Source organism: Rhizobium sp. FG96 (assembly GCF_057808655.1).
On the sequence record NZ_JBMDIL010000017.1, the window covers coordinates 1 to 57273 of the forward strand.

The following is a 57273-nucleotide window of genomic DNA, read 5'->3' on the forward strand; positions in this document are numbered from 1 at the left end:
CCGAAGTCGAAGGCGAGGACGGCTACCAGCTGATCTGGTCCCGCCCCAACCGGGACTGAGATCCGGACGAGGCCCCGCTCGCCAAGGCGGGGCCAAGCGGCCGAATAGAGAAGCCGGGAGCGGGCATCGAGCCCGCTTCCGGCTTTCCTGGTGCCATGCGGAACCGGAAATGTCTGCTCATAGCGCTCCAGTATGCCGTGCCGGCATGGCGGCCTCAAGGACGAGCGGTCAACCCCCAATTTTGCCTCCGCTTCGGTTCCCGCCGCTCCAACAAAATCGGCTCCCCCACTCGCCGCCGCTGGCGGTCGCGTTCGCGATCCCTGACCCCGCCATCCCGTCCCGCCCCGCGTCGTCGTCTTTCACGAACTCAAGGAGATGAGACGATGACGATCGAACAGCACATCGAGGAACTGCGTGCCGAACTGAGGAACGCATGGGGCGCGGCCGAGCGGCGTCAAATCGAGGCGGAGCTCCAACTCGCCGAGGCCGATCTGGCCGTCATGCTTGCCGAACAGGAGGGCGCCGTCGAAGCCGAGCCGCCATTCTGAGCGGCTCGTTCCTCCTGTTATTTGAGCCGGTCCGCCGGCTCGACCGGCCTCCCGGCTGTCAGGGATTTCACCCCTCAACGCTCCCCCCGGCTCCCGCCGGAGACGGTCGCGTCCCCTACGGGTCCGCGGGTCTCTTCTCTCTATGACCTCCCATTCTACTCCAGCAAATCCGGCGTCAAGGACGGCGCGGTCTCCCCCAATTTTTCCGCCGCCAGGCTCTGGAAAAATCGGTTCCCCCGCTTGCGAGCCGCGTCCCGCGGTCCTTGACCCCTCTTTGCTACAGAGTGGCCGATCTCCGTCATCAACGAAGGAGATCACATCATGACAACCGATCAGAACATCATGCTCTACGCCAAGCTTTCAGGCTTCCGTCTCGTCGTCCTCGCAAACCGCATCGGTTGCGACAGCGAATTCTCGCGAGCGCTCCACGATCGCCTGATCAAAGGACTGGAGGCAGCAATTGGCTGCGTGCGGATCATCATGGCGCTGGAGCGGAGCGTTCTCACCGGAGGCGAGGAGTTCGCCGACTATCAGTTGGAGGGGGAGGCCGAGATATTCGGGCGCTTTACTATCAACTTGCTGGACGATCTCGAATTCGATTTCGACACGCATGAATATCGCATCAACGGCGGCGATTGGGCCATCGCTTTGACGGCGGACTATACCGGCGTTGATATCGACTATCCGGAGCTGATCGCGCTCACTGACGACGAACTCGGCTCACTTGCGCCGATCATCACGGCGATCACGCGGGAAACCGGCACCCCGGTAAATGCGTCCCGTATCAGCTACGACGATCACGCAGAATCATAATCAGTCTTGCGGTGCAGTTTCATCCGAGGGGCGGCGAGAGCCGCCTCTCAATAGGGATGTCGAGGAGGCATCGCGATCGTAGCGATGGCGACCAGTTGAGCCTCTTCCTTTCGATCCTGCTGTCATCTCTCATCGGGGATGTTGCAGCCCGTTCGTCACGACGCAACCTGCCGCCGCCAGAATTTTCCCCACAGCACTGCTGCTCCTCGCGGATCAAAATTCAGTCGCCGGCAAGTCCTCCACATTCGTTTCGGTGCGTCCCTCCTTTCCGGTCTGCCGACTATCCCCGCGATGACCGCAATTCGAAAGGAGAAACAACATGCAACAGCTCGCTCAATTCCTCGCCGCCACCGGCCGTCGGCTCCGTACTCTCTGCAAGGTGATCAGCCACTTCTTCCGCAAGGGCAAGCTCGGCTTGAAGCTCGTGATCAAGATCCCCTTCTTCGTCGAGATCGAAGTGTCCCTCGAGACCGACTGGGACCGGCGTCGCTGAAACGCCCTCTTGGCCCGCTTCGGCGGGCCTTTCCCAATTTGCCACAGAGGCGCGCGGGCGGTAACCGCGTTTGCGCTTTTGTCGAAGCAGATCGAGAAACAGTTCGACAGCTTCCTCTTCCCGCCCGAAATGATGGACCATCATTTGACCCTTCGCGCCAATGCGGCCCCACTTCCTGAGTAGGCAAACATCGCCAAAGAGGTTCGGTTCGATCGACATGGCGTAGTAGCGTGCCATGTTCTTCGCGACATCCGTGCGTTCGACATAGAGATGGTAGGGTTGCGCGATCATGAGATCAGAATCGCCGATCGCGGGAATCGCGTCCAACGACACTTTTGAATCGGTCGGGGTGGATCGATTCACATCGGTGATGAAATCGGAAATGTCATGACAGGCTTGGGCGGGACGCCTTCGGCGCACGGCTCTATTCGCGGTGCTCACGGAGCCCGCACACGATCTCCGCCCCATGGTGACGATCCTCTCGCGGCTCTCAGCCGCACCATCCATGTCGAGCGCCGTCCCAGCGCCGGGCGAGGCCCTCGTTGACGAGGGTGTCTCCAAGCGAGCGCCCTGCCCGCGTCACGGTACGGAGCTTGCGGCCATACTTGTCTTCGTCGCACAACCCGGCTGAAAGCGAAAACTTGCCAGCATTGAGCAGCGCCCGCAGGCGTGCTTTCGCGGCCTCGCCCTTGATCCTTTCCGCCTCGCAGCGCGGCGGGCTGAGTTCCGGCGTGTCGATATCCGCGATGCGGATTTTCTCTCCCTCGAACCAGAACGTATCGCCGTCGACGATGCAGTTCACATGGCGATCTGCACCGCAGAATGAAAATGCCGCTGACGATGAATCCGCTGTTGGTGTGTTGGCCGCAGTCACAAACCCAGAAAGCTTATTAATACCCCCGAAGGCAAGCCAGCCTCCCGCAGCAATGACCATGGCGCAGACGATCGCGATCAGGGGTTTGCGCGGGCGGCTCGGTCCCGATCGGGGTGACTTCCCCTGCCAGCGATGTCGATCGTTCCTGCTGCCGGACTTCCTCGGCTTTCTGAACGGAACCACATTCGATTTCGTCACCTCGGTCCTCTCCTGTATTCCCCAACTTATCGGCTTCGGTTCATCCGCGTTTATGAGCAAGCGTGCTATCAGACGGTGTGCGGGAGCGGGGCGCGGTCGGTCCCGCCTCCCCTTCGGGCCTCTTTGTTGAGGCTCCTGCGGCTGCGCTATTTCCCGCTCCTCGCACGACGAGAATTCCCGAAATCCCGCCCTTTCGTGCGACGCTGATTTCTCCGATACTCTTCATTTTTCTGGATCGACCTTGCTCGCTGCTCTGCGCGCCGGCTCGATCAGAGGGGCTTCGGGTGGGCTTCCAAGCTTGTGAAACCTGTTCGTGCCAACACAAGCTTTCATGTCGTCGCGCCGAAACCAGATCGCGCGGCCGCATCGAAGCGGCGCGTTCCCCGCCGTGAAGACGATCTGTTCGTCAGCGCGCATGCGAAGGACTTCGTGCGGCTGGATCAACGGTCGTGCGGCCAACTGCTTCGACCGCGTCCGCGACGATCCTTTCATCTGCGAACTTCGGCTGACCTGGTCGATCTCGGCCGTCGTCATGCCGCAGCGACGCGAGATGTAATCCGCGGTTTCCGTATCGTTGATCGCCGCGAAACTGATCCAGCTCGCGCTCTCGAACCACTTGCTCGCGGCATCGCGGCCGCCGTAGGTTTCCCGCATCTGGCCGATTGACTGGTAGATCATGAGAAGCGTGATGCCATACTTCCGGCCGGCGTCGCGCGCGGTCTCCAGGATCCGCATGTAGCCAAGGCGGGCAACCTCATCGAGGAGGAACAGTGCTCTGCCCTTCATCAAACCATCGCGGTTATAAATTGCATTGAGGAACGAGCCGATGATGACGCGTGCGAGGCCCGCATGCGTCTCCAGGGTCTTGAGATCGATGTTGATGAAGACGTCGGTGTTTCCATCGGCAAGATCCCCCGTCGAAAACGTCTTGCCCGAAACCAGCGCGGCGTAGTTCGGATAGGACAGCCAGTGGGTTTCCTTGATGGCATTCGCATAGACGCCGGAGAAGGTTTCAGGCGTCATGTTCACGAAGGCCGCGACGTTCTCCTTTACGAAATCCGAGTCCGAATTGTCGTAGATTTCCTGCAGGCGTTGGCGCAACTGCGGTTCAGGTTCGGAAAGATTGGCGCGGACCTGGCGAAGCGTCTGGTTCTCCTTCTCAGTATGTCCGGAAAGGCAAACGTCGGCGATCATCGCCGTCAACAACTGCAAGGCCGAGGCCCGGAAGAAGTCGTCGCGCACACCGCGCGTACCGCCGCTATCGCTCATGATCCATGAGGCAACGGATGCGATATCCTCTTCCTTGGTGCCGCCGAATTGCCCGATCCAATCCAGCGCATTGAATCCGGTTTCCGGCTTCTTCGGATCGAGGACGAACAGGTCTCGGTCCGCGCTGGTGCGATGGGCCGACACCATTGGGGCAACCTCATTCGACGGGTCGAGGACGATCAGCGAGGCGCCCCATTTGAGCGCCGTCGGGATCGTCACCGATGTCGTCTTGAAACCGCCGGAACCAGCGAACACGATGCCATGCGACGAACCGAACGAACCGTCGAAGCATAAGAGCGGTGACTTACCACCGGCACCCCATGTGTCGGGATCATCGGCGCGAAACGCGCGCGTCCCTACGCTGTCCTTGTCGACGCGATATCGCTCGCCGACGACGATACCGCCGCCCTCCGCAAACAGGCCCGTCGCCTCCTGCATTTTCATCCAGTCGGCCTCTCCATGCAGCGCCCGCTTGCCGCGTATGCGTTTGGGCTCGGCACTGGCGAAGGCCGCGTTGCCGACGAGCGCAACGCGGAGGGCGAAGCAGGCAGAAAGCGCTGCAGCTGCCGCTCCGATCAGCGTCGCCGGATCGAGATAGGAGAGGAGCGACTTGCCGACCGGAACCTGGTTCGCGAATGCCGACAGCCTGATCGCCTCGCGAACGATGGCGACAATGATCGTCGCTAGCCCTCCGGCGGCGACGCCCCATCCTGCCGTCTTGATCCTGATCGCGCCGGCGCTCGCGAACAGCAACACGATGCCGATGACCGCCGCGGCGACATAAGGCAGGGCAATGCCGGCGCGGCCGAGCGTCTGTCGAGCAGCCTCCGTCTTTCCGAAGCCGGACAGCCAGTGTTCGATCCCGGTCAATCCGATCACGACCAGGATCATCAGCACGACAGGCGCCATGAAAAGAATGATCCTATTCATCGCTGTTGCCAAAGGCCCCCGCGCCGATCGCCAGCAGCCGCGGCCGTTCGGTCTCATCTGCTTTGAGGCGCTGGCTCAAATCGATGAGCGCGCCCAGCAGCAGCGCCCGTTTCTCGTATCGAAGGCCCGCTTTGACGATCAGACCGCCGAGCTCGATCTTTTCCCGCGTGTCCTTCTTGCGGGCGTCGGATGTGGTCGTGCGCGCCATCCGCTCAAGCCTCAGCAGTCCCGCCCGCAGCCGCGCCAGTCGCGTTCTGCGTGGACGGTGCCCTGCTTTCGCCTGCGCCTGCTCCCCTCTTTCCTCCGGTCGTACGAACCTCGCCTCCGCGAAACCGTTTCGCCAGGTCCTCGAAGGCCGCCTGCAGCTCTGCCTCGTCGACCTCGATCTCGCCAAGTCCGGCCTTGAGGGCGATCCGGCCGATGCGCTCGGCCTCACGGGTCTCGGCGATCTTTAGCTGCTCCTGGAGTTTGGCGATTTCGTCGCGGATCTTGGAGGATGGCCTTTTCATTCCGTACGTCTCCTTTGGGTTGGAAAGCTTGTCTTTCGAACCCAGTTTCCCGGAGGAGCGTGCGGAACGCACTACTGTGAATCCTACAATCGCCAAAGCGCCAGCTTTGGTGAATGATCCCGGCCGTTCCGAAGGAGCGGATCCGAAGGGCGCAATTATACGTCGCTGACGCGACGTTCTGCTTTTTGCCCCTGGCGGGGCCTTCCGCTTCCGACGAACCTGTTGATTTCGTTCGCAACCGGGAAAGAATTGCTGTGGCCGTCCCCCATTTCTCCGTCAGCGTTGTCGCCCGCGGCTCCGGCCGCAGCGCCGTGCTGTCGGCGGCCTACCGGCACTGCGCCAAGATGGAGTTCGAGCGCGAGGCTCGAACGATCGACTACACTCGCAAGCACGGATTACTGCACGAAGAGTTCGTTATTCCCGCAGACGCTCCCGAATGGCTGCGAACGATGATCGCGGATCGTTCGGTCGCCGGTGCTTCCGAAGCCTTCTGGAACAAGGTCGAAGATTTCGAGAAGCGCTCCGATGCGCAGCTTGCCAAGGACGTCACCATTGCTCTGCCGATCGAACTGAGCGCTCAGCAGAATATCGCGCTCGTGCGGGATTTCGTCGAACGGCACATCACGTCGAACGGCATGGTGGCCGACTGGGTCTATCATGACGCGCCGGGCAACCCGCACGTTCATCTGATGACAACCTTGCGGCCGCTGACCGAAGACGGTTTCGGCGCCAAGAAGGTCGCGCTGCTTGGACCGGACGGCAATCCGATCCGCAACGATGCCGGCAAGATCGTCTATGAGCTCTGGGCTGGAGGCATCGACGATTTCAACGCGTTTCGCGACGGATGGTTTGCCTGCCAGAACAGGCATCTGGCGCTGGCCGGTCTCGACCTTCGCGTCGACGGCCGCTCCTTCGAAAAGCAGGGGATCGATCTCGAACCGACCATCCACCTTGGCGTCGGGACCAAAGCGATCGAGCGGAAAGCCGATGTTGCTACGAAGCCGGTCGAGCTCGAGCGCATCGAACTGCAGGATGCGCGCAGAGCCGAAAACGCGAGACGGATCGACCGGAGCCCAAAACTCGTCATCGACCTGATCACGCGTGAGAAGAGCGTCTTCGACGAGCGTGATGTCGCCAAGATCCTGCATCGTTATATCGACGATCCCGCCCTGTTCCAAAGCCTCATGGTCCGGATCATCCTGCATCCCGACACGTTCCGCCTTGAGCGCGAGCGGATCGACTTTGCCACTGGTTCCAGATTGCCCGCCAAATACACGACGCGGGAAATGATCCGGCTGGAAGCGCAGATGGCCAATCGCGCCGTCTGGCTATCGCAACGGTCGTCACATGGCGTGCGGGATCCGGTGCTCGCCGCGACTTTTGCCCGTCATGACCGCCTGTCGGATGAGCAGAGAACTGCGATCGAGCACGTCGCGGGAGCCGAGCGGATTGCCTCGGTGATCGGCCGCGCCGGCGCCGGTAAGACGACGATGATGAAGGCGGCACGCGAAGCCTGGGAGGCGGCCGGCTATCGGGTCGTCGGTGGCGCACTTGCCGGCAAGGCGGCCGAAGGGCTGGAGAAAGAAGCGGGAATCCCTTCTCGGACACTTTCGTCCTGGGAGCTTCGCTGGAATGCGGGAAGAAACCAGCTCGACAGCAAGACGGTCTTCGTTCTGGACGAGGCCGGCATGGTGTCGTCGCGGCAGATGGCGCTGTTCGTCGAAGCGGTGACGAAGGCCGGCGCCAAGCTCGTTCTCATCGGCGATCCCGAACAGCTCCAACCGATCGAAGCAGGCGCCGCGTTTCGGGCGATTTCCGATCGCATTGGGTATGCGGAACTCGAAACCATCTATCGCCAGCGCCAGCAATGGATGCGCGATGCCTCGCTCGACCTGGCGCGCGGCAACGTCGGCAAGGCAGTCGACGCCTACCGTGCCAATGGCAAGGTGATCGGGTGGGATCTGAAGGCCGACGCCGTCGACAACCTCATCGCCGCCTGGGACCGCGATTACGATCCGGCGAAGACGTCGCTGATCCTGGCTCATTTGCGCAGGGACGTTCGCATGCTCAACCAGATGGCGCGCATCAAACTCATCGAGCGCGGGGTTCTCGACAAGGGAGCTATGTTCAAGACGGCGGACGGCGATCGCAATTTTGCCGTGGGCGACCAGATCGTGTTCCTCAAGAACGAAGGATCGCTCGGCGTCAAGAATGGCATGTTGGCCAAGGTCGTTGAGACCGGGCCGGGCCGCATCGTCGCGCAGGTTGGCGATGGCGAGCTTGCGCGCCAGGTGCTGGTGGAACAACGCTTCTACAACAACCTCGATTATGGCTATGCCACGACGATCCATAAAAGCCAGGGCGCCACGGTCGATCGGGTCAAGGTGCTGGGTTCTCTTTCTCTTGATCGCCACCTCACCTATGTCGCCATGACTCGTCATCGTGAGGACCTGGCCGTCTATTACGGCCGAAGATCCTTCGCCAAGGCCGGCGGCTTGATCCCAGTCCTCTCGCGCAGGAACGCCAAGGAAACGACCCTCGATTACGCTGGTGGTCCCTTCTACCATCAGGCCCTTCGCTTCGCCGAGGCTCGAGGTCTCAATCTCGTCAACGTGGCCCGCACGCTCCTCCGCGATCGGCTGGAATGGACGGTTGGGCAAAAGCAAAAGCTCATCGATCTTGGTGCGCGGCTGGCCGCGGTCGCCGCCAAGCTCGGGCTCATCATCGGCTCTGTGAAATCCCCAATTCATGACACTGTCAGGAAGGCAAGACCCATGGTTTCCGGCATCACCACCTTCGCAAAATCAATCGACCAGGCGGTGGAGGACAAGGTCACAGCCGATCCCGGTTTGAAGAAACAGTGGGAGGAGGTTTCGACCCGTTTCCACCTCGTCTACGCGCAGCCGGGAATCGCGTTCAAGGCGATCAACGTCGACGCACTGCTGAAGGATGGAGCGGTGGCGAATGCCACCATCGGCAGGATCCGCGATCAACCGGAAAGCTTCGGCGCCTTGAAAGGCAAGACCGGTCTACTGGCAAGCGGCACTGACAAGCAGGCGCGGGCAACAGCGCTGACCAACGCGCCGGCTCTGGCTCGAAATCTGGAACGCTATCTGCGCCAGCGTGCAGAGGCGGAGCGCAAATATGAGGTCGAGGAACGCGCCGTCCGTCTGAAGGTGTCCATCGATATTCCGGCGCTCTCGGCAAACGCAAAGCAGACCCTCGAACGTGTGCGCGATGCGATCGACCGCAACGACCTGCCGGCCGGTCTCGAATATGCGCTTGCCGACAAAATGGTGAAGGCGGAGCTCGAGGGATTTGCGAGAGCTGTATCGGAGCGTTTCGGCGAGCGGACCTTCCTGCCTCTTGCCGCAAAAGGCACCAACGGACAGACATTTAACACCGTCACCGCGGGGATGACGGCCGGACAGAGGGCCGAAGTGCAATCAGCATGGAATTTTATGCGGACCGCGCAGCAGCTGGCCGCGCATGAGCGCACGACGGAGGCTTTGAAACAGACGGAAACCCTGCGTCAGACAAAGAGCCAGGGACTGTCCCTGAAATGACGGCGCAAGTCTCTGTACGTCGGATGCGACCTGCGCGACGATCGAATGCCGTCGTGCTTTTGTTGGTGGCGGCAACCGTCGTTGGGGGCAGTGCCGCTGCCGCCAAGATCGGCGGCTACCGCATCAACCTGACGCCGAGCGAGCCCCTCGGGATATGGCGCATCTCGGCGCTCAATCGAGTGGTATCGGCAGGCGATCTCGTCTTCATTTGCCCTCCGCAAACGCCTGTCATGCGAGAGGCCAGAGCGCGTGGCTATCTCCGCTTCGGAACCTGCCCGGGCGGGGTCGCTCCGCTCATCAAGACGGTCATCGCGGTTCCCGGGCAGCATGTCGAAATCGGTGCGGGCGTAACGATCGACGGGCATGCGATCCCTTTCTCCGATCTGGCTCAGCGCGACGGCAAGGGTCGGCCGATGGTGCCGTATTTCGGCGGCGCCGTGCCGGCACAAAGCGTCTTCCTCCATTCACCGCACAGGAGCTCCTACGACTCCCGCTACTTCGGTCCCCTTCCCGTTTCGGGCATCCTCGGCCTGGCGCAACCGGTGCTCACCTATGTGCCGTAAGCGCGTTCGGCCGGTCCTGTTGATTGCCGCTTCAATCATCGCCGGAACGGTGGCGTGGAGCGGTCACGTCCTTTTCCTTCCGCTCGCATGCACGTTTCCAACCCTCTGGGCGCTTGCGCGGTCACGACTGGCGGCCGCAGCGGTTTCCGCCGGTTATTTCCTCGCTGCATCACGCGGTCTGCCGCAGGGCGTTGCCACCTTCTATTCCTCCGACCTCTGGCCGGGACTGCTGCTCTGGCTCAGCGCATCGCTGGGCTTTGTCGGTGTCCACGCAATGTTCTGGACGAGATGCGAACGTACACGACCGTTTCGCTACCTCGCGGCAGTCTTGCTCATGGCCATTCCGCCAATCGGTATCACCGGCTGGGCGCATCCGATCACGGCCGCGGGCGTGCTGTTTCCGGGATGGGGATGGTGGGGGCTCCTTGCCGCGACAGCCGGCCTCATGGGCCTCGTAACCCGCATGTGGCCAGCTGTCGCGATTGTCCTGGCAGGCTTTTGGATCTGGTCCGCCGCAACCTGGGACGAGCCGAAGCTAACGGAAGCGTGGCGGGGCGTCGATCTCGAATTCGGCGCTTCACTCGGTCGCGACGTCAGCATTAGGCACCACCGTGATCTGATTGCCACGGTGAAGGATCGAGCATCCGGCGGCGCCCTCACCATTGTCCTCCCCGAGAGCGCCCTGGGCTTCTGGACGCCGACCGTCGAGCGGCTCTGGGTAAATGGGCTGCAGGGCACTGACGTCACCGTCATTGCCGGCGCTGCGGTCGTCGATACGGGCGGATACGATAATGTTCTGGTCGCTCTCTCTCGTAACGGTGCTCGCGTCATTTATCGCGAGCGCATGCCGGTCCCGGGCTCGATGTGGCAGCCTTGGCGTCCCCTGCTGGGTCAGAGCGGTGGCGCGCGGGCGCATTTCATCGCGGACCCGGTAGTGGCGGTCGCTGATGCTCGGGTCGCACCGCTGATCTGCTACGAGCAACTGATCGTCTGGCCCGTTCTCCAATCCATGCTCCACGATCCGGACGTCATTGTCGCCGTCGGCAACGGCTGGTGGACCAAGGGGACATCCATCGTCGCCATCCAACGCGCCAATGCGGAAGCCTGGGCGCGTCTGTTCGATAAGCCCCTCTTGATTTCCTTCAACACCTGAAGCCCGAGGAGACCTCATGCTCGACGCTGCCCTGATCCAACAATGCGCCGACCCCTCATTGAAGCCGGCAATCGTCGAACAGTTCGTGACCGCTGCGGGCTCGAACGATCCGCTTGCCGTCACGGTCAAATCGGGTGGCCGATTGATCCTCGTCCCGAAGGCGATGACGCCGGACGAGGCCATGGCGATCGTCCGGCAGTATGTCGGCCAGGCAGTGGTCCGCGTCGGCTTGACACAGTTCCCTGCGGGTGTCGGCGTCAAGGATACGGCCGACTTAAAGGCTGATCTCGTCGATCCTTGCGAAAACCTTCGCAAGGGAACGGCGATGTTCGCGAAGGTCTTGCGGATCGTTGCCAAATGGTACGGCAATCCGAAGAGCGATGACGTCTTCCCTCAGATCTTCGAGGACGCTGTCTACGCCTGGAAGACCGGCGAGTTCGAAGGCGTGAGCGTGTTCCAGGCGGAGGATCCGAGAAAAAGCGTGACGATAGACAATGTATTGCCTCCAGAGGAGGCCGAGGCGAGCAGCGACATACCTCCTGCGGATACAAGCACTGAAGGCGCCGAGAAAAGCGAGAACGTTGGGTCAGCTGAGATGCGGATCGACCTGTCGAGGATCGGAGGAAAATGATTTCCTTGGAAGGTGACTATACTTCCGGAAGCGAATAGCGCGTGAGAACCGCTTCCTCTCCGTCGAGGGTTACTTCGATGACTGCGTTGACCATATCCTGCGCGCCTGCCAGATCCTGCAATATGAGGGCAAACAATTCTCGTTGCAGCACAGGCAGCACCTGCGGGACGATAATCACCAGACCCGCATGCAGCTCTTCCTTGGCATAGAGCTTCCGGAAGTCGCGGGCGTTGTTCGTCACGAAGGTGAAATCTTCCTCGATAATCCGAGGCATTAGGTCCCAATCGGTCTCGCCGCTCAGTCCCAGCCAATTTACATGGAAACAATCGTGGCCGTGCTCTTGAGCCACGGCCACGAGAGACGTGTGAAGGCATTCATCGATAAGAAACTTCACGAGGTCGAGCCAGACGTTTTAGGGACGTTCTCGTTCCGAAGGATCAGGCGCTTCACGGATTTCACCTTCAGGCCCTGCTCCGAAAGCTTCCTCGGACGTCCTCTGGCGGGATGGGCCGCAACCCAGATCTCGGCAAGTTCCACCATGCGCTCGGTGAGCGAAGGATAGCCCTCAACGATTTCCGCTGTACTTGCGCCTTGGGTCTTCATCGCGGCAATCGTTCGCACGGGAACACGGGTTCGCTTGAAAACCGGCTCGCCGCCCACGACGCCTTTCACGCTTTCAATCAGTCGTTCGGCTTCTCGAAGCGCCTCGGCCCGCGCGGCCAGTTGTTCTCGTGCTCGCGCAACGTCGATAATGAGATAATCGTCTGCCCTAACAGTTTCGGCATCGGGGTTCTGGTCGATCGTATCGAATAGGCGCTTGCGGCGCTCGGCAGACAAGATCGATCCGACGCCGTACCAGAGCTTCAACCGAAGCAGATCCTCATCGGTGAGTGCTCGACCCCTGCTACCAACGAGATGAGTCTCGATGATGCGCTTGTCGATCGCATTGTGCACCGACTTCACAGCGATCTCGCTGACAGCCGCCGCCTCGGCGGGTGTGTAGGCGTGTGATGTGCTGGCCATAATCATTCTCCTTGTGGAGAATATATAATGCGGCCCGCCGCTCGTGTAAAGCCTTGACCCATGCTCAATCTCAGTGGTCGAGCTGTCCCAATCGATCGATGCACATCGGCTTCGGAGCGGAAACCGCCTCCGAACCCTAAAATCCAGTCGACCACGGGCGCGATTTGCAGATCAGTTCGATTTGGTCACAAGCTCGGCGGGTTCGACGCCCAGCGCTTCTGAAATCTGGCCAAGGACGGTGAGGGTTGCCGACATTTCGGCGCGTTCAATGGCACCGATATGGCGTGCGCTCAGGCCTGTGCGGTGCGCCAGTTCCTCCTGCGTCAGTTTCTTGCCATGACGTATTCGACGCAAATTGACCGCCATGACCTCGTTGAGATCCATGACGTGAGCGGAACCTGAATCGGAATTATTGTTCTAGGAACTATAGTTCCGATTCGACATGTCCTGTGATATTGGGGGCAATCGATCTTCGACGGATTTGCAATGTTGGTCTTATGATAGTCTGTAGCGCGGCCGCACAGTGCGGGACCAAAGCATCGTTTCGAGTGGTGAAGGAATGAGTTTCGAGGAAAAACGAATGAACGATGCGGAGTCCTCTGAGACCGACAAGAGCGAGCGGGATCCGCGGTTCTGTTCGATGCCGAAGGAAGCGTTGGAGGAATTGGCGGTGTCGGCAATACACGAACACCGCCGGCTGCTCGCCGCGGATGAGGCTGTCTACGAGGAATGGACTCGCGCGAGCGGCGACCCCTCGGTTTCCAGCGACGTCCTGGCAAACCTGCAGGATGAATACATTGCCCGTCAGAAGAAGTCCGAAGCCCAGCAGGAAGAGCTGTCGCAGATCATCGACGCACTTGGCTACATCCCCGACGTCCCATTGGACGATTCAGCACGGTGTTTCGAACATACAATCCGGCCATCAGTATCATCGTATCGGGCGGAGAAGACTGGAAGCTAGCTCGTTGTGTTCATGTTGGTATATTGCCACCCATAAATTCGACGCCCAGTTCATTAAACCTACGCCAACGTATTTCACATTGACGCCGAGAACCGCCTTCCAGCGCCAGCTCGAACACGTTGGGAAGTTCCATCGTCGTTTCCATGACCAACCGGGCGCCACCTGCAGACAGATTGCGGATCGTGCAATCCCGCGTGGCCACGCCGTTGTTATAGATGATACGCGCGCCCTTGAAGGCGCGTATTCTGGGGGACGCCCGCCGCTCATCCACGGCAGAGCAAACCGTCGGGACGTGCAACGTGGTATGGAGCCCCGTGCGGCCACATCAGTAGTTGGTGTAGCATGCTTCGGCTTTCAGCTGAGTGCCGCCCGCCAGGGACGTCAGGAGATTTGGCACAACGGTCGTGAACTCGTATTCGATCCTCGCCTTTGAAAGACCTTCCAAACCGTTGCAGCTGGCACTGCGATCGAGAGTGATCGCCGTCGGATCAAGTTGGATGAGCCACCCCGCCGCTTTGGACTTCGCAAATGCGATCGCATTCTCCGAGCTGTAGGCTCCACCGTCTTCGCATTGGATCTGCGGTATGCCCATGCAACGCGCCGTGGCGATTGCTGTTTCGTGAAGAGCATGGGTCGCCCAGAACAACCGGGCAAATTCGATCATACCAAACAGCAACAACAAAAAGACCGGCGCGACCAACGCAAACTCAACGGCGCTGGCGCCGGAACGTTCACGAATGAACCTGCGTATGGAATACCTCATTTCGTCTGCACCATTGCGTTGGCGGCAATGGAACCGTCCTTGACGACATCGAACATCGTGAAGAACGGGGTATATGCCTGCTTTGCCGTTACAGCGACATAGCGTCCGGCACGCCCGCCGTCAGGGCAAGACGAGTTGCAGGTGACTTGCGACCCCCACTCGACAGATGCGGCATTCCCCTTCGGGCAATAGCAGGCATTGGCCTGACTGGAGACGCCACCGATCTTGATCGTCGCCCCGTCATAACTGGCCTGCGGACCGTTATTGACCTGTATTGCCGCGGTGGCATCGCCCCGATAATTGCTGGCGATCATGAGGGCAAGATTCTTGGCCAGTTCGCTACCGTTGCTGCCATCGACCTGGTCGGCATGGGCGATTGCATAGCTGGCGCTTGCCGAGACGGCCGCCTCCAGTTGAAATCGCGAGAACACCAGCATTCCCAGATCGACACTCGCCACGAAGACGAGAGCGAAGATGGGAACGACCAAGGCAAATTCGATAGCAGCATTGCCCTTTGTGTCTTTCAACACAAAAAGCGGATGGCCAAGGCGAACGCGTGCTCGCAGCGCCATTATTCTCAGAAACGTCTTCATTGGACCAAGGCCACCTTTCGGGTTCCACTCAGTTGCGTACATTCGGACATCGCTTGGGAGCCGCCGGATAGCGAGATGCTCGTGCCGATCAGTTGCAGACAGCCGTTACCCGCGTCCCCGAGCTGACCACCACCGCCAAAATCGATCACGCCATTTGGAAAATAGAAGGCGCCCGAGATTTTCGCTCTGCCGCCGGAGGTGATCTCAGCGCCTGTCGTATTCTTGGAAGACTGCGGACCGATAACCGCCAATTCCGCATAGGGGCCGGATTTCGGGGCGTTGAGCGTGATGGCGTTGCCGCCGGTCAGGCAGAATGACTTTCCGCTACATTCCCAATCAGAAGGTGTTTCGGTGCCTGACAGGACGATGGTGACGTCCTTGCCGGAGACCGCGACGTTGTCGCTGCATGCGGAGCCGCCGGTATTCACCGAGAAGTACCCGTCAACGGTATAGGTACCAGCGCCAAGTCGTGCACCGCCTGCCAGATTGACGTTTCCGGATATGTCATGCTCGGCGCTTGCGGGGATGGTGATGCAGCTACCGCCACCACCGCCGTTCAGATCTCCGTTCAGGCGGAAAACACCCTTTCCGGTGCTGGCATCCGCCATGACCGTGATGGAGCCGCCATCAAGCCCGATGGCGTTGTCGCCGCTGGATTTCCCGATGGTGTAGCTGTTGGACGTACCGGCCCCGAGTTTGAGTGTGGCGCCTGCACCCGTGTAGAAACCTGCGTCAAACACGAAGGCGCTTGGTCCATCTATGGTGACTTTGCCCGAGGCACAGAGGCTATAGCGGGCATCACCACATTTCTCGCCTCCCATGCCGAAGTGGAACGAACCAGTTCCAAATGTCAGGTCCGCACCATAGACCCCCTTCTCGACGTTGAACGTGCCGTCACCGAATTCGAGCTTCGTGCCGAAGTCGTTCTGAATCCTGCCCGAGAAGTTATAGACTGTCGACTTGACCCCCGAGACGTTGAACTTCACCTGGAGGTTGCCGTGGACAAGCAACGAGCCGATGTTGATCTTGGAACCGCTGCAGGTCACATCCCACTTGTCCATCCAGTACTGATTGTAGTTGGCCGGATCGTAGCTGCATCCAATGGCCTGCAGGGCGGCGGCAGTGTCCGGGGGTGAGGTGCTGCCACCGAACTCGATGTCCTTGCCTTTGGTGACCGAAGCCTCAGTCGGCCAGGACGCCTTCCGAATTATGTCGAGGCGAGCATTGAGTTCCGCCACGCCCGCGTGATTTTCCAAGGGATCGGAGGTGTACTGCTTGGTGACGGGAGCTTCGCTGCCGTCGCCTTTCACAATGTTCGCTGTCCACGGACAGGGCTGCGAAGAACCCTCAAAGTAGGTGGCACTCTTGGCTGTGATCTTGGTACCACATGGTGCGATCAGATCGTTGTTAGAGGCCACGTAGCAATTTGGCGCGCCGACCTGGACACCACCGGAAAGCGTCACGCCTGTTCCCGATTTATCAAGCGCGATGATGCAGGCACTTTCCGCCGCGCCAAACGAAGAATAGGCCTCTGCTGCGACGTCAAGCTGAGGTTTCACCCCTAGAACCGGCGCCAGAAACAGCGTGTTCGTCGTCTTCACCTCAACGTATACCGCCTGGAGCTTTTCGTTTTTCGGTGACGCCGCAAGCGAGACGGAAACGTTCGCGGGATCGACGCCGTTGAGCTTCGCAACATTGAGCGCGGCAGACCTCATCCGATCCTGCGAGCTTGTTTCACTATAGGCGAGCGCGCCCGCGTAAGATGCCAGATCAGCAGTGCGCTGATTTTCGTCCCGGACCAGCAACCCGTATCCATACTCGACGGACAAAGCAGCAAAACCAATGATGACCGGCAGCAGTATTGCCGCCATGATCGCGATGCCGCCGTGCCGGTCGGCGCTCAAACGTAAAATAAGGTGGTGAATAATCTTCATGGTCAAAATTCTCTTTGGGAGCCATGGGCCAGTGCAAACCTGATGGCCGGGCGCCTTTGCTCTTCATATTTTTTGTCTGGCAAATGGCGACCCGGCTCCGTTCCACGAGGGACCCCAAAACAGGGTTCTCGCTCCAGCGATGGGACCGAAAAACGAAGTGCTCTGCGCTGTTCCTGGCTGCACTTCACCGCGAACGCGGACAGAGCCCGACGGAATGGACACCACTGAGCAATCGCTCAGTCCGCGTTCTCAGAACGCCTCCCAATCTCCGGTAGCGATTGCTGCATTGCCCTGACTGGCAAATGTTTCACGCAGTTTCGACCGAAGGTCGCGCGCCGGAGAGGACGCCGCGTGCACAGTGGCTTTCCCAACAGGGCGAGGACGCGCGATCGAACCTCGGCCGGTGTTGAAATCGCTGAGCATACCCGTGATACGGCTGACCTCCTGGACCAGAGCATGGCTTGCAGCAGTGGATTCTTCCACCATCGCGGCGTTCTGTTGCGTTCCCTGATCCATCGTGTTGACGGCAGTATTGATCTCCTGAAGAGCGGTCGCCTGCTCGCTGGATGCCCTGACGATCGCCCCGATGTGACGGTCGATCTCTTTCACTTCGCCGACGATCTCCGTCAGAGCTTCACCGGTCTGCCCGACCAGCGATACACCTTCCTTTACCTGCTCGCCGGAATTGTTGATCAGTTCCTTGATCTCCTTGGCGGCCTTGGCCGAGCGTTGCGCCAGTTCGCGGACTTCCTGGGCGACAACGGCAAAGCCCTTACCCGCATCGCCGGCCCTTGCGGCTTCGACACCCGCATTGAGCGCCAGGAGGTTGGTCTGGAAGGCGATCTCGTCGATCACCCCGATGATGCTGGAGATTTCCCGCGATGAGCTGTCGATCGCACCCATGGCGGAGACGGCCTGCTGAACAATCTGGCCGGACTTTTCGGCGCCTGCACGGGCCTTGGCAACAAGGTGCCCAGCCTCTTCCGCGCGTCGGCTCGAATCCTTGACAGTTGTCGTGATCTCCTCCAGCGCCGCCGCCGTCTCCTCGATCGAGGCGGCCTGTTGTTCGGTGCGCTTGGCGAGATCATCGGCGGCAGAGCGGATCTCCTGCGCGCCGGCGCTGATCTGGGTCGCGGCACCATCAATATGCTGGATCGTCGTCGACAGCTGTTCCAGTGCATTGTTGAAGTCGTCTCGCAGCACATGATAGGCCGCCGGTAGATCGTCATCGATCCGGTAGCTCACATCCTTGGCGGCGATTGCCGCCATCGCCTTGCCGAAACAGTTGCAGACGAGCTGACGCTCCGCGTCGATGGCTTCTGTCTGGGCCTTCTGCTTGGCGATCTCCGCCTCGTCGATATAGACGGATATCGCCAGGTCCATGTCCAGCATCACGGCCTTCACGAGACCGGCGAGTGCTTTGCCGAACTCTGCCGGCTTCATCGTCTTCTTCGAGAACATCCCGCCCTTCGGGAATATCTCTTCGACGGCGCTGTTGATCAGATGGTCGAGAATGATGGCGTATCCACCGATATACCATTGTGGCTCCAGGCCGATGCGGGCATGCACCGTGCCAATCGTCCGCACCTTGGCAACATAATCCTCGTTGAAGTTGCCGTCCGCGATATTGACCCAATGACCCATCTGTGCGCCCTTGGCGCGGGAAATGTGATCATCGGAGGAGAAGAAGCGGCTGGCTTCGGGGGTTATTCGCAGTTGCGTGTAGAATTTGTCGAGGCCATGTGGCAGTTCGCGTTCGACGAGGGCCTTCAGCGATCGGATCCCGGCGCGTCCTTCCTGATCGAGTTGCATGAAATCGAGACGACGCTCGACACTCTGACTTTTTGACTTTGAGACTACAGCTGCAGCACTCTGGACGGAGTTGCTGCAGGTATGCATGGCGGACTGGCTCGACATTCCCGACCTCGATTAAAATGGCTGAAACGGTGATCGGGCAGTGCCTCAATCACGTCGAAACCCGTCATCATGTCCGGCTTTGGCGCTCATCCGCCTTTCTCGACGACCCCAAATTTGGCCGACCTGGTTAATTTGGTGTTAACCGAAACCCATAGGTGCTTGACCCTTCACCCTTAGCTGCGCCCATGGGACATCGCGTGCGAATTTCGGATATTATCGGCCGATACTGTCGGGATGAAAAATGAGCGGTCATTCCGACGCGATCAATTGCTTGGCAGGCACACGACCGCCACCGCATGTGCTATGCTCGGCTCATCTACCTCCGCGGCCCGCTCTGGCACTCCGGCCGTTGCGAGTGATCAGCGCTCACTTCCCCTGATGAGCCTATTTCTTGCTTAGGACAGCATAAAGCTGCTCCTGAGCGCTTTCGACGGGTATGCGATCATCGTCGAAAAAGTTCGCAAGAACCGCGATAAATGCTTCGGACATCTGGGCGGGCATTGCCATGGATTGGGCGCTAACGTCGCTGTTCCTTGCGATCATTTCCAATCCAAGACGACCACAGCGATCAAGGTTACTCGGATCCACGTCTGTCCGTACGGGAAGTGATCCCTTGAGCCCGCTGAAAGCAACCTGATTGACCGGGTCCATGACCACGCGGGCAAAATCCCGCTGTGCTTTGATTGAAGCTTCGCGATTTGTAATCGGGAAGGCGAAGGCATCGACGACCATGAAGTAGGCGATTTCCGTACCCGGCACGAGGCTGCATTGGAAGTCCTTGTCCAAGACATAGCCTCTTGTCATCAGTTCTCCCTTGGCCCAATCACCCATGAACTGCATGCCGGCATCCCCGCTTCCCACCGCCGCAGCAGCATCCGCCCAGGTTTTGCCCACCCGCCGCTGCGCAGGCTCAGCATAGCTGGACAGTCGTCGCAACATCGAGAGCGCTTCAGCCATCCGGGGATCACGTATCATCGACGCGTCACCCCGGATTACGCGGGCATATCCTTGCGAACCCAGCTGCTGGTACATGATGTTATTGAATATGAGCGAGATCTCCCAGCGGCCGCCTCCCAGTGCGAGAGCAACATGCCCCTCCTGTTTTATCCTGTCGGCAGCGCCAATAATTTCCTCCCACGTCCTCGGCGCCGGAAGTCCCAGCCGATCAAAGAGGGCCTTGCTGGTCCACAGCCAGTTCTCGGCATGAATGTTCGTTGGTGCGAAGTAGATCTTCCCCTTGAAGCTTATCCGATCAACCACGGTCGCAGGTAGCACCTCACGCCAGCGGTCTGCCGCGGCAACCTCTTCCAGATCCAGGACGATTCCCATTTCCGGCAATTCCCGGGAACCTTCATTGGCGTTCCACTGCATGACCGCGGGTGCGTAGCCGCTGGCGACGCGATCACTCACTGTGCGTTGAACGGCAACCTTGTTTTCCATAGGAAGATCGATCCAACGGTTTCCCGCACGCGACCAAGCATCCCGAAACACGTCGAGCGCTCGTGCCTCACTCTTCGACACCCAATAATGGACGACATCGATGGCGCCGCGCTCGTCTGCCGAAACAGGACTGGAGGGCAGGCCAAATACCAGTGGCGCAAGAACCAGACCAAGATGCTTTGCTTTGTTTGAAAAGGTCATTTTGCATTTGCTCCGGAATGATGCGTCAATGTGCGCCCGCGGCGACCGGGTGGATTGTTTCGACAAACGGTACGAATTGGACCGCAGGAATGTGAGAGACCGCAATCTCAGCGGGCGCGGGTTTGCCGAACAGGTAGCCTTGACCCAGCTCGCAGCCGATCTCGAGAAGGAAGCGGCTTTGGGCATCCGTCTCGATACCCTCGGCGACGCATCGTTTTCCGAGATTGTTGGAGAGGTCCACGATTGCGCGGATGATTTGTGCCGACCGCGGATCCGTTTCGATGCCGGAAACGAAGCTACGATCGATTTTCAGTTCGTCGAAGGGGAAGTCCCGCAGATGGACCAAGGAAGCAAACCCAGTGCCAAAATCGTCGAGCGACACGGAAACGCCCTGTCGACGAAATCCCTCCACAGCGTTGAGAATCCGCTGGGAACCTCGGTTGAGGAATACATCTTCTGTGATCTCGACAGAAAAATCGCTCCATTCAAGGCGGTTTTCTCGGATTACCTTCGCAAAGATATCATAGCTTTCGTCCGTCAGGAGAAGCATCTCTGGCAGGTTGATGGCGACGGTGCCGGGCGCCAAGCCGGAACGCTTCCAGAAACGAAGGTCACGGCCAACAGTCGATATGACTGCCTTGGTCATACCCTTCATGAGTTGGGTGCCATCCATCAATGGCAGGAACCGACCGGGCGGCAGCAATCCGAAACATGGGTGCTGCCAGCGCACCAGCGCCTCAAACCCCACATGCTTGCCTGTGAGGAGGTCGACCTTTGGCTGATAGTGAACGACAAACTCCTGTCGGTCGGCTGCGGTGGCAAGTGCAGCCAAGAGCTGAGTGTCCTCGATCCGGTTGGCAAGTGCAGCTTCGTCGATGACGACGGCGGCACTACGTTCCCCCTTGGCGGCGTACAAAGCCACATCGGCCGCTTGCAGCAGACCGGTGCCATCATTTGCATGAAGAGGCGCGATAGCCCCACCAACGGATGCCGACGTCCGAAGAATTCGCCCCTCGAAGACGATATCTTCGGCAATGGCCTGCCTTATGCGCTCCGCAATAGAAATTAATAATGACGCATCCGTCACGCCAGGAAGAAGCATCGCGAATTCGTCTCCCCCAAGACGCACTGCCGTATCACCTGCACGCACAACCTGCCGAAGCGCCTCTGCGACATGCCGGAGGATCGCATCTCCGGCAGTATGACCGAAGCTGTCGTTGATACCCTTGAAGTGATCGAGATCGACCAGGAGTATTGAAAAACCCGGATCCTTGCGTCCGAGTTCAGAGACAAGATGCGTAAGAACGGTGTTGAACTGGGAGCGATTGCCAAGCCCCGTCAAACCATCCGTATGCGCAAGATGCTCCAGTTTGGACTGGTAGTCTACGGTCCGGAAATGCTCATTGCGCAGTTTCTGCAGCAGGGGGCGGAACACCAGCGTGGCTGTGACGAGGACGGTCATTGCGATGAGCGCAAGAAGACACACGCCCGCAAGTTTCGCGTTGTAGACACTGAGCGTGCTTCGTTCGTGAGTACGCTGACTGAGATCTGAAAATCCGCGCATCAACATGCTGTCGGATGCTGCCGCAAAATCTATCGCTCCCCAGAACGAATATCGATCCCGCCTCTCTTGCGTGCCGGCCGTTGCGATTTGCTCAGCTCGCCCAAGGAATTCCACTACAGACTTGCCCAAATCCTCTCTTGCGCGCTCAAACGCCTCGTCCTGGGGGAGTAGACGTTCAAGGTAGTTCCCCTTGATTTCTGCATGCATGGTTTCCAACCGGCTCGCCACGGAGCGGAGGTCCGTAATTGCCTGGAGGATGTCGTCACGCATCGCATCGACAATATATTCGGGCAGCTTGAGGTCAGCCGAAGCGCGCATCAGAGCACGGGTCTGGTTGGCGAGTTGTTGAAACCGTATGAACTGATTGCTGGTCAGAAAGCTGATGTTCTGCTGCAGCGAGTGGCGGTCCAGCGCCACCAGCACCGTCGCGCACGTAGCCCCGATCAACAACATCATAATGATGACCGTGTTAAGGTATTGCCGGCTGATCGACCGAATATACCGACCCATGGACTTGTTGTGTTCGCTTATGAGCTGTCCAGCAAACGGCATCTCATCAGCCCTCGCCGGCAAGTTCGGAGGCAGCACCCCGCCCGTTCGCGGCCCAGAGACCAAACTCCGTATGATCCAGCAATTGAATTCGAGGTGCGGCAGCGCCTTGCGATGCAGAAGCAGTTATCGCCATGCGGATCTCTTCGAGCTGTGCATAGACCTCCAGAATCTGGTCACGTACAGCCCGCAGCTCAGGGGATGAATGCTGTTGGAACCTGGTACTGGGAAAGGAAATGAGATTAGACATTTTGAGAGTATTCCCCTAAATCATGCAATTCGTTGGTCTTTCAGCGCCACCAGCATTGTGACATTCCATCTCCTTCCCGCACGCCTTCCAGTAGCGAATAGCCCTCACGGCATTTCGCAACGACGCTGTATTAGGAGAAATTGGGAACCGGCGGATCGTAAGGATGAGCTGACGCAGTAGTCTCGATGGCGGTGAAAGTTGATATCGACCAGGCACAGACCCCGGTCGTATCGAAATCCGACATCCTGCCAGCCCCGGCGTTCATCCGCCTTTCCGATAAAGCCCAGAATTGGGCTCAATTGTAAATTTGTGATTAATCAAATATTGGCCAGATGAAGGCGAACAAATAGGTTGCGGATTTCGGATATTCGGCACGCCACAGGGATATCCGGGAAGAAAGCGACCGTCGATGGAAACGGCGCCTATCTAAACGAACCGGCCGGGCAAGGTTGGAAAACCCTTCAAGGTCTCCGCCCGCCTCTTTCAATCGCGCTGGGCTTGGCTTTCCCGACCCCTGCGAATTGTCTCATTAGGCAATTCCCCGAAAGCCGCTTTGTAGAGAGCTGAAAAATGGCCCATGTGGACGAACCCGTAGCGTCTGGCCACAGCTGAGACCGTCAAGTCTCCCGAAACGAGAAAATCGCGCCGGACGGCTTCCAACCGCAATTGCCGCCAGTAGTCGGATGGGGTCGTGTCCTTGAACTGCTGGAATGCTGATTGCAGAGCGCGGATGCTCACACCAGCGGCTATTGCGAGGTCCGCCATCTCTAGCGACGTATCAAGGTGAGCCATCATGAAGTCTATCGCTCGCTTCACGTGGCGAGGCACAGCGGCCGCCGCCGGGTCTTTGAGCGCGCTGGAATAGGTGTGTGGCAACTGTTCCAGCATGCATACGAGCATTGACCGGAACAGAAGCTCCGTTGACCGGAGTGGCAAGGCTTCTTCTTTGTCGTTTGCAAACGTCGACCACAGCAAGCCTCCCAAGGACATGAGATATCCGTGCAAGGTCGTGTTGGCTTCGATCTCAATCGCGAAATCCACATCCCCCGTCACAGGCCGATCGAGTAACAAGCTCAGTTCCCGTTTGAGAGCGTTCTGGCTGAAGGTGACGCCGATATGCGAGCGTCCCGCATGCTTACGAACGAACTCCGTCTGCTGCAGTTTGCCGACCAGAATACTATCTGACTTGGAAACGAGATCGAGGCCGCGACAACGAACTTCCATTGCCCCCGCTATTGGAAGGTACAGAGCACACGAGTCGGGAGGGGCATCGAAACTTGCCTCGACGCCGATGCCACAATCCGTCCGCCAGATGTCAAAACTGCCGGCGGAAAACTGCAGGTTCTCCATGCTGACCTTTCCGGCCTTGGAGAGAGGGCGGAGTTTTACGCATTCACGGCTCTGAGGAAGCTGTTCCTGAAGTTCGTCGATGTCCATTTGCACGAACTTGAAACGAGACGTTTGAGGAGCCCGCACCATCAGTGCCCCCGGATGCGTGCGGATCGGGCAGGGAGCTTTTGGGTAAGTTCCGTACCGCTCCGCCCAGATTCTCGCCAGATTTCAGCCGAGGGATACCGAAGAATGGGAAGTTGCCCGTGGGCAACAGTATCCGCACAAGTCGGCTTTGCAAATTCGATGAACATTGTGGTACGTACCTCAGAATACTCAAAATGCGGTGTCGTGGAGGCGAGAGCTCGTCTCTTCCTACCCCAGATTTGGGTCGATTCGCTAATTTTCTGCTAAAATGAGGACGGGCTGCCGAGCAGATGTTGCCGAAACCACGATGGCTGCGCCGTTATATTTCACGTGAAGTTAGAGCAAAGACTCCTGCATCATATTAGATGCCGGCGAATTGCTTCGGCGATCGCATGAGCGCGGTTAGCCGCGCCCAGCTTCTTCGCCGCGCTCTTCAGGTAGCTGTTGACAGTTTCGGTTCGATACTCGGAAACCCCGGAAATTTCCTCGCTGGTCAAGCCAGTGCTGGCGAGCTGAAGGCAACGCAGCTCACCATCTGTAAGCCGCAAGGCATCAGCGGCAAAACGATCCATCAAAGGCTTTGAAATTGTCCGGTGCAACGGCTCCGCGATGAATACCAGGAACTCTCGTTCGCCTGGGGTAAACGCCCGCTCCGTCGTGAAGCAAACACCGCCATAAACAACACCACCCCTGGCGACGGGAATTTGCAGGCGCTTGCCGATCTCGTAAGAGCGATGCAGATAGGAAAGACGTTGGGCCGGCGGCGAAAGGTCAAATGCCTCTTCCTCTGTCATCGGTGTCGCCTGTGCAGTCGACCGAACAAGCAGGGGATCGGAGCGGTTCCACTGTTCCGAAAAGTATGTTTCGACATAGGCTGGCGGCATGTCGCTCTCGATCGAGCGCCCTCGCCCGATGTGGTATCCGTTCAGGTCAAGTCCACCGAAGGCGACGTGCCGGAACCCGACAGCCTTTCTCACATGTTCAAGCAGCTCGTTATCGCGCAGTTGTCGCTGAACTGGAACTTCCGAAAGGTTCTTGAAGCGGTCAAACCCCTCCCCGTGTGTATGCCCCATCACTGATCTCTCGCCGAATCCTGAAAACCACATTTTTGCGCTGAATGCTTAACGCAATATCAATCGTCAACAGGCAACTTCTGGCTGATATTTCAGCTTCGCTCTCAGATTGTCAGCCGGGTCTCGGCGATTACACAGGGTATATGCATGGCAACGGGCGTCTGGGAGCGGCTTGCGGGCAATCTGGCATTTGTCGTTTTGTGCTTCGCCATGTGGGCACATTTTTCGATCTGGTACCGTCGGCTAATCGTTCGGCACGACAAAGTTCTTTTTGGTGCGTTCGCGGGCTGCACTTCTATCGGCTCCATGTTGCTCGCAGTCCAATACCAGCCCGGAATCTATCTTGATCTTCGTTTTGTTCCGCTTGCGCTGACCGCTGCATTGGGCGGCCCCATATCTGCCATCGGTGCAGTAGTCCCAGCCGCTATCTTTCGCCTCTATCTTGCCGGAACGGCTACCCTTGACGGGATCGTGGCGATCCTGGTCGTGAGCTCGGTGGGAGCGGCGACCTATTTGCTGCCGCGCACAAAATTCTCAGCGGGACGCATCCTTCTATTTCTCAGCCTGGCCCTGGCGCTTGCGCTAACCCTGGTGCTCGCTATTCTTCCAAGCCTGTCGGAGGTCCAAGCGCTCTCGGCCATCGGGTTCCCACTCATCACGGCAAACTGTGTCGCTGCAATCCTGTGTGGCCTCATCATGCTCAAGACAGATCGGGTGCAGCTGGAGCGCCGAATTTTGGAAACGGCATTCTCGCAGTCCCCCGACTATCTGTACGTTAAAGACAGGGAGAGCAAATTCCTGACCGTGAACGACAATATGGCCCGGCTATTCCGTTTTCCCGCAGCTTCCGACATGATCGGGCTTTCCGACTTCAACCTGCGCACTCCTCCAGAAGCCGAGGAGCTGTATTTCCGCGAACAGCAGATCATGCGCACCGGCGAACCGCAGATAGACTTTCAGGAGCGGTTGAACGATCGCCACCTGCTTGCGTCGAAGGTCCCTCTTCGGGATAGTGAGGGGCACATCGTTGGCCTCGCAGGCGTCACCCGTGACATTGCCGAACGCGTGGAACTCGAAAGCGAGCTTCGCGAAAAGCGAAACCTGCTGACGCTTGCGATGCATGGCATGTCCGAGGGTTTCGCCATTTTCGACAAGAAGGGGTTCCTCGTCTTCTGCAATGAGCAATACCGGGACGCATTCCCGTTTTCACGCGATGCTCGAGTCGTCGGTGCGCATATCAGCGACATCTTACGCAGCGTAGCGGAAACGGGCGAGCGTATCGACATGCCCGACGTGGCTTCAGAGCAATGGATCGAGCTGGCGGCAGCAAGCCTTCCTGTCAACAAGGACGAAGAAATCCAGCTTCAGAACGGCGAGTGGCGCGCACTTAAGACCCGGCTCGCCCATGATGGCACGGCGATGGTGGTCGTGTCTGACATCACGGCGACGAAGCAGGCGGAAATCGCTCTCCAGGAATCGGCTAACCAGCTCAGAGCCCTTGCAGACACGGATGGACTGACCAATCTCACCAATCGCCGCGCTTTCGATCGGGCTTTTGCGGCCCAAACCGAACATTGTATCAGCAGGGGTATGCCGCTCAGTGTCCTGATGATCGATGTCGACCGCTTCAAAGCCTACAACGACACCTATGGCCATCTTGCTGGTGACGACTGCCTGCGCATCGTCGGAAGATGTCTAGACAAGTCCGTGAAGCGCGCAGGGGACCTCGTGGCGCGTTACGGCGGCGAGGAGTTCGTGGTTCTACTTCCAAACACGGACGAAAAAGGCGCTGCAATCGTTGCCGACGAATTTGCTCATCTCCTGGCCAAAGAGAACATCCCACATGCTGGGAGCGAGTTCGGGCGAGTGACCGCGAGTGTAGGAATCTCAACGGTCACGGGGAAAGGTCTGCACTTCGGCTCAGCACGCATCCTTTCGGAAGCCGATGACGCCCTCTATGAGGCGAAAGAGAACGGTCGCAATCAAGTGGTGGCGCGGACGCTATCGGACGGACAGACCGTGACAGTTAAGTAAGGACCGAAGGCATCATAATGGCGGCCTTTCGCTGTTGCCGCCAAGCCCAAACACAGCAGAATTGGGCGCGTCTGCAGCTCGTATTCCAATTGTGGGAGGGCTGACGCGACGATGCTAATTAGAGCTTAGCAACCCACGATCTTTCGCGATTCCAACAAGCTGCGGCACTGATTCAGCGCCCAGCTTGGCACGGGCTTTATCGAGGTAGTGCTGCACGGTCCTCGAATTGATGCCGGTCACAGCGGCAGTTTCGAGTGTGTTTTTTCCTTTCATCGCCCATGTCAGGCACAGCATCTCGCGTGGTGACAGCACCTGCTTCGGATTGACGGCGGTTTTGGCAGCAATCATCTTCAATCGATAATGAACCATCATCACCAATTGGACAGCTCTCTTCGAGTCGAATGCGGCCGGGACGTCCACGTCTCTTTCCGAGGATGCAAAGGTCAGCATCATCGACGCGCCGTAACCACCTTCAACAGGGATCGTCATGCCGCAGCGGATCCCGTGGTCGATCGCCTCGTCGCGAAATTTTCTGAGTGGTGAAGAACCGCGGGCCGGCCAATCCTCCGCAGTCCAGAAGAAAACGTCCCGTTTGCGCTTCGCTTCCGTCACCACCGGATCGATGCTGGAATAGTCAGCCGAGAGGTAAAGACCCTCCCAGGGTTTGGGATAGGAGTTGAATGTCCTGATCTGGGCGCCTTCTTTTTCGAGATAGGCAAACCGTTCGTATCCGCAGGAACGCGTGAACTGCCTGAGGGCGCCCTTGACCATGGCCTCGTCTTGCGCGACTTCCAGCATATCAACGAGCGAGCGAAATTCTCCGTCCACGAACGCTTCTCCTATGTTTTTGACCCGTAACGCGGTCCTTTATTTGCCAGCCGAGACGCTGGATGATGGGCATCGTCGTTTGGCAACAGGCGGACCTGCTAATCGCCAACTGACGATAGCTCCGCAACCGGCGGTGCTTGGTTGATGCAAAGCAGTCCCTCTTGCCGTGTACGTTAGCACTACCCATAAAGGGGGAGCTTTCAAGGCTCCCTGCCTCAAAAAGATGACAAATCAAGAAAAGTTTTTGCGGGCGAATGGAAACCGTGTTCTGACGCGAGTGCTATGTACTGAAGAGAACGCGATATAAGGCCCGGCCCGTTTGCCCACGCAAGGCCCCAAATCCTAAAACTGCCAGCGCTTTTCAAGCGGCAAGATCACTTGGCGTCGATACGCGCCCGCTCGGATCTGACGGCTTTGATGATACGCCAGTTAATTCCCGGCTCGCGTGGCATCTGGATATCGTCCATGTTGTCGAAATCCGAAAGCCGGGTGTAAAACGCACTTCGAAGGCGCGAGATAAACTGCTTCGGCAAAGCGGTGTTTTCGAGAAGGTCCGGGTCGTCATCCGGCAAATCGCCAAAATCCATTTCTGTCATCGCCTATCCTTTCCTGCGTTGAGCAGGACCATCCGGCACCATTTCTTCAGCCAGCGCAACTCGCAGATTTGCACCTCTTGCAGACTTGGCGTTTCCTTTAGTTTATGCGGTAAGCCGACGGAAAGATGATGTCCTGGTCGACGAGGACGTTGAACTTATAGCCGGGGCGTATCTGGATCGTCGGCTGTACATTCAGGTTCTTCGAGATTGTCTGCTCGGCGACGCGACCGAAGCTTTCAGCAAAATTCCGTCTGGCGGCATCGGACGCCGTATCCTGCGTCGCAAGCGTCGAACTCTCCGGCATGGACATGTCGATCCCGGTTCCGATCAGCGCGACGAGTGCTGCCGAACCCCAGGTGCGCCAGAGATGTCGATCGACTTTATCCTTGAACCCGCCATATCCCTCGGCATCCGTGCCCGCCATGCCGCCGATCTGCAGGGTCGATCCGTTCGGAAAGATGAGGTCGGTCCAGACGACGAGTACGCGCTCCTGGCCAAACGACACCTTGGAATCGTAGCGGCCGAATAGTTTGGACCCCTGCGGGATCAGGAGCCGATAGCCGGTGGCGCTGTCAAAAACGTTCTGGCTGACCTGAGCGGTGATTCTGCCCGGAAGATCGGAGTTGAGCCCGGTGATCAACGTGGCCGGAATAACCGAGCCGCGCTTCAGCTCATAGGGCGAGATCTGCGGTACGACCCGGTTCGGCAGATAGCCGAGATCCTTGATGTCCTGATTGAAAAAATCCTGCTTCGAAGTCTGGGTGTTCGGATCGACGTTCTGTCCCATCAGCCCTGATTTGACAGCGGAGGCGTAGAGGTCGGAGGCATTGTTGGCTGTCGCAGTTGTCGTCTGCCGGCCCGTGTCTCTGGAATTGTTGGCGACTTTTTCGACATCGGAAATATCCACCTTCAATGGCGAGTCCAAAGCCGTTGCCCGCGCCTGAAGGCGGGCCATACGCTGGCGCTGCGCCTCGCGGATATATTGTTCGTCCTGCTCCCGTTTCAGGCGGGCTTTCCATTCCTCTTCGGATTCGAGCCTTGGCCGCCGTTCTTGCCTTTCCGCGGACTGGCGGTCGACAACAGATGTTTCCTTCTCGACCTTCTGTTCGACGGCGGGCGTTGGCTGAAACGCTTCGCGCTCAACCGGCTCGCCGATGATGCCGTCGGTAACGCCGCGTTTGAGTTGGTCTCCAAAATTGGTTGCGGGAGCATTCGAGGCGCTCTCGATATCATTGTTCCGATTGAATGCCAGCCCGCGCCACGACAGCCCGACCACGACCACCCCGACGAACAACGCGATGATGATGATGGCGATGATGATCGGCAGCCGATTGAGACGGCGCATACCCTTCTGATCGTCGGCTTGGTTGGAGGCGCCAAGCTGGAGAGACTGGACCATGTTCGCCTCCCCTCAGTTGCGTTGCATGATGGAAAGCGGGCTTGCCGGCGTGGCGCCGGCCGCCGTGGCCGTGTAGGCCCGACCAAGGGCAACGGACGGCGTGGAGAGCCGTGCGAGCACCTGGCCGTCGACGTCATCGATCGAATAAACGAGCTCGACCGTCTTCACATCCTTCCCTACCTTGCCGTCGGTGATGACGGTGTAGCCCCATCCTTTCAGCGCCGCCTCGAGCGCCGCCGCGAAATCTGACGTGTCCTTTTCCATTTTGAGCGTCGTCGTGCCTGCCGGATCGATCTGCTCGGCGAGGCGGCTCGCCATGTCGCCGGCGATGGCGCTAGCGGCTGGGCCGGTGACGGCGACCGGGGTTGAACTGGTGGTCAATCCATCCTCGGCTGTCTGGCAGCCTGAGAGCAGGGTGGCGGTGATGATGATGACGAGAAGCTTGCGCATGGTTCAGCCTCCCCGCCGGATGGTGATCTTCTGTTGGCGCCAGCCAACGCCGGAGACGAGGATCGCCTTGTCGACCGCGTAGTCGACGATCATCATGTCATTCTTCATCCGGTAATTGACGATGCGGTTCTGGCCGCCCGAGACGACGAAGAGCACTGGCGCATCCTGCCCCGAGATCGATTTCGAAAACTGGATGTAGGTTTTGACGCCATCCGAATAGACCCGTTTCGGCTTCCAGGGCGCCGAGCCACTCACGGAGTACGAGAAGTTCAGTTTGTCGGGCGCCGTGCCGGGAATGCCGCCGGTCTCGAGCCGGGAATTGATGTCGGCGAGCTTGGTCGATACGTCCTCCGGATATTCGAAGCCGATGCGCGCCATGTACTGGCTCGGATGGGATTTCAGCTGGATGTGGTAGGTGCGCCGCGATGTGGTGACCACCATCGAGGTAACGAGTCCCGGTTCCGACGGCTTGACGATCAAATGGATCGCCTGCCCGCCCGTGGCGCCGGAAGTCGCCGGTTCGACCTTCCAACGAACCGTGTCACCGACAAGCACATCGCGGACGATCTCGCCGCCTTGCAATTCGATATCGCAGACTTGAAGCGGCGAGCAGACGACCGACGGCTGGGTTTCTCCGAACAGGAAAATGACCTTGCCATCCGGGCCGGTCGTCACCAGCCCCGATGTCCCGCGCCACTTCCTGGAAATGTTGGTGCCCTTCACCTCGTTGTTTGTCATGCTCTGCGCCTCGATGCCGCTCGCGAGGACGAGCGTGGCCAAGCAGCCGGCGGCTGCGATCAATCCTGTTCTGTGCATTGAGAAATCCCCTGCCCTTAAAGCTGCGCTGTCCAGTCGAAATCCCGGACATAGAGACCGATCGGATTGAGACGGATGGTCGCCTCATCCTGCGGTGCGGTGAGCGTGACCGTTGCGATCCCGCGGAACCGGCGCGTGCCGATTTCCTTGCCCTTGCGGTCGCGTTCGTACTCGGTCCAGTCGATCTGATAAGTCTGGTTCGAGAGCGCCACGATGTTGTTGACCTCGATGGCAACGGTCGAGGACTTCGCTTTCTCGAACGGCGAGTTGCTCCGGAACCAGTCATTGATCTTCTGCGTCGACGGATCGGAGGTCCGAAGCAGCGCATAGGTCCGATCGATATATTGCTTCTGCACCACGGCATCCGGCGTAATGCTGCGGAAGCTGGTCACGAAGTTGCCGAGCGTGGCGCGCACCACCCGGACATCGGCATATTCGATCTGTTCGGGGAACCCTGACGTCACCGAGGTTCCAAGCTTGTCGACCTGGACGATGTAAGGCACCAATTTGACCTGAGTGCTCAAGTACATCGAATAGCTAAAGCCGATGACCGCCATTGTCAGACCGAGGATGCCGACAATGCGCCATGCGTCGGCGGCCTTTACGTAAGAGCCGTATCGTTCATTCCATTCCTGGCGTGCGGCGAGGTACGGGTTTTCGGGGGCGCGGTTCGCTGCCATCGATCCATCACTTTCTAATTGCGGTTAGTCTTTGCGTTCGGGAGGTGGCTTTGGTCCGCTATGCCCGCTACGCGCCTGGTCGAGCTTGGCGTTGGCAAGACCGAGGATCGAACCTGCATAGGCGCCGGGAGAACCGATGGCCTTCTCCTTGGCGGCCGAGCCTGCCGCATGTCCGGCCGATCCGATGCCAGCTCCGATCCCGCGAAGCATTGCGCCGGCGACGGATGAACCTGCAGCTCGGGCAGCCTGACCAGCCGCGAAGCCGGTCCCCGCGGCACCCGCTGCGAGGAAGCCAGCGCCTGTGGCGAAGGACGCGGCCTGCCCACCGTGCCGGATTGCTTCCATTCCGCCTGAGACAGAAGCTCCCTGCACGACGCCCTGCATGATGTTCGGGACGTAGATGGCGACAATGAAGACGACGACCGCAATGCCGGCGATCGCAAGTGCCGTCTGGAATTGGTCTCCAATGTCAGGTTCGTTTGCCAATCCGATCAGCACTTCCGATCCGATGCGCGAGATCATCACAAGCGCCATGAGCTTCATTCCGACCGAGAATGCGTAGACTAGGTATCGGACGGCGAAGTCCTTCGTATAGGACGAACCGCCAAGGCCGAGCATGATCATGCCGGCGAGAAGGCCGATATACATTTCGACCATGACCGACACAAAAATCGCTGCAACGAGCGAGAATGAGATGACCACGACGACCATTGCAAAAGCAGCCGAGATCGCCAGCGCATTGTCCTCAAAAAGACCGAACTGAATCTTTTCCGACATCTTCGTTGCGACGGCGAGTCCGGCATTGAAGACGTCGGCTGGTGACGCGGTCCCGCCACCAGCACCAATCTGGAACAGGCTGTCGACTACCGCCTTGGCGAAGGTGGGACCCTGCGCCAACACGAAGGCGAAGAAGCCGACGAACATGATCCGCCGGACAAGCTCGGCGAACCAGCTGTCAAGCGATGCGGCCTGTAGTGCCAGCCAGACGGCGGCGATGCCGATTTCGATCGTCGCCAGGATCCAGAATAACGATTTCGCCGCATCCATGACCGTGGTTTCCCACCCCTTCGCGGCCGTGGTGATCTGGCTCTGCAATGAGGTTAACACCGAGCCTTCCTGGGCGAAGGCTGGCTGGGCCGCCAGTGCGCAGAAGGTCGCAAGCAGCATCGCTGCCCTGAACCGTTGAAAAGGTATCCCCGTCATCTGCTCACCACTCGACCTTCATTCTCTCGCCGCCAGAGGTCGGATACTTCTTGGAGGTGCCAAAGAACTGTTCGCGACGCTCCTGCGCAGCCTGCTTTTCGGAGATGAGCAGCCAGATGCCGGTGCTGCCGGCCGCCACGATGGCCGCGAGTGTGAGCAGGATCAGTTTCGTTCTCACCATTCCACCTTCATCTTCTCGCCGCCGGACGTCGACGGGGCTGTCGCGCTGAAGAATTTCTCTCGTCGCGCCTGAGCCAGGTCCTTGTCGGTCTGCTCGGTCTGCAGCCAAGTCCCCATCATCGTCATTTGCTGGGAGACGAGACCGCGCAGTTTCTGCATCTGCGCGACCTGCTGTGCGGCGATCTCGTGCCCAACCTGGAGGGCCTTCATCTGCCCATCGGCGGTCTCGGACATCGATCGTAGCGAGGACATCGTGCCTTCCTCGCTGTCGAACTGATCGGCCGTCAGGCTTGCCGCTTTCAGGGTGCTGGCGATCGTGTCCCGGTTGGTATCGGACCACGACTGGTAGCTGGAGGAAAAGCTTGTCGCGCCCGGCAGGTTGGCCCTGAGGCTTGAATAGCTCTGGAAGCGCTGCTGCAGCACATCGTCTGCATTGCCCATCGAAAACGAAATGCTCTGGCCCTGGTCGATGAGGCTGCGCAACTGATTGAGGTCGCTTTCGACCTGTCCCCAGATATGCGACGGGAGGGTCGCCGTATTCTGCAGCAGGTTCTGGTAGATATTGAGCTGCGTTTCGATCTGTTGCGCGAGCTGGCTGATCTGGGTGAGCTGGTTCTGGATTTGCTCGCCGGATTGGCCAACGAGGGATACGAGTTCTCCATTGTTGAGGACCTGCGTCCATTCGGTCGCTGCACCTGTGGCGGTGCCGGCACGCGCTGGCGCGGCTGCACTTAGTGCAACGATTACAGCCACCAGACTGACGACGAATCTATTCGAAGTTGAGCAGCGACGCGGCATCGTGAACTCCTCTCATTTGAAGCCAGTGAACCGGCCAGTCGCGGCCGTGTTCGGAACTAAGCGTGCGAATGCGCTTCAAGTCTTCCTTGCCGGATGCGCCAACGAAGCTCAGCGCCACGGGGCCGAGCGCCATATCGAACAACCGACGGCCTTCGGGGGTGACGACGTAGTATTCGCGTTTGGGAATGGCGTTCGAAACGATCTCGATCTGTCGCTCGTTAAAGCCGATCCGTTCGTAGAATTCGCGCGTCCCAGATTCCCTTGCGGCGCCGTTCGGCAAGCAAATTTTCGTTGGGCAGGATTCCTTCAGCACATCGATAATACCCGAGCGTTCGGCGTCGGAGATCGACTGCGTGGCGAGTACAACGGCGCAATTGGCCTTGCGCAGCACCTTGAGCCACTCGCGGATCTTGCTGCGGAATACCGGATGACCGAGCATCAGCCAGGCCTCGTCGAGCACGATCAGGCTCGGGGAACCGTCGAGACGCTTCTCGATCCGCCGGAACAAGTAGGTTAGCACGGGCACAAGATTGCGCTCGCCCATGTTCATAAGGTGCTCGATCTCGAAGGTCTGGAATGCGCCGAGGGAAAGGCCGTCCTGTTCCGCGTCGAGAAGCTGGCCCATCGGGCCGTCGACCGTGTAGTGATGAAGCGCGTCCTTGATCTCGCGCATCTGGACGCCGCTGACGAAGTCTGACAGGGACCGTCCGGCCGCGCTGCCCATCAATCCGATCTGGCGAGAGATCGCGTTGCGATGATCAGGGGTGATGGCAACACCCTGAAGGGCGACCAACATTTCGATCCATTCCGTTGCCCAGGCGCGATCCGCATCGCTCGCGAGGTCCGATAGTGGGCAGAAGGCCAGCGCCTTTGCCTCTTCTTGGGCGTCGCCACCGATCTCATAGTGATCGCCGCCGGCGGCGAGCGTCAGCGGCAGGAGCGAGTTCCCCTTATCGAAAGCGAAGATCTGGGCGCGTTCGTACCGTCGGAACTGCGCTGCGATTAGTGCCAGCAGCGTCGACTTGCCCGAGCCGGTCGGCCCGAAGATCAGGGTGTGACCGACGTCATCGACATGGAGGTTCAACCGGAACGGAGTCGAGCCGCTCGCCACCTGCATAAGGGGTGGCGAGTTCGGCGGGTAGAATGGGCACGGCGCCGCCGGGCTGCCGGACCAGACCGAGTTCAGCGGGACCAGATCGGCGAGATTGCTGGTGTTGATTAGCGGCTCGCGGATGTTGCAGTACCAATTGCCGGGCAGGCTGCCGAGATAGGCGTCGGTGGCGTTGAGGGTCTCAATCCTTGCGCCGAATCCTTCCGCCTGGATCAGCCGGCGAATGGCTTCCGCTTTTTCCTGGAGAGCCTCACGGTCGTGATCAAACAGGACGATGACAGGCGTGTAGTAGCCGTAGGCAACCAGCTGCGAGGAGGCTTGCGCGATGGCATCCTCAGTCTCGGCTACCATGGTCATGGCATCCTGGTCGACGGAGCGGCTTTGCGTCTGGAAGAGCTGATCGAAGAACGGCCGTACCTTCTGCTGCCATTTCTTGCGGGTGCGTTCGAGTTTCTGCCGTGCCTCTTCCGCATCGAGGAAGATGAAGCGCGATGACCAGCGATAGGTGAGCGGCATCAGGTCCAGGCTGTTGAGAATCCCCGGCCAGCTCTCGGCCGGCAGGCCATCGATTGCCACAACCGCGAGAAACCGATTCTCGACCTTCGGCGTCAGGCCATGCTCGAGCTCGGCTGTCGCAATCCAGTCGAGATACATCGGGGCATCCGGCAATCTGATCGGATGGTTTTCGCCGGTGACGCAAAAGCGAACGAATTGTAGCAACTCGTCATAGCGGGCGAGCCGCTCCCCTCCCCTCTCCGCGACTTCGCGCGTCTCCATGCGCCGGATCGAAAGAGTGTTGGCAAAATACTGCTCGATCTCGCGGATGGCGTTCCTGAAGATGAAGAGCACCGTGTCGGCATAGCTCTTCTTGCGGCTCTCCTCGTCCGAGTAAATGTATTTGCTCAGCGCGGTCTTTTTGGACTCCAGGGGCCGATAGGTGAGGACGAGCGCGTGCTTGCTCTCGAAATGCCCCTGCTCGCGCCCGAAATGCGCCCGCCGCTCGGCGTCGATCGCGCGCGTGACCGCATCTGGAAAGTGGCAGCGATCGTCAGACGGATAGTCGAATGTCGGGATGCGAACGGCTTCGACCTGGATCATCCAGCCGCTCCCGAGCCGCGACAGGATCGTATTGATCTGCCGTGACAGGTCGTTGCGCTCGAGATCGGTAGCACTTTCGGAGTCGGGTCCCGCAAAATACCAGCCGGCCATCAGGCTTCCGTCTTTCAACAGAAGGACGCCATTGTCGACGAGGCCGGCATAGGGGACGAGATCCGCAAAGGATGGGCCGGTGGCCCGGAAGCGTTTCAGAGCAACCATGGCTTGCCCTCAATACCGGCGCCATGGCGAGGAGGTCGCCTTGTAGTAATGCTTGTACGAGACATGGCGGATATAGACCTGTCGCATCAGCGGGTCCGCCTTTGCCATCATTCTCAGGAGGCCGACGACGACGATCCAGACGGCAACGCCGAAGAGCGCGGAATAGATCGTCAGAACGACGAAGATGAGGATGACTGCAGCAAGACCGGTGATCAGCACCAACTCCCGGTCCGCGCCCATCAGCAGGTTCGGACGCGACAGCGCCCGATGAATGCGGTTGCGTTGCAGGCCAGACAGGGACTCAGCCATGAGCCCCCTCCCCTTCCCCGCTTTGATTGATTGAGATGGTCTGCTCGTCGGGCAGTCCGATCGAGGCACCGGTTGCGCCAAAAAGGCCGACGATGTTGGTGGCGCCAAGCAGGATGCCAGCGACGAGCACGATGTACATGAGCCGCCGCGCGAAATCGTTCAGTTCGCCGCCGAAGATTAGCATGCCGCCGGCGATCGCGACGGCTGCAAGCGCAATGGCGCCGGCAACTGGTCCGGTGATCGATTCCTGGATCTGCTGCAGCGGCCCTTCCCAGGGAAGACTGCCGCCGGAACTGGCGAGCGCCGGCGAGACCGAGGCAAGAGCGATGGGTGCCGCAAGGAGTACAGCGGCGATGAATGCGTTTCTACGCGACATGGCGCGCCTCCTGTTCTTCCGTAAGCTGGTCGGATTCGATTTCGTATTGGCCGCCCGCGAAGCGCTCGACCTGGATGACGTCGCGAACGCGCCGCCCGCGCGGCGTTCGCTCGATCGAGACGACGAGATCGACCGCTTCCCCGATCACTTCATGCATCGGCTGCTGGCTGGCTTCGGCAGTTAGCTGCTCGAGGCGGCGTAGCGCCGACATAGCGGTGTTGGAATGGATGGTGGCCACGCCTCCGGGATGGCCCGTGTTCCATGCTTTCAGCAACGTGAGCGCAGCGCCGTCGCGGACCTCGCCCACGACGATCCGGTCTGGGCGCAGACGCATGGTGCTCTTCAAGAGCCGTGCCATGTCAACGGTATCGCTGGTGTGGAGAAGAACAGCGTTCTCGGCCGCGCACTGGATCTCGGCGGTGTCTTCCAGGATGACGAGGCGGTCTTCCGGGGCAGACTTGACGATTTCGTCGATGACGGCATTTGCGAGCGTCGTCTTGCCCGACCCGGTGCCCCCGGATATGATGATGTTGAGCCGGGACGAAATCGCGCTGCGGATAGTCGAAGCCTGGTGTTCGGTCATCACGCCGGAGCGCACATAGTCATCGAGCCGGATCAGGCGCGAGGCTCGGCGGCGAATGGTGAACGCCGGCTTGGCGACAACGGGAGGCAACAGCCCTTCGAAGCGGTGACCGCCGATCGGTAGCTCCCCGGATATGATTGGTTGCTCGGTATCGACCTCGGATTGGAGCGCATGCGCGACCGTTCCGATCACCATCTCGGCGGCGGCAGGCGACATCTCACCGGCAGGCGCGACGCCATGACCGAGCCGTTCGATGAAGAGCTTGCCATCGGGATTGAGCATGATTTCGACAACCGTTGAGTCTTCCAGCGCAAAGCAGAGCTGGTCGCCCAGTGCCTCCTGGAGTTTGCGGACAAGTCGAGGATGAGATCGAAGCTGGTTCACGGCTTTTCTTTCTTACGCTGCTTGGCTGACGGCGCTGAGTTCGGAACGGTAGTTGGCAGGTCGGAGCCGTTGGAATGTGTCTGCATTCGCGGGAAGGGTCCCGGCGACAGCCATGGTCACCCCGATCTTCTTCGGCTCCGCCAGCCGCTGCAGGGGCCAGCCAACACGAGCGAGGATCCGCTCGAAGCGGAGGTCGGTCACCGTGACGATCTCCGTGTAGCCGTTCGCCATGCACCACTCGATGATGCCCGCAAACATGGTCAGGGTCGCCTCATGGACGGAGCCGTCTCCCCTACCCTCCCCGAGAGTCGTATCGACGCAGAAGCGGGAACTCTCGATCATGGCGGTGTGCGCATTCAGCTGACCATCCGGCAGCAGCGTCGGAAAGATGTTCGTCACCATCGTCGCGCCAAGAGCCGGGAGTAGCCTGGCGCAACCAGTCACGGCGCCACCGTCGGAAATTGCGAGAACGTAGGTCGGCATAAGAGCGTCAAAGGCGTCCGCCTCTTGACCGTCGACGACTTTGACCTCCCAGCCCAGGCGCTCGGCAAAAACGCGCGCACGTAGCTGATGATGGCGGTGGAGAAGCCGAGCTTCTTGAATATTTCGCGGTTTGGAAATCGCGAGAATCTGCATGAATTTCTCCGTCGGATATTGGTCGGCGGGGAAATCAGCACGGAACAGATTCGGGTGGTAGTTGTAGGATCCTACAAGCCCGATTGGAGTGAGTCGCGGCGCAACCGTCCCCTTTTCCGCGAAAGCAGCCTTGTTCCCGCAACAATTCGGTTAGGCGGTTGTAGGATTCACAGTAAAACAGACCATGAACCTGTGGGAGTGACGTGCTTTCTAAGGCAATGTTTCTACGGCTAAAAATTGATTGCGTTGGACGCCTTCTTTCTTGAGCGTTAAGCTTTCGTTAACCAAAAAGCTCTTGCTCAAAATCCAGAATCGACGCTTATTGCCAGTGGCGGAACTTTTGAAGTTTCGCGAAAAATATCGCCACTGGCAAGAAATGGGTTTTGAGATGGCGAAGACCGCCGCGAAAACAGCGCCCGTATTTGAAGGGTTGACCGCATTGATGGAGCGTCATGCAGACGCCCTCTCCAGCCAACTTCAAGCACATCATCTCAAGGTCTTCCCTCCGACCTCCGAGAAGGGAATTCGAACATTTGCGCCATCCGAGGCGTCCAAGCTGCTTGGCGTCGGTGAGTCTTATTTAAGGCAGACTGCTTCGGAAATGCCAGAGCTGAACTTGACCATGAGCCCAGGTGGTCGGCGGACTTTCTCGATCGAAGACATCCATGCAATCCGCAAGCACATGGACCAGGTCGGCCGCGGGAACAGACGCTACCTGCCGCATCGCCGAGACGGTGAGCAGCTTCAGGTTATTTCAGTGATGAATTTTAAAGGCGGGTCGGGTAAGACGACCACCGCCGCGCATCTCGCACAGTATCTGGCCATGCGCGGGTACCGGATTCTGGCAATCGATCTCGATCCTCAGGCAAGCCTTTCCGCCCTCTTCGGTAGTCAGCCAGAAACAGACGTGGGTCCGAACGAAACTCTCTACGGCGCCATCAGGTACGATGAGGAGCAGGTACCGGTCGAGCAAGTGGTCCGAGGGACCTATATTCCCGATCTCCACCTCATCCCCGGTAATCTCGAACTGATGGAATTCGAGCACGACACGCCGCGTGCGCTGATGAAGCGAAAGGAAGGCGATACGCTCTTCTACGGTCGGATCAGTCAAGTCATCGAAGACATCGCGGATAACTATGACGTTGTCGTTATCGATTGTCCTCCCCAGCTAGGCTACCTCACGCTGTCGGCATTGACGGCGGCAACCTCCATCTTGGTCACTGTGCATCCGCAGATGCTGGACGTGATGTCCATGAACCAGTTCCTGGCCATGACATCGAACCTGCTACGCGAAATTGAGAACGCCGGGGCCGAGTTCAAGTTCAATTGGATGCGCTACCTGATAACGCGTTTCGAACCAAGCGATGGACCGCAAAACCAGATGGTAGGTTATCTTCGGTCGATCTTTGGTGAAAATGTTCTCAATTTCCCGATGCTTAAGACGACAGCGGTTTCGGACGCCGGCCTGACCAACCAAACCCTTTTCGAAGTCGAGCGCAGCCAGTTCACGCGCTCGACCTATGATCGAGCCTTGGAAGCCATGAACGCGGTCAACGACGAAATCGAAGGCCTGATTAAAAAAGCATGGGGTAGACCGACATGAGCCGCAAGCACATCCTCGGGGTCTCGACAGACGCACCCGAAACGCCCGCAGCAGAGAGCCGGACGGCAAAGAGCCGCTCCATGCCGCTTCTCGGGGTGGTGAGAAAGGAGCGCGACCCGTCAACGAAGCTGACCGCAAACATTGGCAACGCGCTACGCGAGCAGAACGATCGACTTGGCCGCGCGGAGGAGATTGAGCGGCGGCTTGCTGAGGGCCACGCCGTGGTGGAACTGGACGCTTCGTCCATCGAGCCCTCCTTTGTGCGGGATCGCATGCAGGGGGACATCGACGGACTCCTTGATTCAATCCGCGAGCAAGGGCAGCAGGTCCCGATCCTGGTGAGACCTCATCCCGACCAGCCAGGCCGATATCAGGTGGCCTTTGGCCACCGCCGACTGCGCGCGGTTCTAGATCTTGGCCTTCCTGTAAAGGCAATCGTTCGTGACCTGACGGACGAGCAACTCGTCGTCGCGCAGGGCCAGGAGAACAATGAGCGTGAGGATCTCACCTTCATCGAAAAGGCGCGCTTCGCGCATCGACTGAATAAGCAGTTCTCGCGAGAGATCGTCATTGCCGCAATGTCGATCGATAAAAGCAATCTGTCGAAGATGCTCCTTCTTGTCGACGCCCTCCCCTCCGAACTGATCGATGCCATTGGGGCCGCTCCAGGAGTTGGACGACCCAGCTGGCAACAACTGGCAGAACTGGTCGAGAAGGCAGCTTCGCCGTCGGACGCGATCAAATTTGCGGCCTCAGCAGAGGTGCAGACGCTGCCATCGGCAGACCGCTTCAAGGCGCTGATAGGCCATCTCAAGCCGCGTCGCATCGCGCGCGGGCTTCCGGACGTCATGTCGACCCCCGATGGCGACAGACTTGCGCAGGTGACACAGAGCAAGAGCAAGCTGGAGATTACGATCGACAGGAAAGCCACGCCAGACTTTGCCGCCTTCGTACTCGAACATTTGCCGGCGCTTTATCAGGCACACCGTGCAAAGCATCCACAGAAACAGGGAGACTAACCCGCAAAAGAAAAGAGCCCCCTCAACGTTGCCGTCGTGGAAGCCCTTCTGTCTCTTTAGCACGAACAGAATCGCATTTCCTCGAATCTTCGTCAAGAGTCTTTGGCGCCGTTTTGGTGAGCTGATTTCTTTTGCCTGCTGAAAGGTGAAAGACGATGCAGACAGGAAGTGTGACGACGCCATTCGGGCGGCGGCCGATGACGCTTGCGCTCGTGCGGCGCCAGTCGGCTTCGGCCGATATCAAACAAGGCAAGGCAGCGGATAAGTGGAAAGTCTTCAGAGACGCCTCCGCCGCCATGGAACTACTCGGGATTCAGTCCAATAGCCTCGCGGTTCTTGACGCGCTTTTGAGCTTTTATCCTGAGAATGAGTTGCGCCAAGACGCCCAACTGATTGTCTTCCCCTCGAATGCTCAGCTTGCTTTACGAGCGCATGCGATGGCGGGCGCGACTTTGCGCAGACATATCGCCATCCTGGTGGAAGCAGGCCTAATCGTCCGCAAGGATAGCGCCAATGGAAAGCGCTACGCCCGTAAGGACGGCGAGGGACGCATCGAGAGCGCCTTCGGTTTCGATCTGTCGCCGCTCTTGGCACGGTCCGAAGAGTTGGCGATGAAGGCGCAGCAGGTGATGGCCAACAGAGCGGCGTTCAGGAAGGCCAAGGAGAGCCTGACGATCTGCCGACGCGATGTCCGCAAGCTAATTACGGCCGCGATGGAGGAAGGCGCCGAAGGCGACTGGAAAGCGATCGAGGACATCTATGTAGCGCTTGTGGGCAGAATCCCGCGCGCTCCGACGCTCACCGATGTAACGACGATCCTTGAAGAAATGGAGATGCTGCGCGAGGAGATAGTCAATCGGCTGGAATTTCACGAAAATTCCGAAAATAATAGCACCAATGATGCTCACAATGAGCAGCACATACAGAATTCAAATCCCGAATCCATCCGTGAACTTGAACCTAGCTCTCGAAAAGAGCAGGGAGCGAAGCCGAGCGAAATCCGCCGGCCGAAGAGCGAGCCGCTTAAGGCGTTCCCGTTGGGTGTGGTGTTGAAGGCATGCCCGACGATATCGGACTACGGGCCGGGTGGCGCAATCGGAAACTGGCGAGACTTGATGTCAGCGGCGGTAGTCGTTCGATCGATGCTGAAGGTGAGCCCCTCGGCCTATCAGGAAGCCTGCGATGCCATGGGGCCGGAAAATGCGGCCGCGGCTGTCGCTTGCATCCTGGAGCGCGCAAACTTCATCAACTCGGCTGGCGGCTATCTGCGGGATCTGACAAGGCGCACGGAACGAGGAGAGTTTTCGCTTGGTCCTATGATAATGGCGTTGTTGAGGGCCAACGGGCAGGGGAGTTTGCAAGCTGGGTAGGTTTCAATGAGCCCGAACTCGAAAATTAGATGCGGGTGGAGCGGCCAAGAAAGCATCTGGGCAATTTTCTTGGTGGTCAGCTGACCACAGTCCTAAGCAGCTGAAAATGAACGTATGTTATGGGGGCAGGGTCGTTCCAGCTCTCTGGGTTGGGGGCTGTGGGACGCGTGTGCTGTGTTGAGAACAGGGGGCGGCGCGCCCAATTGGAAGCAGCGGATTGAGAGGACCACGGCGCCGGGAAGGGCTCGACGGCGCACCCGGCGGTGCGATCTGGCCGGAGATCGGCGGTGGAACGCATGCGGCTGTCCGCGACCTCTTGGGCCGAGTTCAGGGATGGCTGCGCCGCTCCAATAGGGCGCCGCTGTTGAAAGGTTTCGTAGATCCATCTGCCCTTGCCAGGCGACGATGGCGCCCCTTTCGCCTTCAGCGATGACAGCGGTATGGGGGGCGGTGATGATGCTTCCTGAAGAAGTCAGCCTCACAGCCGTGCCCCTCAGGGCACAGGGCGCCGAGGGCATCTTTTTTAGTGGTCAGCTGACCACAGCCTTAAACAACTGAAAAACAATCGTTTTTCGAACGTGATTCTGGAAAGAGAGTTTCTTATCTCATGATCCGCGGATCACGTACTTCCGCGAAAAGCCAGCCACGTGAAGCGGTCCATGCAACCCAAATTCCGCTACTGATCGAATTGCTTGGCAAGCCTACGAACCTTGGCAGCAAGGTCCGTCTCGGGGCTTTCCCCTTCAAGACCCTGCGCTTTGTCGAAACTATCGACCTGCAGTTCATGCAAGGCGAAGAAGTCATGGGTGTAGATTGCCTTCTCACTCCCGGCCGTCTTCACGAACACAACGATGTTCTTGGTGTCAACCTGCGCTTCGAGCCGTATCAGGTGCTCGCTGTAGGCGTCGAAATTTGGGTGCACAAAGCGATAGTTATTGCTGTCTTGAAACTTGGTTGAATCGTCCGCGTCTACGACAAAGCCGTCTCCGCTACGCTTGAACTGCATGTTGCACCGCTTGCACGCGGCCGCGAGATTCCAGATCGCATAGCTGAATGGTTTGTAGACCGGCTTTCCCTTGGGAAGGATGTGCTCGCGATCGGTCATGTACGGGCCCGCACCATTTAGGTTCAGGCGGCAATAACAGCAATTTCCGCCATGGCGCGCGAGGTGATAGGCGAGGATCTTGTCCTTCGCGCTTTTGAGCGCCTGCAGTTCGTTCTGGTCCTCGGACTTCCAGTCCCAGGGCTTCTCTATTTCCAAGGCCTTCCCGACCGCCGCAGCTTCCTCCACACTCAGCTGAAAATCGTCAAGCGCCGGCAAATAGCGGTCAACCATCGCTCTTGTTGTCCCCGCGCCGCTGTGCATCGACCTACTCCATCAAGTCTTCAACCGCTTTGAAAAACTTCCGCTGTTTTTCGTCGAAGCTCTTGATCGCCATATCGTTGACGAGCGCAATCGCGCTGTCGCGGGTAATTTCACCGCGTTCTACCCGCGCAACGACACCTACCATCTCCTCGCTCACGAAATGGCTTGCTGGCGTGATCACATCAAAAGCGCGCCAAAGGACGCCTTCCACGTTCGCTGCTGAGTCCTTGGCCTCCTGCAGATCGAGTACGGACGGTTCGCCATCTTGAACTTGAAACACAGAGACAATATCGGGCAAGGCTCCAAGAGCACCAACGACGATCAAAGGCGCGTGGGTCGCGACGACGATCGTGGCGTTGCGGTAAAAGACTGCCGCGACGATCTTCTCGAGATACTCCCGCTGCCAGCGGGGATGTAGGCTGTTCTCTGGCTCGTCAATCAGGATAACCGGTTCCTGGCCGATGGAGCTGATCAAGAACACGAGGGAGGAAATCAGTGCGAGTTCACCCGAACTGGCATTCAGTAGCTCAATGACTTCGCCATCGTGCCTTTCGAGAAAGACCTGGATTCCGCGAATGCGTCCAAGCCGTCGAAGGCTATCCTCGCTTCGGAGGATAGCTCCGAATTCTCGACCCAATGAAAACGACAACGCCGATTCCCCTTGGTGAATCCAGAGAATTTCGGCAGGGTTATGCCGACGCAAGAATGCGACGACTGCGTCGTAGTCGTTTGGATCGAACAGGAAATCTGCTGGGTCTAGATATGCCGTGTACGGGTCCGAATCGACGAGGAACCCGAACCGTGGCCGATAACCGCAGTATTCGAGGATCGCGCCGATCTGGTAAAATCGTGAGTCCGGTTGGTCGATGGTCCTTCCGATCGCGCGCTTGACGATGCTCTTTGGAGACCTGCTGCCTCTGCCGGCCGTGATGCGCTTCAATCCACGCAAGCCGGAAAAGCGATCATGGGCGGTGTTGGAAATGATTGCCAGATCCCGATCACCACGGATCTGGATCGCGAGTTCGCGAAGAAAGCGGCTTTTGCCGGAGCCGTTGGGTCCGACGAGGATGGCAACCTTCTCAGCGACGGGCCTTTGGTTCGCCAGTCCAAGCCGTTGCAAGTTTGAGGAGGCCATTTGATGTCCTGGACGGCACGTTTCGAGTGTGAGGAAGGGCTACGCTACGTAGAGGATCCGAATCAAGCCCTCCGATGAATACCCTATCCGCCATCCTCTTCAATTTCGTCCAGCGCGGTCTTCAGAGCATCCGGGCGGCCTTGCCACTTCGCCGTACCGCACTGTTATAGTAGCTCGACGCCTGCTGGACCGATCGATGCCGCGACTGCTCCATCGCTTCGGGTAGGGGAATGCCTCGGTTCGCAGCCTCCGTGAGGTACCCGGATCGCAGCCCGTGCGCCGAAAACTCCGCCGGCTCCAGCCCGGCCATCCTTACCCGCTGCTTGACGATGTCGTTGACGGCCTTCGGATCGAGCGCCCGGCGGCTGACATTGCCCCAGCGGTCGATCGCCCGAAACACGCTGCCACTTTCGATTTTGCCGGCCGCCAGCCAGGCGTTCAGGGCGACTACCGGTCGGCCGGTCAAATAGACGACTTCGTCCTGATCGGCGCCGGAGGTCTTGGTCCGACCGAGGTGAATCGACAAAGAGGGGAGGAGGCTTCCATCCTCAGCCTCAACCGGGGCTTCGATCGTCAATTGTTCTCTTCGGAGGCCGGCGACTTCGCTGCGGCGACGACCGCCGGATGCGAAGGCGACCATGAGGATCGCCCGATCGCGCAGATCGCGGAGACTGTGTTCGCCGCAGGTTGCCAGCAGCTTCGCCAGCACGTCGCCGGTCACCGCCTTGGCGCTCTTACGAAGGCGTTGTCGCGGCACGGCACGGACGGCGAGGCGAACGGCCGACTTCAGGGCAGGGGAGGCGAAAGCACCTTGAGCGCCGCGCCATCTCGTTAGCGTCGACCAGTTCGCGAGCCGCCGCCGCACCGTGTCCGGCGCATGCGGGCCGGTGGACCTGAGGAAGCCGCCATCCCGCAACGCGTGCTCGACGTCGGCCGGCATGCCGTGCTCGGGATCGGTCTCGCGCTGGCGCGGATTCCAAAGATGATGCACCACGAATTTCAGCAGCAGCGCCTCCGGCGCCGGCCAGGGCAGGGGAGATCCGGTTGCGGCTAACGACCAGGCTTCCAGATAGGCAAGATCGGAGGTCAGCGCGCGCAGCGTGTTTTCGCCCATGCCTTCGTTGACGAGATGCCGCAGTGTCTCGACATCCTGGTCGGTCAATAACTCGGCGAGCTTGTCGCGCCGGTCGATCGGCAGCACCGCGGCGATCGTATCGAGCTGTTCTGCGCGGCGCTCGACCGCCGGCGGCACCGCCGGCTGACCCGGCCGCGCGACCATTAGGCCTGCTCCTTCTGTGGCCGCCACCGCGCGATGATCTGCTCGATCTCGCTCCGGTAGTCATACGGGTAGACGATGTCCTCCTCGCGGGCGAGAAAGGTGAAGATCGTCGCCATGTCCGCACCAATGTGCGGATCGACATTGGCAAGATCGGTGAGATCGAAACCGCCATGCACGTCGGCGTTCCACCAGGCAAGCAGGAAGTTGGCGACGCGCCGGCCTTGGCCGGTGTCCTCGTGGGCGACGTTCAGGAGCTTTTCGAGCGCAAATCTCACCCGGTCATCCATGGCACCCTCTTCCTCGTCCGTGAGTGCAGCGATTGACGACGTTCATCGGGGCAGGCCGTGGTCGTCATGGAGATCATCGTGGTTGGAGGTCGCATCAGCGGGCACGGTGGCGCGTCCCTCGGCAGCCAGCCTCAGGACCTCGTCCATCGTCCCTTCCCCGGCGGCAATCGATGTCAGCGCAGCAATCGGCCGCCTGTGGCGGCAGATCAGGATCTCATCCTGACCTGCCGCCAGGTCAATCAATTCCTCGAGCCGTGCCGAGGCCTCGTCAATCTCAACCAGGAGTTTCATGTTCAACGTCCTCTACCAGACACGTTCGTGCAGCACTGCATCGAATACCAGATCGGTGGAGACGAAAGCGCAATGCTCGAGCCGCGCCTGGGCCGCCAGAATCCGGTCCCAGGGGTCGCGATGCTCCCAATCGAAGGCAGCGGCGAGTTCGGCATGCAGATCGCTGATGGCAAGAGTCTGCAGGCCGCTGGCGGTCACCGCGGCGCGCAGTTCCTGCGGTTTCAGGTCGAGCTTCTTCAGCCGCATCTTGTTGTCGAGTTCGTAGAAGGAGACGGCGCTGACGAGGATCGTGTTGGCCTTGTCCTCGATCAGCGAACGGGCGGTCGCCGAGAGCCGATCGCTGCCGATCGTCCACCAGTAGACGGCATGGCTGTCGAGCAGCACTTTCATGAGCGGTTCTTAGGATCGCTGGACTCGCCCTGCCAGATGCCGGTTTCTTCGGTGAAGTCGCCGGCGTCGATCGCCGCCTGTTCGGCATCGACGTCGTCGAACAGGTCGTCGGGAAGTTGGCGATGACGCAACAGGCCAAACGGTCGCTTGCCGCCATCGGCGGGGCCGATCCGGGCATAGATTTCGTTGCCGCGCATGATGATGATTTCCTCGCCCTGATTGGCGCGTTCGAGCACCTCGGCGAAATTCTTGCGCGCCTCGCTGATCTTGTAGGTCGACTGCGGCATGGACGGCCTCCGAAAGCTGAGATGACCGCTATTATAGCTCAATTGGCAAGGCGTACAAGCAGGCTGTACGCATCACTTTTGATAAGGGTTACTTATTGGAAGTGACAAGCCCAACAGGCAACCGTCAGTAGTGAGGAACTCTAATTTTCAGATAGAGTTCGTTTAGCAAATCATTTACCATGATTTCAATGTCTTACAATCTAGCTAAAATCGGCATGAATGCCTTAATGCGGCCGGCTTTTGAGGCGGCCGTCGCCCTCGCGCGTTTGGATGAACGCATCGCCCGTTCGCCGGTCGGGCAGGGCTGGATCGAACGGTGCCACTTCGCCGACGCCTGCGCCTCGCTGTGGATCGACGGCGAGCTCGTCCATCTCGAGGATCTCGTTCTCCACGACGCCACGAAAGATATTCGCACACCCACCCACGAGCTGACCATCGCCCGAGACGTTTTGCGCACGCGTCGACGGATCGCCGCGCAGCCGGCCGGTTGGGCGCTGTCTTCAGACGGGCTTCGCACGCTCAGGCAAACCGCGGATGTGACGTCGGTCAGCGACGACGATGGTGAGAGGCGAGGCGGCGCCAAGCGGCCTGTCGCTGTCGAGCCGATAGGGGAGGGGGCGGAGGATGCTGACGGTGACGAAGGCCTCGCAGGTGTCGACTATGCCGCCATCGATTCGGTGCTCGCCCGATCGGAGGCGGCAATCGAAAACGCAAAGCGACCTGGTCGCGGTAGCGTCCAAGATAAAGATCCGATGATATATGATCTCGACTGGGATGAAGATGCCCGGCTCGACGAATGGCGTGGCGTGCTGCGCCAGGTCGAAAACCTGCCAGCCGCGCTGCAGGCGATCATCGCCCTCGATGCCTGGAACGAACTGTCCATCCTTCAGCACGCTCCCTGGCTCGGCCGGCTGCTTGCTGCCTCGATCCTGCGACAAGCCGACATCACCACCAGCGCTCATCTGGCCGCCATCAATCTCGGCCTGAAAAACATTCCGGTCGATCAGCGCCGGCATCGCGACCGGGAGACGAGACTGCTCGGTATCGCCCATGGTCTTCTGGCGGCCGCGGAGATCGGCATGAAAGAGCATGACCGGCTGTCTTTGGCGCGCACCCTGTTCGAGCGGAAGCTGGAGGGGCGGCGCACGTCTTCAAAGCTGCCGGAACTGGTCGAGCTCGTCATGGCGAAGCCGTTGGTGTCGGCGGGGATGGTGGCGAAGACTCTGGAGGTTACGCCGCAGGCGGCGCGGCGGATCGTGTCGGAACTCGGCCTCAGGGAGATGACGGGGAGGGGGAGATTTCGGGCGTGGGGGATTATTTGAATTGACGTACTACGCCCGAGGAAATTGCTGTGCCAAAGATACCGATCGTGTTGCAGATGATCTGGGAAGAGATCCGAGGTTTCGATCTAGCCGGAGGTGACTGAAAGCTCTGACCTATTCAGCCGTGAGGCAATCTACGGCCAGTTGTTCCTCAGAACGGCTATCGGAAGCCATTCTGGCGAGGTCCCCCTGCAGACTATTTTCACGATAACGAATTCAGTTTCGTTTATTGTGGCGAGTTGGCCAGCGTTTCGCTTGAGAAAATCCAAGGTTGTGACAACAGTGGTTGTAGATGATTTGCAGGGGGAGATAACATGATCCAGATGGCGCGTAGGGAGAGTGTGTATTCACGCGGTCTACTTTCCACCCAGGAGAATGATCCGAAGGGGTCTCGAATTTCTTCGGACCTTTTAACTTTCCGTACCGAGGTTAAAGCCCGAGGTGGTGTCTGAAGCATGTTACTGGAGGGTGCTCTAGACGGCCGCGAATGGCTGACTTCGCAAACAGCGCGCTTGATTGATTGTCTCGCCGAGGCTGTCACGACGGCAGACAGGCTCGCGCTTGTTCGCTCGATCGTCCGCTTCAAAGGCGGTCGGATGGAGCGAGCGGAATTGCCGTTGCAGATCACGGAGGAAATTCTCAACTCATTGAGCCGGTTCGGTCTTGCGGTGACCGATACATCTGTTCGCCTGCTCGACGAGCGGGACGGTCGGGTGCCGAAGGGATTTTGGGCCGCCCAAGACCTCGACGTCTCGCTTCGCCGATATCAAGAACACCTGCCGCCGGACGCACTCTTGCTCAGGCACACGCAGTATTCCGATTATCGATCCGAAGGGCAGAAGGCTGCGGTTCACTCCCTCGTCACGATGCCCAGAGGCGCATCCTTGATGGTATGCTTGCCGACAGGCTCCGGAAAGAGCCTGCTCTTCCAATTATACGCCGCCCGGATGAGGGAAGAACACCCGGGGTCTTGCGTTGTCGTTATCACGCCGACTGTTTCGCTGGCGATGGACCATGAGCGGACGCTTTCGCTGATACCAAGTCTGACAGGAAGCCGCGCTCTTGTCGGTGGGATGGAAGCGGCTGCCCGAGCCGATCTGGTTGATGCATTCCGGCGCGGCGAGGTGCCGGTTCTGCTTATTTCGCCGGAGATCGCACTCGGATCCATTCGAGATCATTTGGTCGAGGCCGCGACCGACCCCGACGAAAAGCTCGGGTCGCTTCAAGCACATCTCTCAGCCATATTTATCGATGAAGCTCATATCATAGAGAGCTGGGGGCGAACGTTCCGCCCCGATTTCCAGCGCCTTCCGGGTCTCGTTGAAGAGTTGAGGTCGCGAAATGAGGATCTGCGATGCGTCCTCCTGTCTGCGACTTTGCCGCCTTCAGCACGCGACATTCTTCGAACTTCCTATTCGTCGGCGCGAGGATGGGCAGAAGTAGATGGGGCCTCACCTCGTTCGGAGTTCGATATCGTCATTGAGGGCTATGACGACGCGGAGGCTCGCTTGCAGGCTCTCGACTTTGTCCTGGACAGGGCCCCGCGCCCGCTCATCGTCTACACGACACTCGCCGGTGATGAGGGGGAGGAAGAAAGGGGAACTCGCGATCTTCGCTTAAGTGCAGCCGAACTTTTCGGTCGCCTGAAGGACCGCGGTTATCAGCGCATCGCGCTCTTCAGCGGTGAAGTAACCTCTAATTTTGAGCGAAACCAAATCGTCCTGGACTGGGCGGCAGACAAAATCGATGTGGTCGTTGCAACATCGGCTTTCGGAATGGGCGTCGACAAGTCAAACGTTCGATCGGTCGTGCATGCCTGCCTTCCGGATAGTCCGGCCCGTTATTATCAGGAGATCGGTCGTGCGGCCCGTGACGGACGGCAAGGCCTTGCCGTCTGTCTATTTACTGATGCGCACAAAAACAATGTAAAGGACGATGTAACCCACGCTCGATCCACCGCGACCAGTTCGTGGATCACAAGCGATGTTGCTGCCCCGCGGTGGGAGGCGATGATCCGGTCGAGTTCCAATAATCGTTGGGTTGCAGACAAACGCAGGATTTCGATCGACCTCGATGCAATGCGGCTCGGCTTGACGATTTCCAATGATCGCAATCGTCGCTGGAACATGAGCATTCTCAATCTCCTGCAGCGTGCGCGCTCGCTTGACGTTATCTCATGCTCACAGGAACCTGCACGTTTCATCTGGGACGTTGAAATTCGGGAGCCAGGCCTTCTCGCGCATGATCTGGGTGAAATCTGGGACCGTGCGTTTGCGCTGCGAGATGCGGAGCAAGCCCGTGCCGGCAGAGAAGTGGTCATGTTTACCCGCGTCATGCGGAATGCGGAAAAAACTTGCGTGCTCCGCGATATCTTTGATCTTCTGCAAGACCGACCGGTAAACGAAGGATCAGCGTGTGGTCGCTGTCCCGGATGTCGAGCAAGGGGTGAGCGGCCCGCGCTTGCCGCCGCTCATCGGATTCAATCGGATTTCTGGCCCGAAGACGGTTCCGCCAAGCCTGCAAAACTTCCGCCGGGCGTAACGCTGATCGTCCCCAAAGACCCGCTGTTTGAAAGAGGTTTGGCGTCGCTCATCGACACCCTCGTGTCCACCGGCATTGAACAAGTTTTGGCACCCGACGAGGTATCCGCGGCCTGCGCGCAGGCATTGTGTTTGGCCGGTGCGCGAATTGGCCTTGTTTTCTCCCATAGCAGCGTCGTTCGAAACCCGTATCGGCTACCACGCCTCGCGACGGCGGTTTTGTTGCGATCGCATGATCCGCTGTCATCGCGCGTGCTAGCGATAGTCAAGCAATGGCAGGGGGAAGGCGGGCTTCCAGACCCTTTCATCGTTGTTACCAGTCCGAGCACCGAACTCGACGGGCGTCGCTTGGACCAGACACTCTCCTCTCACGCTCCTTATTTGGAGGATGCGCTTGAGCACTTTTCGACACTGGAAACCATCGCATGAGCATGTTGTCGTCGACACAGGGGACATCGGACCGGGTTTGGTCGCTGATTGCCCTTCTCCGGGAGTACGAGGGCAAGATCACCCGGGCGGATGCAGCCGCCTGGCTTAACCCGCAATATCTGAAGGACGATCAGACGATCAGTGAAAAGCCAATCGCGTTTAGCCAGGTCCTGAGCGCGGCGACGAGCATGGGCGCTGTCTCGTTGGTCGGACAGGAGTTGCATCTCAATCCGGCCTGTACCGCCGAGACCTATGACGAATTTGCGGATTGGCTCTATGACCAACTGATCAATCTGCCCTCGCAGGAGAAGGACGCCGTCCTGCTGGAGCTCTTTGCATGGGTGGCGTGCGAATCCGCCAAACGGCAAACGTCGGGTTGGATTTTGGAGATGACAAACTCAGAACTTGCCGACATCGCAGACGCCGCGCTCCCTTCTGGCGCCGATGACGAGGACGAACGACGGATGAATTCCGTCAAAGTGCCGTACTGGCGCCGATGGCTCGTCTTTCTGGGGTTGATGGAGGAGATTTCTGCGAACCCTTCCTATGAGATCGACATGTCCAGAAGGTTGCGGCTCGAAATATCGAGACTTCAGGTTGAGCGCAACGTTTCGATCGCGGCGGAAGAGTTCTTGAGCCTGTTGAGACAGAAAATGCCCTTCATCGACGGCGGCCGAATGTATTCGGAGAGCGCCCGGCGTATCAATTTCTCGCAGGACCCCCGCCAATTGTCGCCAGTACTTTCAGAAGCTCTCCGGGACTTGCACGATGAAGGCCTCTTGGAGTTGGAAGTCCTCGGAGATATCTCCTCCAACCATCGCCTGCACCCCAACAGCACACATAAGATCAGCGCCTTTTTCGCGGTTTCAATAAAGGGAGGTGCATGACATGAACGCTCCCATGACGGCGTGCTGGCGGGTCGAAGACGCGACCGCCATTATCAGCAACGAGGCCTTGGAAGGTCATGAGGGTATCTTCCTCGCGACTCACTCGCCGATCACCGACTTCGATGTTTCGGGAAGCCATGGCGGCGAGATCAATGGCCGCGACGAGGCCGCTCTCTTGGACGTCCTGTCCGACAGCGCGCGCAAGCACGCGTTCTGCGTCGTGCAGGGCGAGCCTGGATCAGGGAAATCCCACCTGATCCGCTGGCTATCCGTGAAGTGGCCGGAGAGCAATGACGTCAAGCTCTTGCTGCAGCGTGCCGACGGCAGCCTCGAAGGTGCCCTTCGGCAGATGCGTGAACGCTTGCCGGCAGAATTCCAGGATCTGTTCGACAAAATGGGCAGGCGGCTTCGCGCCACAGACAAGGGTCGGGCAAACCTGCTCCTGAGCAACCTTGCCAATGCGCTGCACCCGGATCACTTCGATCCGCCCCTCGACGACGTCGAATGGTGTCGCACCGTTCTTCCCGGTGAGCTCATTGATTCACCGGCCATCAAGCGCCATTGGCAGGGACCCGCGCGCATCCTTGGCCTCATGGAAGGCAAAGGCGATGACGAAGGCTCAGAGCGCAATTCGCAGTCGGCCAGTTTCAATGTCTTTGATATCGAAGAATTGGCAAGTCATTGCGGGGCTGTCTTCAACAGCGGTGTCACCGGCCCGACCGAACGGCTGGCGCGCAAACTGATCGAAGAAGGACTGTATATCACCGAATTGCGCGAGTCTCGCTGGACCGCCGATGAAATCGCGGCCGAGCAGGCCGCCAAGATCCCTACAACCATGAAGCTTGTAGGGGCCCTTAATCGACGCCGAAATGATGCGGTTCAGAACCTCCTCGGCGTTTCGGCGGAGGGATTGAAAACTCTGTTTCGTCAGATCCGCGTCGCTCTCGCCGCGCGTGGACAAAGGCTTGTTCTTCTGCTTGAGGATATCACCAGTTGGGAAGGAATTGATGACAGCCTGATCGATGTTCTCGTCACGAACGCCGAAACGAGAATGGCAGACGGTGCGTCAGATATGTGCCCCCTCATCTCCGTTGTCGGCGTTACGCCTGGATATTACAGGAAGCTGCATGGCAACTATCGCGCCCGAATCACGCACGAAATCAATCTCGGGGCCGCGCAGCAGGACGGCGAACTGCAGGATGTCGCAACCCTAAGAAACGGTGATGATCGTTTCAGGTTCGTCTCGCGGTATCTCTCTGCTGTCCGGGCAGGTCCTGATGCGTTAGCCAAATGGCGCAAAGACCTATGGCAGGACAGAAATGCGACGCCGCCGAACCGTTGCGACCATTGCGAGGTCAGAGAGCGATGCCATGCGACTTTCGGTACATCCGCGGGGGTTGGCCTTTATCCGTTCACGGAAAAAGCGTTGGATCACTTCTTCGAAGCGCTGAACGACAACGACAATGGCATGACCTGGAAGACGCCTCGCGGTGTCCTCCAGGCAGTCCTCAGCCCCAATCTGCTGCAAGTCAAAGCCATCAATGATGGCTCCTTTCCCACTATCCTCACGGAAAATGCGGCGTTGGTAGCCGAAAGTCGCAATCTCGGTCGTCGCGTCACCGCCGTCCTGACAAATCAGCTTTCCGAGCAGCCCGCAGACTTCGCAAGGGTCCGTCGAATAGTTTCCTACTGGGGAGACAAGGAGCGCGCCGACACGGTGACCGATATGTCCGGTAGCCTGTCTTTCGCCGGGGTGCCTAGATCCCTGTTTGATGCCTTCGGATTGCCGTGGGTAGGAACAGAAGAGGGTGCCCAACCAGAACAGCCGGCGCCGTCGTCGAAGCCTGTCGTGTCGGTTCCTCCCGTGCGTGACGATGAGCTCCACGAACCTACGCCGCCAAGACCTCCGGCCGTTCGAACAACCCCACTCGCTGCATCGTCGACGCAAACACGCACGCCTGCGCCACCGTCGGCGAGGAGGTTGATTGCCAAGTCCGATCTGCAAACCCGCCTCGATGAGATCCGAAATTGGGAAACCAGCAGTCAACCGCAAAATCCCTCAGTCTACAACTCGGCCCTCTTCGACATCCTGTCTCAGCTTGACCCGCGTCGCGTAGGGCTCGATCCCTATTCGAAAAGACGAATCCTGACCGAGCAGCAGGTGAAAATTGAGGGCACCGGGCCTTCGCAGCGCGGGTATTTGACCATCCCGAGGCAAGAATGGCTCTGGCGTGGTCTCGAGGCTGTTGTAAGCTTGCAACTGAATGGCACGATGTCCGTCAACGATATCGCCTTTCATCGCCATTCTCTGGCCGTCCTCACGACCAGACTTGAAGGTCTTCTTTCCGACTATGCAGATCGCCGCTTAGGAAAGGCAGACGGTTCCCGATGGAGCCCTGTTCCCCTGATCACGCAATTGTTGGTCGCCAGGGCGTGGCTTCGAGGAACCGTGAGCCCGAACGATCCGCATTTCAAGCAGTTGCAAGGCATTCTGTCCGACGAACCCCCGAATGAAAGTGACCCGACGACACGTTCGGCCCCTTGGCAAGAGTTCCTCAACAGGACAAAAGGTTACCACGCGACCTTTCGGGATGCCCTGAGGGCGATGATTTCGCTGCCGCAAGGTGCCGCTGCCGGGTTCGGACTGGCGGATGTCTCACGCGTTGCCGGCGCCATCAGACGCCTTCGTGATACGCAAAGATTTGATGATCCGCCATCGAGCACCGGAGAAACCGGTGTATCGGAGTTCGATGCCGCTCAAGAGATTGCATCCCACTTCAAGCACAGCATGGGCCAAATCGTCAGAATTGAACGCCAGCAACTGGAATCTCGCGCTTCCAGCCTCCAGGATCTGCTGCGGGGCAGGACCATTGAGGCGCATTTGGGAAGAGTTGACGCAGTCATGTCGTCGGTTTCCAGCTACTTACCGCGCGCGAATCCTGAAAGTATCACTGCGTGGAAAAATGAATTCGGCAAGGCGACCGCTCGGATAGAGCAAAAAGCCGACCAAACTGTCGAGGACTTTATCCTGCTCGTGGCCGAACTGCGAGACATGGGATCGGGCCTCGGCCTCGAGCAACTCAGTCTCGCGCCGTCAAAGGATCTGGGCATCTTTCTGGACGCCGCAAAAACAGGCGAGCAGACCACAGGCCAGTTGCTGGGACATGTCAAAGACTGCATCAACGATGGCCGCGGGTCCTCCTCTCTCGCGCAGGTCCACGATGTCGGTCGTATCGTGACGCAAGTCCTAAGCGATCATGGAAAACTCAATGACTGACGCCCTCGACGACCTGGAATCGCTTCTGCCTGAATTGCCCCAGGCCCTGGAACGCCGGTCGCTCGGCGAGAGCCTGACGCGCGTTGCTTCGCTATTGAACGACATAACCCTTGCCGCTCATCGACTTTCTGACACCTACGACATTGCCGAAATGATCGGTTTCGGTGAGGTCCCGGAAGCCGCCGAGAAGATCAATGACATGAGCGACAGCGCCAGGCATCTGGCGTCATTGCTCGAGGGGGCGAACGACGCAACAACCCTGCATCAGATCGAACGTGACTTTCCCGAACTCAAATCCGCCATTGGCGGCGCCTTTTCGGCCATGAAACAACGATGGCGCACCGAAGTAGCCGCGGAGTACCGGCCGTTTCTCTCCCTTGGGCAACTTCTCGCGAAGATTGATCACGACAGCACGCTCGGTGCACGCATGGTCAAGCTCGGAGAAGATGCGAACACGAGCCTGAATGTAACGCAGACCGACCAGTTCAAGCAGGTGATCGCAACTCTCATCGACACGCGTGCGCGGCTCGAATCGGAGAAGACATCGTTCACGTCCGATGAAGAGGTCGACAACTTCTTGTCTGCCCTTGCGCAAAATCAGGCCAAGCTTGGATCCGTGACGCCGGACATCCTGCGATGGCTGTCTGAGCATGATGCCCTTGACCTCTTTGAAGTGCGTCCGATCGGGTGAAGCCTCAGGCTTGTGTGCAGAGATATCGCTTTAGCATCGTTCTGCTCGTCGACGACGCGACCATGTTGTCGCTCATCATGTCGCTCGGTTGATGCACACAGGCTCGGCA

Annotated in this window: 54 protein-coding genes and 2 pseudogenes (1 of these 56 only partly in view); 16 read left to right on the forward strand and 40 right to left on the reverse strand. The window is 59.0% G+C overall.

Annotated elements, in window-relative coordinates:
• Positions 1–383 precede the first annotated feature (383 nt).
• Both ACODR6_RS27265 and ACODR6_RS27270 read left to right on the forward strand, forming a co-directional pair.
• Positions 384–548, forward strand: a complete 165-nt coding sequence (locus tag ACODR6_RS27265; protein WP_162854296.1) for a hypothetical protein — start codon at positions 384–386, stop codon at positions 546–548.
• 321 nt (positions 549–869) lie between these two features.
• The gene (locus ACODR6_RS27270; RefSeq protein WP_142859877.1) at positions 870–1361 is read left to right on the forward strand and encodes a hypothetical protein; all 492 of its coding nucleotides are present in this window, start codon (positions 870–872) and stop codon (positions 1359–1361) included.
• A 535-nt stretch (positions 1362–1896) separates the two neighbouring features.
• Here the strand turns inward: ACODR6_RS27270 and ACODR6_RS27275 are convergent.
• From ACODR6_RS27275 to traC, 5 genes and pseudogenes are all read right to left on the reverse strand, one after another.
• Positions 1897–2145: pseudogene (locus tag ACODR6_RS27275) on the reverse strand (WGR domain-containing protein); the annotation flags it as partial.
• A 199-nt stretch (positions 2146–2344) separates the two neighbouring features.
• The gene (locus ACODR6_RS27280) at positions 2345–2788 is read right to left on the reverse strand and encodes a thermonuclease family protein (protein WP_193559327.1); all 444 of its coding nucleotides are present in this window, start codon (positions 2786–2788) and stop codon (positions 2345–2347) included.
• A 360-nt stretch (positions 2789–3148) separates the two neighbouring features.
• A complete protein-coding gene (gene traG / locus ACODR6_RS27285) occupies positions 3149–5125 on the reverse strand; it encodes a Ti-type conjugative transfer system protein TraG (RefSeq protein ID WP_142913691.1) in 1977 nt (658 codons plus the stop codon).
• The gene (gene traD, locus ACODR6_RS27290) at positions 5118–5333 is read right to left on the reverse strand and encodes a type IV conjugative transfer system coupling protein TraD (RefSeq protein WP_142913692.1); all 216 of its coding nucleotides are present in this window, start codon (positions 5331–5333) and stop codon (positions 5118–5120) included. Before traD ends, traG begins: the two co-directional genes overlap by 8 nt.
• 4 nt (positions 5334–5337) lie before the next feature.
• Positions 5338–5634 carry a conjugal transfer protein TraC gene (traC, locus tag ACODR6_RS27295; protein ID WP_142913693.1) on the reverse strand — a complete coding sequence of 99 codons (297 nt, stop codon included), beginning with the start codon at positions 5632–5634 and terminating at the stop codon, positions 5338–5340.
• 254 nt (positions 5635–5888) lie between these two features.
• Between traC and traA the strand changes: the two genes are divergently transcribed.
• Genes traA through ACODR6_RS27315 form a run of 4 tightly spaced genes read left to right on the forward strand, consistent with a single transcriptional unit; the run spans position 5889 to position 11547 of the window.
• Positions 5889–9200 carry a Ti-type conjugative transfer relaxase TraA gene (gene traA / locus ACODR6_RS27300; protein ID WP_142913694.1) on the forward strand — a complete coding sequence of 1104 codons (3312 nt, stop codon included), beginning with the start codon at positions 5889–5891 and terminating at the stop codon, positions 9198–9200.
• A gap of 23 nt (positions 9201–9223) precedes the next feature.
• On the forward strand, positions 9224–9763 hold the full coding sequence (gene traF, locus ACODR6_RS27305; RefSeq protein ID WP_142913700.1) for a conjugative transfer signal peptidase TraF: 540 nt from the start codon (positions 9224–9226) through the stop codon (positions 9761–9763).
• Entirely contained in the window at positions 9753–10916 is a 1164-nt protein-coding gene (locus tag ACODR6_RS27310; RefSeq protein WP_142913695.1) for a conjugal transfer protein TraB, read from the forward strand. Before traF ends, ACODR6_RS27310 begins: the two co-directional genes overlap by 11 nt.
• Before the next feature lie 16 nt (positions 10917–10932).
• On the forward strand, positions 10933–11547 hold the full coding sequence (locus ACODR6_RS27315; RefSeq protein WP_142913696.1) for a TraH family protein: 615 nt from the start codon (positions 10933–10935) through the stop codon (positions 11545–11547).
• A gap of 16 nt (positions 11548–11563) precedes the next feature.
• Here ACODR6_RS27315 and ACODR6_RS27320 read toward each other — a convergent pair whose 3' ends face one another.
• The 3 genes from ACODR6_RS27320 to ACODR6_RS27330 all read right to left on the reverse strand — a co-directional run bounded on the left by ACODR6_RS27320 (position 11564) and on the right by ACODR6_RS27330 (position 12954).
• Positions 11564–11941, reverse strand: coding sequence for a DUF5615 family PIN-like protein (locus ACODR6_RS27320; protein WP_142913697.1), 378 nt, complete (start codon positions 11939–11941; stop codon positions 11564–11566).
• Positions 11938–12570 (reverse strand): DUF433 domain-containing protein, encoded by a 633-nt coding sequence (locus ACODR6_RS27325; protein WP_142913698.1) that lies wholly within the window; start codon positions 12568–12570, stop codon positions 11938–11940. The genes ACODR6_RS27320 and ACODR6_RS27325 overlap by 4 nt, the downstream gene beginning before the upstream one ends.
• A 171-nt stretch (positions 12571–12741) precedes the next feature.
• Positions 12742–12954: a helix-turn-helix domain-containing protein gene (locus ACODR6_RS27330; RefSeq protein ID WP_037094533.1), complete on the reverse strand. Its 213-nt coding sequence runs from the start codon at positions 12952–12954 to the stop codon at positions 12742–12744.
• Positions 12955–13150: 196 nt separating this feature from the next.
• Here ACODR6_RS27330 and ACODR6_RS27335 point away from each other — a divergent pair.
• Positions 13151–13456 (forward strand): annotated as a pseudogene (locus ACODR6_RS27335) (transcriptional repressor TraM); the annotation flags it as partial.
• A gap of 85 nt (positions 13457–13541) precedes the next feature.
• Here the strand turns inward: ACODR6_RS27335 and ACODR6_RS27340 are convergent.
• From ACODR6_RS27340 to ACODR6_RS27385, 10 genes are all read right to left on the reverse strand, one after another.
• Entirely contained in the window at positions 13542–13802 is a 261-nt protein-coding gene (locus ACODR6_RS27340) for a PilZ domain-containing protein (RefSeq protein WP_161596383.1), read from the reverse strand.
• Between the two features lie 54 nt (positions 13803–13856).
• Complete coding sequence (locus tag ACODR6_RS27345) at positions 13857–14294, reverse strand: TadE/TadG family type IV pilus assembly protein (RefSeq protein ID WP_142843320.1); 438 nt, start codon at positions 14292–14294, stop codon at positions 13857–13859.
• On the reverse strand, positions 14291–14887 hold the full coding sequence (locus ACODR6_RS27350) for a TadE/TadG family type IV pilus assembly protein (protein ID WP_142843321.1): 597 nt from the start codon (positions 14885–14887) through the stop codon (positions 14291–14293). The genes ACODR6_RS27345 and ACODR6_RS27350 overlap by 4 nt, the downstream gene beginning before the upstream one ends.
• A complete protein-coding gene (locus ACODR6_RS27355) occupies positions 14884–16821 on the reverse strand; it encodes a pilus assembly protein TadG-related protein (RefSeq protein WP_237681478.1) in 1938 nt (645 codons plus the stop codon). The genes ACODR6_RS27350 and ACODR6_RS27355 overlap by 4 nt, the downstream gene beginning before the upstream one ends.
• 249 nt (positions 16822–17070) lie before the next feature.
• Entirely contained in the window at positions 17071–18738 is a 1668-nt protein-coding gene (locus ACODR6_RS27360) for a globin-coupled sensor protein (protein WP_142843322.1), read from the reverse strand.
• Between the two features lie 384 nt (positions 18739–19122).
• Complete coding sequence (locus ACODR6_RS27365) at positions 19123–20379, reverse strand: ABC transporter substrate-binding protein (protein ID WP_142843323.1); 1257 nt, start codon at positions 20377–20379, stop codon at positions 19123–19125.
• A gap of 25 nt (positions 20380–20404) precedes the next feature.
• The gene (locus ACODR6_RS27370; RefSeq protein ID WP_237681479.1) at positions 20405–22399 is read right to left on the reverse strand and encodes a putative bifunctional diguanylate cyclase/phosphodiesterase; all 1995 of its coding nucleotides are present in this window, start codon (positions 22397–22399) and stop codon (positions 20405–20407) included.
• A 100-nt stretch (positions 22400–22499) separates the two neighbouring features.
• Positions 22500–22742, reverse strand: a complete 243-nt coding sequence (locus tag ACODR6_RS27375; protein ID WP_142843325.1) for a hypothetical protein — start codon at positions 22740–22742, stop codon at positions 22500–22502.
• 483 nt (positions 22743–23225) lie between these two features.
• Positions 23226–24179, reverse strand: a complete 954-nt coding sequence (locus ACODR6_RS27380; protein ID WP_161596384.1) for an AraC family transcriptional regulator — start codon at positions 24177–24179, stop codon at positions 23226–23228.
• 395 nt (positions 24180–24574) lie between these two features.
• The gene (locus tag ACODR6_RS27385; RefSeq protein WP_142843327.1) at positions 24575–25291 is read right to left on the reverse strand and encodes a helix-turn-helix transcriptional regulator; all 717 of its coding nucleotides are present in this window, start codon (positions 25289–25291) and stop codon (positions 24575–24577) included.
• 147 nt (positions 25292–25438) lie between these two features.
• Between ACODR6_RS27385 and ACODR6_RS27390 the strand changes: the two genes are divergently transcribed.
• Entirely contained in the window at positions 25439–27325 is a 1887-nt protein-coding gene (locus ACODR6_RS27390; protein ID WP_142843328.1) for a diguanylate cyclase, read from the forward strand.
• A 114-nt stretch (positions 27326–27439) separates the two neighbouring features.
• Here the strand turns inward: ACODR6_RS27390 and ACODR6_RS27395 are convergent, their stop codons facing one another.
• The 14 genes from ACODR6_RS27395 to traI all read right to left on the reverse strand — a co-directional run bounded on the left by ACODR6_RS27395 (position 27440) and on the right by traI (position 38991).
• Complete coding sequence (locus tag ACODR6_RS27395; protein WP_161991475.1) at positions 27440–28153, reverse strand: autoinducer binding domain-containing protein; 714 nt, start codon at positions 28151–28153, stop codon at positions 27440–27442.
• A gap of 374 nt (positions 28154–28527) precedes the next feature.
• Entirely contained in the window at positions 28528–28749 is a 222-nt protein-coding gene (locus ACODR6_RS27400) for a hypothetical protein (RefSeq protein WP_142843329.1), read from the reverse strand.
• A 97-nt stretch (positions 28750–28846) separates the two neighbouring features.
• Positions 28847–30148 (reverse strand): IncP-type conjugal transfer protein TrbI, encoded by a 1302-nt coding sequence (gene trbI / locus ACODR6_RS27405; RefSeq protein ID WP_142843330.1) that lies wholly within the window; start codon positions 30146–30148, stop codon positions 28847–28849.
• 12 nt (positions 30149–30160) lie between these two features.
• Positions 30161–30598 (reverse strand): conjugal transfer protein TrbH, encoded by a 438-nt coding sequence (gene trbH / locus ACODR6_RS27410; protein ID WP_142843331.1) that lies wholly within the window; start codon positions 30596–30598, stop codon positions 30161–30163.
• 3 nt (positions 30599–30601) lie between these two features.
• Positions 30602–31414 carry a P-type conjugative transfer protein TrbG gene (gene trbG, locus ACODR6_RS27415; RefSeq protein WP_142843332.1) on the reverse strand — a complete coding sequence of 271 codons (813 nt, stop codon included), beginning with the start codon at positions 31412–31414 and terminating at the stop codon, positions 30602–30604.
• Between the two features lie 17 nt (positions 31415–31431).
• Complete coding sequence (locus ACODR6_RS27420; protein ID WP_065653658.1) at positions 31432–32094, reverse strand: conjugal transfer protein TrbF; 663 nt, start codon at positions 32092–32094, stop codon at positions 31432–31434.
• Positions 32095–32118: 24 nt separating this feature from the next.
• Positions 32119–33261: a P-type conjugative transfer protein TrbL gene (trbL, locus tag ACODR6_RS27425; protein ID WP_269832200.1), complete on the reverse strand. Its 1143-nt coding sequence runs from the start codon at positions 33259–33261 to the stop codon at positions 32119–32121.
• Positions 33262–33301: 40 nt separating this feature from the next.
• Positions 33302–33478 carry an entry exclusion protein TrbK gene (gene trbK, locus ACODR6_RS27430; RefSeq protein WP_142843334.1) on the reverse strand — a complete coding sequence of 59 codons (177 nt, stop codon included), beginning with the start codon at positions 33476–33478 and terminating at the stop codon, positions 33302–33304.
• A complete protein-coding gene (trbJ, locus tag ACODR6_RS27435; protein WP_142843335.1) occupies positions 33472–34275 on the reverse strand; it encodes a P-type conjugative transfer protein TrbJ in 804 nt (267 codons plus the stop codon). Before trbJ ends, trbK begins: the two co-directional genes overlap by 7 nt.
• Complete coding sequence (locus ACODR6_RS27440; RefSeq protein WP_142843336.1) at positions 34247–36703, reverse strand: conjugal transfer protein TrbE; 2457 nt, start codon at positions 36701–36703, stop codon at positions 34247–34249. Before ACODR6_RS27440 ends, trbJ begins: the two co-directional genes overlap by 29 nt.
• A 9-nt stretch (positions 36704–36712) precedes the next feature.
• A complete protein-coding gene (locus ACODR6_RS27445; RefSeq protein WP_037094117.1) occupies positions 36713–37012 on the reverse strand; it encodes a conjugal transfer protein TrbD in 300 nt (99 codons plus the stop codon).
• Positions 37005–37388 (reverse strand): TrbC/VirB2 family protein, encoded by a 384-nt coding sequence (locus ACODR6_RS27450; protein WP_142843337.1) that lies wholly within the window; start codon positions 37386–37388, stop codon positions 37005–37007. Before ACODR6_RS27450 ends, ACODR6_RS27445 begins: the two co-directional genes overlap by 8 nt.
• Positions 37378–38355, reverse strand: a complete 978-nt coding sequence (gene trbB, locus ACODR6_RS27455) for a P-type conjugative transfer ATPase TrbB (protein ID WP_142843338.1) — start codon at positions 38353–38355, stop codon at positions 37378–37380. The genes ACODR6_RS27450 and trbB overlap by 11 nt, the downstream gene beginning before the upstream one ends.
• Before the next feature lie 12 nt (positions 38356–38367).
• Positions 38368–38991 carry an acyl-homoserine-lactone synthase gene (traI, locus tag ACODR6_RS27460; RefSeq protein ID WP_142843339.1) on the reverse strand — a complete coding sequence of 208 codons (624 nt, stop codon included), beginning with the start codon at positions 38989–38991 and terminating at the stop codon, positions 38368–38370.
• Positions 38992–39379: 388 nt separating this feature from the next.
• Here traI and repA point away from each other — a divergent pair, with 388 nt between their 5' ends.
• The 3 genes from repA to repC all read left to right on the forward strand — a co-directional run bounded on the left by repA (position 39380) and on the right by repC (position 42983).
• Positions 39380–40594: a plasmid partitioning protein RepA gene (gene repA / locus ACODR6_RS27465; protein WP_064334742.1), complete on the forward strand. Its 1215-nt coding sequence runs from the start codon at positions 39380–39382 to the stop codon at positions 40592–40594.
• The gene (repB, locus tag ACODR6_RS27470) at positions 40591–41613 is read left to right on the forward strand and encodes a plasmid partitioning protein RepB (RefSeq protein ID WP_064334703.1); all 1023 of its coding nucleotides are present in this window, start codon (positions 40591–40593) and stop codon (positions 41611–41613) included. The genes repA and repB overlap by 4 nt, the downstream gene beginning before the upstream one ends.
• Before the next feature lie 155 nt (positions 41614–41768).
• Positions 41769–42983: a plasmid replication protein RepC gene (repC, locus tag ACODR6_RS27475; RefSeq protein WP_142843340.1), complete on the forward strand. Its 1215-nt coding sequence runs from the start codon at positions 41769–41771 to the stop codon at positions 42981–42983.
• A gap of 676 nt (positions 42984–43659) precedes the next feature.
• Here the strand turns inward: repC and ACODR6_RS27480 are convergent.
• From ACODR6_RS27480 to ACODR6_RS27510, 7 genes are all read right to left on the reverse strand, one after another.
• The gene (locus ACODR6_RS27480) at positions 43660–44349 is read right to left on the reverse strand and encodes an HNH endonuclease (RefSeq protein ID WP_237681480.1); all 690 of its coding nucleotides are present in this window, start codon (positions 44347–44349) and stop codon (positions 43660–43662) included.
• A gap of 4 nt (positions 44350–44353) precedes the next feature.
• Positions 44354–45484 (reverse strand): AAA family ATPase, encoded by a 1131-nt coding sequence (locus ACODR6_RS27485; protein WP_142843341.1) that lies wholly within the window; start codon positions 45482–45484, stop codon positions 44354–44356.
• A gap of 121 nt (positions 45485–45605) precedes the next feature.
• Positions 45606–46763 (reverse strand): site-specific integrase, encoded by a 1158-nt coding sequence (locus tag ACODR6_RS27490; RefSeq protein WP_142913679.1) that lies wholly within the window; start codon positions 46761–46763, stop codon positions 45606–45608.
• Positions 46763–47050, reverse strand: coding sequence for a DUF7673 family protein (locus tag ACODR6_RS27495; RefSeq protein ID WP_142843342.1), 288 nt, complete (start codon positions 47048–47050; stop codon positions 46763–46765). The genes ACODR6_RS27490 and ACODR6_RS27495 overlap by 1 nt, the downstream gene beginning before the upstream one ends.
• Positions 47051–47092: 42 nt before the next feature.
• Entirely contained in the window at positions 47093–47341 is a 249-nt protein-coding gene (locus ACODR6_RS27500; protein ID WP_142843343.1) for a type II toxin-antitoxin system Phd/YefM family antitoxin, read from the reverse strand.
• A gap of 12 nt (positions 47342–47353) precedes the next feature.
• Positions 47354–47731 carry a type II toxin-antitoxin system VapC family toxin gene (locus tag ACODR6_RS27505; protein ID WP_142843344.1) on the reverse strand — a complete coding sequence of 126 codons (378 nt, stop codon included), beginning with the start codon at positions 47729–47731 and terminating at the stop codon, positions 47354–47356.
• Positions 47728–48018, reverse strand: coding sequence for a type II toxin-antitoxin system Phd/YefM family antitoxin (locus tag ACODR6_RS27510; protein WP_142843345.1), 291 nt, complete (start codon positions 48016–48018; stop codon positions 47728–47730). The genes ACODR6_RS27505 and ACODR6_RS27510 overlap by 4 nt, the downstream gene beginning before the upstream one ends.
• A 179-nt stretch (positions 48019–48197) precedes the next feature.
• Here ACODR6_RS27510 and ACODR6_RS27515 point away from each other — a divergent pair, with 179 nt between their 5' ends.
• The 5 genes from ACODR6_RS27515 to ACODR6_RS27535 all read left to right on the forward strand — a co-directional run bounded on the left by ACODR6_RS27515 (position 48198) and on the right by ACODR6_RS27535 (position 57164).
• Positions 48198–49340: an RHE_PE00001 family protein gene (locus tag ACODR6_RS27515; protein ID WP_489025478.1), complete on the forward strand. Its 1143-nt coding sequence runs from the start codon at positions 48198–48200 to the stop codon at positions 49338–49340.
• Positions 49341–49795: 455 nt separating this feature from the next.
• On the forward strand, positions 49796–52309 hold the full coding sequence (locus ACODR6_RS27520; protein WP_489025480.1) for a DEAD/DEAH box helicase: 2514 nt from the start codon (positions 49796–49798) through the stop codon (positions 52307–52309).
• Positions 52306–53196 carry a hypothetical protein gene (locus ACODR6_RS27525; RefSeq protein WP_489025481.1) on the forward strand — a complete coding sequence of 297 codons (891 nt, stop codon included), beginning with the start codon at positions 52306–52308 and terminating at the stop codon, positions 53194–53196. Before ACODR6_RS27520 ends, ACODR6_RS27525 begins: the two co-directional genes overlap by 4 nt.
• 1 nt (position 53197) lies before the next feature.
• Positions 53198–56473 carry a hypothetical protein gene (locus ACODR6_RS27530; RefSeq protein WP_489025483.1) on the forward strand — a complete coding sequence of 1092 codons (3276 nt, stop codon included), beginning with the start codon at positions 53198–53200 and terminating at the stop codon, positions 56471–56473.
• Positions 56466–57164: a hypothetical protein gene (locus tag ACODR6_RS27535; protein ID WP_489025484.1), complete on the forward strand. Its 699-nt coding sequence runs from the start codon at positions 56466–56468 to the stop codon at positions 57162–57164. Before ACODR6_RS27530 ends, ACODR6_RS27535 begins: the two co-directional genes overlap by 8 nt.
• Positions 57165–57168: 4 nt before the next feature.
• Here ACODR6_RS27535 and ACODR6_RS27540 read toward each other — a convergent pair whose 3' ends face one another.
• Positions 57169–57273, reverse strand: partial view of an AAA domain-containing protein gene (locus tag ACODR6_RS27540; protein WP_489025486.1) — the final stretch only. It continues 6231 nt past the right edge of the window; only the last 105 of its 6336 coding nucleotides appear in the window; its start codon lies beyond the right edge, outside the window — the gene reads right to left on this strand; the stop codon is at positions 57169–57171.

Bases quoted from the DNA above. Each gene is read 5' to 3' on its own strand.
- ACODR6_RS27265 (WP_162854296.1), top strand. From the start codon at position 384: ATGACGATCGAACAGCACATCGAGGAACTGCGTGCCGAACTGAGGAAC.
- ACODR6_RS27270 (WP_142859877.1), top strand. From the start codon at position 870: ATGACAACCGATCAGAACATCATGCTCTACGCCAAGCTTTCAGGCTTC.
- ACODR6_RS27280 (WP_193559327.1), bottom strand. From the start codon at position 2,788: ATGGTCATTGCTGCGGGAGGCTGGCTTGCCTTCGGGGGTATTAATAAG.
- traG (WP_142913691.1), bottom strand. From the start codon at position 5,125: ATGAATAGGATCATTCTTTTCATGGCGCCTGTCGTGCTGATGATCCTG.
- traD (WP_142913692.1), bottom strand. From the start codon at position 5,333: ATGGCGCGCACGACCACATCCGACGCCCGCAAGAAGGACACGCGGGAA.
- traC (WP_142913693.1), bottom strand. From the start codon at position 5,634: ATGAAAAGGCCATCCTCCAAGATCCGCGACGAAATCGCCAAACTCCAG.
- traF (WP_142913700.1), top strand. From the start codon at position 9,224: ATGCGACCTGCGCGACGATCGAATGCCGTCGTGCTTTTGTTGGTGGCG.
- ACODR6_RS27310 (WP_142913695.1), top strand. From the start codon at position 9,753: ATGTGCCGTAAGCGCGTTCGGCCGGTCCTGTTGATTGCCGCTTCAATC.
- ACODR6_RS27315 (WP_142913696.1), top strand. From the start codon at position 10,933: ATGCTCGACGCTGCCCTGATCCAACAATGCGCCGACCCCTCATTGAAG.
- ACODR6_RS27325 (WP_142913698.1), bottom strand. From the start codon at position 12,570: ATGGCCAGCACATCACACGCCTACACACCCGCCGAGGCGGCGGCTGTC.
- ACODR6_RS27330 (WP_037094533.1), bottom strand. From the start codon at position 12,954: ATGGATCTCAACGAGGTCATGGCGGTCAATTTGCGTCGAATACGTCAT.
- ACODR6_RS27345 (WP_142843320.1), bottom strand. From the start codon at position 14,294: ATGAGGTATTCCATACGCAGGTTCATTCGTGAACGTTCCGGCGCCAGC.
- ACODR6_RS27350 (WP_142843321.1), bottom strand. From the start codon at position 14,887: ATGAAGACGTTTCTGAGAATAATGGCGCTGCGAGCACGCGTTCGCCTT.
- ACODR6_RS27355 (WP_237681478.1), bottom strand. From the start codon at position 16,821: ATGAAGATTATTCACCACCTTATTTTACGTTTGAGCGCCGACCGGCAC.
- ACODR6_RS27360 (WP_142843322.1), bottom strand. From the start codon at position 18,738: ATGTCGAGCCAGTCCGCCATGCATACCTGCAGCAACTCCGTCCAGAGT.
- ACODR6_RS27365 (WP_142843323.1), bottom strand. From the start codon at position 20,379: ATGACCTTTTCAAACAAAGCAAAGCATCTTGGTCTGGTTCTTGCGCCA.
- ACODR6_RS27370 (WP_237681479.1), bottom strand. From the start codon at position 22,399: ATGATGTTGTTGATCGGGGCTACGTGCGCGACGGTGCTGGTGGCGCTG.
- ACODR6_RS27375 (WP_142843325.1), bottom strand. From the start codon at position 22,742: ATGTCTAATCTCATTTCCTTTCCCAGTACCAGGTTCCAACAGCATTCA.
- ACODR6_RS27380 (WP_161596384.1), bottom strand. From the start codon at position 24,179: ATGGACATCGACGAACTTCAGGAACAGCTTCCTCAGAGCCGTGAATGC.
- ACODR6_RS27385 (WP_142843327.1), bottom strand. From the start codon at position 25,291: ATGGGGCATACACACGGGGAGGGGTTTGACCGCTTCAAGAACCTTTCG.
- ACODR6_RS27390 (WP_142843328.1), top strand. From the start codon at position 25,439: ATGGCAACGGGCGTCTGGGAGCGGCTTGCGGGCAATCTGGCATTTGTC.
- ACODR6_RS27400 (WP_142843329.1), bottom strand. From the start codon at position 28,749: ATGACAGAAATGGATTTTGGCGATTTGCCGGATGACGACCCGGACCTT.
- trbI (WP_142843330.1), bottom strand. From the start codon at position 30,148: ATGGTCCAGTCTCTCCAGCTTGGCGCCTCCAACCAAGCCGACGATCAG.
- trbH (WP_142843331.1), bottom strand. From the start codon at position 30,598: ATGCGCAAGCTTCTCGTCATCATCATCACCGCCACCCTGCTCTCAGGC.
- trbG (WP_142843332.1), bottom strand. From the start codon at position 31,414: ATGCACAGAACAGGATTGATCGCAGCCGCCGGCTGCTTGGCCACGCTC.
- ACODR6_RS27420 (WP_065653658.1), bottom strand. From the start codon at position 32,094: ATGGCAGCGAACCGCGCCCCCGAAAACCCGTACCTCGCCGCACGCCAG.
- trbL (WP_269832200.1), bottom strand. From the start codon at position 33,261: ATGCTGCTTGCGACCTTCTGCGCACTGGCGGCCCAGCCAGCCTTCGCC.
- trbK (WP_142843334.1), bottom strand. From the start codon at position 33,478: ATGGTGAGAACGAAACTGATCCTGCTCACACTCGCGGCCATCGTGGCG.
- trbJ (WP_142843335.1), bottom strand. From the start codon at position 34,275: ATGCCGCGTCGCTGCTCAACTTCGAATAGATTCGTCGTCAGTCTGGTG.
- ACODR6_RS27440 (WP_142843336.1), bottom strand. From the start codon at position 36,703: ATGGTTGCTCTGAAACGCTTCCGGGCCACCGGCCCATCCTTTGCGGAT.
- ACODR6_RS27445 (WP_037094117.1), bottom strand. From the start codon at position 37,012: ATGGCTGAGTCCCTGTCTGGCCTGCAACGCAACCGCATTCATCGGGCG.
- ACODR6_RS27450 (WP_142843337.1), bottom strand. From the start codon at position 37,388: ATGTCGCGTAGAAACGCATTCATCGCCGCTGTACTCCTTGCGGCACCC.
- traI (WP_142843339.1), bottom strand. From the start codon at position 38,991: ATGCAGATTCTCGCGATTTCCAAACCGCGAAATATTCAAGAAGCTCGG.
- repA (WP_064334742.1), top strand. From the start codon at position 39,380: ATGGCGAAGACCGCCGCGAAAACAGCGCCCGTATTTGAAGGGTTGACC.
- repB (WP_064334703.1), top strand. From the start codon at position 40,591: ATGAGCCGCAAGCACATCCTCGGGGTCTCGACAGACGCACCCGAAACG.
- repC (WP_142843340.1), top strand. From the start codon at position 41,769: ATGCAGACAGGAAGTGTGACGACGCCATTCGGGCGGCGGCCGATGACG.
- ACODR6_RS27480 (WP_237681480.1), bottom strand. From the start codon at position 44,349: ATGCACAGCGGCGCGGGGACAACAAGAGCGATGGTTGACCGCTATTTG.
- ACODR6_RS27485 (WP_142843341.1), bottom strand. From the start codon at position 45,484: ATGGCCTCCTCAAACTTGCAACGGCTTGGACTGGCGAACCAAAGGCCC.
- ACODR6_RS27490 (WP_142913679.1), bottom strand. From the start codon at position 46,763: ATGGTCGCGCGGCCGGGTCAGCCGGCGGTGCCGCCGGCGGTCGAGCGC.
- ACODR6_RS27495 (WP_142843342.1), bottom strand. From the start codon at position 47,050: ATGGATGACCGGGTGAGATTTGCGCTCGAAAAGCTCCTGAACGTCGCC.
- ACODR6_RS27500 (WP_142843343.1), bottom strand. From the start codon at position 47,341: ATGAAACTCCTGGTTGAGATTGACGAGGCCTCGGCACGGCTCGAGGAA.
- ACODR6_RS27505 (WP_142843344.1), bottom strand. From the start codon at position 47,731: ATGAAAGTGCTGCTCGACAGCCATGCCGTCTACTGGTGGACGATCGGC.
- ACODR6_RS27510 (WP_142843345.1), bottom strand. From the start codon at position 48,018: ATGCCGCAGTCGACCTACAAGATCAGCGAGGCGCGCAAGAATTTCGCC.
- ACODR6_RS27515 (WP_489025478.1), top strand. From the start codon at position 48,198: ATGATTTCAATGTCTTACAATCTAGCTAAAATCGGCATGAATGCCTTA.
- ACODR6_RS27520 (WP_489025480.1), top strand. From the start codon at position 49,796: ATGTTACTGGAGGGTGCTCTAGACGGCCGCGAATGGCTGACTTCGCAA.
- ACODR6_RS27525 (WP_489025481.1), top strand. From the start codon at position 52,306: ATGAGCATGTTGTCGTCGACACAGGGGACATCGGACCGGGTTTGGTCG.
- ACODR6_RS27530 (WP_489025483.1), top strand. From the start codon at position 53,198: ATGAACGCTCCCATGACGGCGTGCTGGCGGGTCGAAGACGCGACCGCC.
- ACODR6_RS27535 (WP_489025484.1), top strand. From the start codon at position 56,466: ATGACTGACGCCCTCGACGACCTGGAATCGCTTCTGCCTGAATTGCCC.